66 protein-coding genes, 1 tRNA gene and 2 pseudogenes (2 of these 69 running past the window's edge) are annotated in these 52,727 nt (G+C 64.8%); 30 read left to right on the forward strand and 39 right to left on the reverse strand.

Annotated features, from left to right (window positions below; genetic code table 11):
• Window positions 1-538: the 5' portion of a cob(I)yrinic acid a,c-diamide adenosyltransferase gene (gene cobO, locus BMX04_RS04230; protein ID WP_074785146.1), read on the reverse strand. It extends 74 nt beyond the left edge of the window; the window shows 538 of its 612 coding nt (coding positions 1-538); its start codon is at window positions 536-538; its stop codon lies off the left edge, out of view.
• 247 nt (window positions 539-785) lie between these two features.
• Between cobO and BMX04_RS19340 the strand changes: the two genes are divergently transcribed.
• Complete coding sequence (locus BMX04_RS19340; protein ID WP_050661391.1) at window positions 786-950, forward strand: hypothetical protein; 165 nt, start codon at window positions 786-788, stop codon at window positions 948-950.
• On the opposite strand, the gene BMX04_RS04235 is transcribed toward BMX04_RS19340, so the two are convergent.
• A complete protein-coding gene (locus tag BMX04_RS04235) occupies window positions 947-1,420 on the reverse strand; it encodes a GNAT family N-acetyltransferase (RefSeq protein ID WP_074785147.1) in 474 nt (157 codons plus the stop codon). The genes BMX04_RS19340 and BMX04_RS04235 overlap by 4 nt on opposite strands.
• 198 nt (window positions 1,421-1,618) lie before the next feature.
• Between BMX04_RS04235 and smc the strand changes: the two genes are divergently transcribed.
• The gene (gene smc, locus BMX04_RS04240; protein ID WP_074785216.1) at window positions 1,619-5,074 is read left to right on the forward strand and encodes a chromosome segregation protein SMC; all 3,456 of its coding nucleotides are present in this window, start codon (window positions 1,619-1,621) and stop codon (window positions 5,072-5,074) included.
• A gap of 40 nt (window positions 5,075-5,114) precedes the next feature.
• Here smc and BMX04_RS19345 read toward each other — a convergent pair whose 3' ends face one another.
• From BMX04_RS19345 to ffh, 12 genes are all read right to left on the reverse strand, one after another.
• Window positions 5,115-5,312, reverse strand: coding sequence for a hypothetical protein (locus BMX04_RS19345; protein WP_175477323.1), 198 nt, complete (start codon window positions 5,310-5,312; stop codon window positions 5,115-5,117).
• A 141-nt stretch (window positions 5,313-5,453) separates the two neighbouring features.
• Window positions 5,454-5,675, reverse strand: coding sequence for a 50S ribosomal protein L31 (rpmE, locus tag BMX04_RS04245; RefSeq protein ID WP_050661393.1), 222 nt, complete (start codon window positions 5,673-5,675; stop codon window positions 5,454-5,456).
• Window positions 5,676-5,686: 11 nt separating this feature from the next.
• Window positions 5,687-6,070 carry a 50S ribosomal protein L19 gene (gene rplS / locus BMX04_RS04250; protein ID WP_050661394.1) on the reverse strand — a complete coding sequence of 128 codons (384 nt, stop codon included), beginning with the start codon at window positions 6,068-6,070 and terminating at the stop codon, window positions 5,687-5,689.
• A 251-nt stretch (window positions 6,071-6,321) separates the two neighbouring features.
• Window positions 6,322-7,125: a tRNA (guanosine(37)-N1)-methyltransferase TrmD gene (gene trmD / locus BMX04_RS04255; RefSeq protein ID WP_074785148.1), complete on the reverse strand. Its 804-nt coding sequence runs from the start codon at window positions 7,123-7,125 to the stop codon at window positions 6,322-6,324.
• Window positions 7,126-7,178: 53 nt separating this feature from the next.
• Window positions 7,179-7,973, reverse strand: a complete 795-nt coding sequence (locus BMX04_RS04260) for a hypothetical protein (RefSeq protein WP_074785149.1) — start codon at window positions 7,971-7,973, stop codon at window positions 7,179-7,181.
• 3 nt (window positions 7,974-7,976) lie between these two features.
• On the reverse strand, window positions 7,977-8,486 hold the full coding sequence (gene rimM, locus BMX04_RS04265; protein ID WP_074785150.1) for a ribosome maturation factor RimM: 510 nt from the start codon (window positions 8,484-8,486) through the stop codon (window positions 7,977-7,979).
• Between the two features lie 73 nt (window positions 8,487-8,559).
• Window positions 8,560-9,189 (reverse strand): 5,6-dimethylbenzimidazole synthase, encoded by a 630-nt coding sequence (gene bluB, locus BMX04_RS04270; protein WP_074785151.1) that lies wholly within the window; start codon window positions 9,187-9,189, stop codon window positions 8,560-8,562.
• 18 nt (window positions 9,190-9,207) lie between these two features.
• Window positions 9,208-9,612 (reverse strand): 30S ribosomal protein S16, encoded by a 405-nt coding sequence (gene rpsP / locus BMX04_RS04275; RefSeq protein WP_074785152.1) that lies wholly within the window; start codon window positions 9,610-9,612, stop codon window positions 9,208-9,210.
• A 48-nt stretch (window positions 9,613-9,660) separates the two neighbouring features.
• Entirely contained in the window at window positions 9,661-9,957 is a 297-nt protein-coding gene (locus tag BMX04_RS04280) for a chorismate mutase (protein ID WP_050661400.1), read from the reverse strand.
• An 86-nt stretch (window positions 9,958-10,043) separates the two neighbouring features.
• Window positions 10,044-10,652, reverse strand: a complete 609-nt coding sequence (locus BMX04_RS04285) for a GNAT family N-acetyltransferase (RefSeq protein WP_074785153.1) — start codon at window positions 10,650-10,652, stop codon at window positions 10,044-10,046.
• A complete protein-coding gene (locus tag BMX04_RS04290) occupies window positions 10,649-11,224 on the reverse strand; it encodes a GNAT family N-acetyltransferase (protein ID WP_074785154.1) in 576 nt (191 codons plus the stop codon). The genes BMX04_RS04285 and BMX04_RS04290 overlap by 4 nt, the downstream gene beginning before the upstream one ends.
• 51 nt (window positions 11,225-11,275) lie before the next feature.
• Window positions 11,276-12,763: a signal recognition particle protein gene (gene ffh / locus BMX04_RS04295; protein WP_074785155.1), complete on the reverse strand. Its 1,488-nt coding sequence runs from the start codon at window positions 12,761-12,763 to the stop codon at window positions 11,276-11,278.
• Window positions 12,764-13,046: 283 nt separating this feature from the next.
• On the opposite strand from ffh, the gene BMX04_RS04300 reads away from it, so the two are divergent.
• A complete protein-coding gene (locus tag BMX04_RS04300) occupies window positions 13,047-13,928 on the forward strand; it encodes a LysR family transcriptional regulator (RefSeq protein ID WP_074785217.1) in 882 nt (293 codons plus the stop codon).
• Here the strand turns inward: BMX04_RS04300 and BMX04_RS04305 are convergent.
• Together BMX04_RS04305 and BMX04_RS04310 are read right to left on the reverse strand one after the other, a co-directional pair.
• Window positions 13,894-14,829 carry a glycosyltransferase family 61 protein gene (locus BMX04_RS04305; protein WP_074785156.1) on the reverse strand — a complete coding sequence of 312 codons (936 nt, stop codon included), beginning with the start codon at window positions 14,827-14,829 and terminating at the stop codon, window positions 13,894-13,896. The genes BMX04_RS04300 and BMX04_RS04305 overlap by 35 nt on opposite strands.
• Complete coding sequence (locus BMX04_RS04310) at window positions 14,819-15,196, reverse strand: ArsR/SmtB family transcription factor (protein WP_235575663.1); 378 nt, start codon at window positions 15,194-15,196, stop codon at window positions 14,819-14,821. Before BMX04_RS04310 ends, BMX04_RS04305 begins: the two co-directional genes overlap by 11 nt.
• Before the next feature lie 137 nt (window positions 15,197-15,333).
• Between BMX04_RS04310 and BMX04_RS04315 the strand changes: the two genes are divergently transcribed.
• The 13 genes from BMX04_RS04315 to BMX04_RS19350 all read left to right on the forward strand — a co-directional run bounded on the left by BMX04_RS04315 (window position 15,334) and on the right by BMX04_RS19350 (window position 23,330).
• Window positions 15,334-15,747 carry a universal stress protein gene (locus BMX04_RS04315; RefSeq protein ID WP_074785157.1) on the forward strand — a complete coding sequence of 138 codons (414 nt, stop codon included), beginning with the start codon at window positions 15,334-15,336 and terminating at the stop codon, window positions 15,745-15,747.
• 201 nt (window positions 15,748-15,948) lie between these two features.
• Entirely contained in the window at window positions 15,949-16,290 is a 342-nt protein-coding gene (locus tag BMX04_RS04320; protein WP_074785158.1) for an AtpZ/AtpI family protein, read from the forward strand.
• The gene (locus tag BMX04_RS04325) at window positions 16,280-17,038 is read left to right on the forward strand and encodes a F0F1 ATP synthase subunit A (protein WP_050661407.1); all 759 of its coding nucleotides are present in this window, start codon (window positions 16,280-16,282) and stop codon (window positions 17,036-17,038) included. The genes BMX04_RS04320 and BMX04_RS04325 overlap by 11 nt, the downstream gene beginning before the upstream one ends.
• 105 nt (window positions 17,039-17,143) lie before the next feature.
• Window positions 17,144-17,380, forward strand: a complete 237-nt coding sequence (locus tag BMX04_RS04330) for a F0F1 ATP synthase subunit C (protein ID WP_009816528.1) — start codon at window positions 17,144-17,146, stop codon at window positions 17,378-17,380.
• An 86-nt stretch (window positions 17,381-17,466) separates the two neighbouring features.
• Window positions 17,467-17,988 carry a F0F1 ATP synthase subunit B' gene (locus BMX04_RS04335; protein ID WP_050661408.1) on the forward strand — a complete coding sequence of 174 codons (522 nt, stop codon included), beginning with the start codon at window positions 17,467-17,469 and terminating at the stop codon, window positions 17,986-17,988.
• Between the two features lie 5 nt (window positions 17,989-17,993).
• Complete coding sequence (locus BMX04_RS04340; protein WP_050661409.1) at window positions 17,994-18,554, forward strand: F0F1 ATP synthase subunit B; 561 nt, start codon at window positions 17,994-17,996, stop codon at window positions 18,552-18,554.
• Window positions 18,555-18,919: 365 nt separating this feature from the next.
• The gene (gene sdhC, locus BMX04_RS04345; protein ID WP_074785218.1) at window positions 18,920-19,303 is read left to right on the forward strand and encodes a succinate dehydrogenase, cytochrome b556 subunit; all 384 of its coding nucleotides are present in this window, start codon (window positions 18,920-18,922) and stop codon (window positions 19,301-19,303) included.
• Between the two features lie 10 nt (window positions 19,304-19,313).
• Window positions 19,314-19,685, forward strand: a complete 372-nt coding sequence (sdhD, locus tag BMX04_RS04350) for a succinate dehydrogenase, hydrophobic membrane anchor protein (protein ID WP_050661411.1) — start codon at window positions 19,314-19,316, stop codon at window positions 19,683-19,685.
• Window positions 19,686-19,697: 12 nt separating this feature from the next.
• The gene (sdhA, locus tag BMX04_RS04355) at window positions 19,698-21,500 is read left to right on the forward strand and encodes a succinate dehydrogenase flavoprotein subunit (protein ID WP_074785159.1); all 1,803 of its coding nucleotides are present in this window, start codon (window positions 19,698-19,700) and stop codon (window positions 21,498-21,500) included.
• Window positions 21,500-21,913: a hypothetical protein gene (locus tag BMX04_RS04360; protein WP_074785160.1), complete on the forward strand. Its 414-nt coding sequence runs from the start codon at window positions 21,500-21,502 to the stop codon at window positions 21,911-21,913. Before sdhA ends, BMX04_RS04360 begins: the two co-directional genes overlap by 1 nt.
• Window positions 21,914-21,917: 4 nt before the next feature.
• Window positions 21,918-22,241 carry a succinate dehydrogenase gene (locus BMX04_RS04365; RefSeq protein WP_074785161.1) on the forward strand — a complete coding sequence of 108 codons (324 nt, stop codon included), beginning with the start codon at window positions 21,918-21,920 and terminating at the stop codon, window positions 22,239-22,241.
• Between the two features lie 12 nt (window positions 22,242-22,253).
• On the forward strand, window positions 22,254-23,033 hold the full coding sequence (locus BMX04_RS04370; protein ID WP_074785162.1) for a succinate dehydrogenase iron-sulfur subunit: 780 nt from the start codon (window positions 22,254-22,256) through the stop codon (window positions 23,031-23,033).
• Between the two features lie 147 nt (window positions 23,034-23,180).
• Entirely contained in the window at window positions 23,181-23,330 is a 150-nt protein-coding gene (locus tag BMX04_RS19350; protein WP_175477324.1) for a hypothetical protein, read from the forward strand.
• A 5-nt stretch (window positions 23,331-23,335) separates the two neighbouring features.
• Here BMX04_RS19350 and BMX04_RS04375 read toward each other — a convergent pair whose 3' ends face one another.
• Window positions 23,336-23,872, reverse strand: a complete 537-nt coding sequence (locus tag BMX04_RS04375; RefSeq protein ID WP_074785163.1) for a GNAT family N-acetyltransferase — start codon at window positions 23,870-23,872, stop codon at window positions 23,336-23,338.
• A 261-nt stretch (window positions 23,873-24,133) separates the two neighbouring features.
• Here BMX04_RS04375 and BMX04_RS04380 point away from each other — a divergent pair, with 261 nt between their 5' ends.
• Together BMX04_RS04380 and BMX04_RS04385 are read left to right on the forward strand one after the other, a co-directional pair.
• Complete coding sequence (locus BMX04_RS04380; protein WP_074785164.1) at window positions 24,134-24,343, forward strand: hypothetical protein; 210 nt, start codon at window positions 24,134-24,136, stop codon at window positions 24,341-24,343.
• Between the two features lie 5 nt (window positions 24,344-24,348).
• Complete coding sequence (locus BMX04_RS04385) at window positions 24,349-25,194, forward strand: urea carboxylase-associated family protein (RefSeq protein WP_074785165.1); 846 nt, start codon at window positions 24,349-24,351, stop codon at window positions 25,192-25,194.
• 260 nt (window positions 25,195-25,454) lie between these two features.
• Here the strand turns inward: BMX04_RS04385 and BMX04_RS04390 are convergent, their stop codons facing one another.
• The 6 genes from BMX04_RS04390 to mnmC2 form a co-directional block, all read right to left on the reverse strand.
• Window positions 25,455-26,570 (reverse strand): transporter, encoded by a 1,116-nt coding sequence (locus BMX04_RS04390; RefSeq protein WP_074785166.1) that lies wholly within the window; start codon window positions 26,568-26,570, stop codon window positions 25,455-25,457.
• A 70-nt stretch (window positions 26,571-26,640) separates the two neighbouring features.
• Window positions 26,641-27,024 carry a DUF2946 family protein gene (locus BMX04_RS04395; RefSeq protein WP_074785167.1) on the reverse strand — a complete coding sequence of 128 codons (384 nt, stop codon included), beginning with the start codon at window positions 27,022-27,024 and terminating at the stop codon, window positions 26,641-26,643.
• A gap of 121 nt (window positions 27,025-27,145) precedes the next feature.
• Window positions 27,146-28,279 (reverse strand): transporter family protein, encoded by a 1,134-nt coding sequence (locus BMX04_RS04400; RefSeq protein WP_074785168.1) that lies wholly within the window; start codon window positions 28,277-28,279, stop codon window positions 27,146-27,148.
• A 302-nt stretch (window positions 28,280-28,581) separates the two neighbouring features.
• Complete coding sequence (locus tag BMX04_RS04410; RefSeq protein WP_074785170.1) at window positions 28,582-29,010, reverse strand: hypothetical protein; 429 nt, start codon at window positions 29,008-29,010, stop codon at window positions 28,582-28,584.
• 147 nt (window positions 29,011-29,157) lie between these two features.
• Window positions 29,158-30,024, reverse strand: a complete 867-nt coding sequence (locus BMX04_RS04415; RefSeq protein ID WP_074785171.1) for a DMT family transporter — start codon at window positions 30,022-30,024, stop codon at window positions 29,158-29,160.
• The gene (mnmC2, locus tag BMX04_RS04420) at window positions 30,021-30,698 is read right to left on the reverse strand and encodes a tRNA (5-methylaminomethyl-2-thiouridine)(34)-methyltransferase MnmC2 (protein ID WP_074785172.1); all 678 of its coding nucleotides are present in this window, start codon (window positions 30,696-30,698) and stop codon (window positions 30,021-30,023) included. The genes BMX04_RS04415 and mnmC2 overlap by 4 nt, the downstream gene beginning before the upstream one ends.
• A gap of 63 nt (window positions 30,699-30,761) precedes the next feature.
• Here mnmC2 and BMX04_RS04425 point away from each other — a divergent pair, with 63 nt between their 5' ends.
• Both BMX04_RS04425 and BMX04_RS04430 read left to right on the forward strand, forming a co-directional pair.
• The gene (locus tag BMX04_RS04425; RefSeq protein WP_074785173.1) at window positions 30,762-31,790 is read left to right on the forward strand and encodes an NAD(P)/FAD-dependent oxidoreductase; all 1,029 of its coding nucleotides are present in this window, start codon (window positions 30,762-30,764) and stop codon (window positions 31,788-31,790) included.
• 69 nt (window positions 31,791-31,859) lie between these two features.
• On the forward strand, window positions 31,860-32,360 hold the full coding sequence (locus BMX04_RS04430; RefSeq protein WP_478013371.1) for a VOC family protein: 501 nt from the start codon (window positions 31,860-31,862) through the stop codon (window positions 32,358-32,360).
• Here BMX04_RS04430 and clpB read toward each other — a convergent pair.
• A complete protein-coding gene (gene clpB / locus BMX04_RS04435) occupies window positions 32,299-34,917 on the reverse strand; it encodes an ATP-dependent chaperone ClpB (protein WP_074785174.1) in 2,619 nt (872 codons plus the stop codon). The genes BMX04_RS04430 and clpB overlap by 62 nt on opposite strands.
• 282 nt (window positions 34,918-35,199) lie before the next feature.
• Between clpB and BMX04_RS04440 the strand changes: the two genes are divergently transcribed.
• Complete coding sequence (locus BMX04_RS04440) at window positions 35,200-35,463, forward strand: hypothetical protein (protein ID WP_074785175.1); 264 nt, start codon at window positions 35,200-35,202, stop codon at window positions 35,461-35,463.
• 108 nt (window positions 35,464-35,571) lie between these two features.
• A complete protein-coding gene (locus BMX04_RS04445) occupies window positions 35,572-35,832 on the forward strand; it encodes a hypothetical protein (protein ID WP_139194492.1) in 261 nt (86 codons plus the stop codon).
• 113 nt (window positions 35,833-35,945) lie between these two features.
• Here BMX04_RS04445 and BMX04_RS04450 read toward each other — a convergent pair whose 3' ends face one another.
• The gene (locus tag BMX04_RS04450) at window positions 35,946-36,791 is read right to left on the reverse strand and encodes a spondin domain-containing protein (protein WP_139194493.1); all 846 of its coding nucleotides are present in this window, start codon (window positions 36,789-36,791) and stop codon (window positions 35,946-35,948) included.
• 221 nt (window positions 36,792-37,012) lie between these two features.
• Between BMX04_RS04450 and pyrF the strand changes: the two genes are divergently transcribed.
• A complete protein-coding gene (gene pyrF, locus BMX04_RS04455) occupies window positions 37,013-37,705 on the forward strand; it encodes an orotidine-5'-phosphate decarboxylase (RefSeq protein WP_074785178.1) in 693 nt (230 codons plus the stop codon).
• A gap of 16 nt (window positions 37,706-37,721) precedes the next feature.
• Here pyrF and BMX04_RS04460 read toward each other — a convergent pair.
• The 6 genes from BMX04_RS04460 to def (BMX04_RS04485) form a co-directional block, all read right to left on the reverse strand.
• Window positions 37,722-37,795: transfer RNA gene (locus BMX04_RS04460), tRNA-Gly, on the reverse strand.
• 66 nt (window positions 37,796-37,861) lie between these two features.
• On the reverse strand, window positions 37,862-38,101 hold the full coding sequence (locus BMX04_RS04465) for a hypothetical protein (protein WP_050661642.1): 240 nt from the start codon (window positions 38,099-38,101) through the stop codon (window positions 37,862-37,864).
• A gap of 3 nt (window positions 38,102-38,104) precedes the next feature.
• Window positions 38,105-38,347 (reverse strand): hypothetical protein, encoded by a 243-nt coding sequence (locus BMX04_RS04470; RefSeq protein ID WP_074785179.1) that lies wholly within the window; start codon window positions 38,345-38,347, stop codon window positions 38,105-38,107.
• A gap of 4 nt (window positions 38,348-38,351) precedes the next feature.
• Window positions 38,352-39,260 carry a methionyl-tRNA formyltransferase gene (fmt, locus tag BMX04_RS04475; protein ID WP_074785180.1) on the reverse strand — a complete coding sequence of 303 codons (909 nt, stop codon included), beginning with the start codon at window positions 39,258-39,260 and terminating at the stop codon, window positions 38,352-38,354.
• Between the two features lie 58 nt (window positions 39,261-39,318).
• Window positions 39,319-39,813, reverse strand: a complete 495-nt coding sequence (gene def, locus BMX04_RS04480; protein ID WP_074785181.1) for a peptide deformylase — start codon at window positions 39,811-39,813, stop codon at window positions 39,319-39,321.
• A complete protein-coding gene (gene def / locus BMX04_RS04485) occupies window positions 39,810-40,328 on the reverse strand; it encodes a peptide deformylase (RefSeq protein WP_074785182.1) in 519 nt (172 codons plus the stop codon). The genes def (BMX04_RS04480) and def (BMX04_RS04485) overlap by 4 nt, the downstream gene beginning before the upstream one ends.
• Window positions 40,329-40,424: 96 nt before the next feature.
• Between def (BMX04_RS04485) and BMX04_RS04490 the strand changes: the two genes are divergently transcribed.
• Window positions 40,425-41,597, forward strand: coding sequence for a MalY/PatB family protein (locus tag BMX04_RS04490; protein ID WP_074785183.1), 1,173 nt, complete (start codon window positions 40,425-40,427; stop codon window positions 41,595-41,597).
• A gap of 85 nt (window positions 41,598-41,682) precedes the next feature.
• Here BMX04_RS04490 and rpsA read toward each other — a convergent pair.
• A pseudogene (gene rpsA, locus BMX04_RS04495) lies at window positions 41,683-43,395 on the reverse strand (30S ribosomal protein S1); the annotation flags it as partial.
• Between the two features lie 169 nt (window positions 43,396-43,564).
• Window positions 43,565-44,188 (reverse strand): (d)CMP kinase, encoded by a 624-nt coding sequence (locus tag BMX04_RS04500; RefSeq protein WP_074785185.1) that lies wholly within the window; start codon window positions 44,186-44,188, stop codon window positions 43,565-43,567.
• Window positions 44,189-44,286: 98 nt separating this feature from the next.
• Between BMX04_RS04500 and BMX04_RS04505 the strand changes: the two genes are divergently transcribed.
• Genes BMX04_RS04505 through arsC form a run of 3 tightly spaced genes read left to right on the forward strand, consistent with a single transcriptional unit; the run spans window position 44,287 to window position 46,018 of the window.
• Window positions 44,287-44,625, forward strand: a complete 339-nt coding sequence (locus BMX04_RS04505; RefSeq protein ID WP_050661650.1) for a DUF952 domain-containing protein — start codon at window positions 44,287-44,289, stop codon at window positions 44,623-44,625.
• Complete coding sequence (locus BMX04_RS04510) at window positions 44,622-45,680, forward strand: quinone-dependent dihydroorotate dehydrogenase (RefSeq protein WP_074785186.1); 1,059 nt, start codon at window positions 44,622-44,624, stop codon at window positions 45,678-45,680. Before BMX04_RS04505 ends, BMX04_RS04510 begins: the two co-directional genes overlap by 4 nt.
• Window positions 45,677-46,018, forward strand: coding sequence for an arsenate reductase (glutaredoxin) (gene arsC / locus BMX04_RS04515; RefSeq protein ID WP_074785187.1), 342 nt, complete (start codon window positions 45,677-45,679; stop codon window positions 46,016-46,018). Before BMX04_RS04510 ends, arsC begins: the two co-directional genes overlap by 4 nt.
• Before the next feature lie 60 nt (window positions 46,019-46,078).
• Here arsC and BMX04_RS04520 read toward each other — a convergent pair whose 3' ends face one another.
• From BMX04_RS04520 to BMX04_RS04530, 3 genes and pseudogenes are all read right to left on the reverse strand, one after another.
• The gene (locus BMX04_RS04520; protein ID WP_050661653.1) at window positions 46,079-47,101 is read right to left on the reverse strand and encodes an aspartate-semialdehyde dehydrogenase; all 1,023 of its coding nucleotides are present in this window, start codon (window positions 47,099-47,101) and stop codon (window positions 46,079-46,081) included.
• A gap of 75 nt (window positions 47,102-47,176) precedes the next feature.
• Window positions 47,177-48,371, reverse strand: a pseudogene (locus BMX04_RS19840) (MFS transporter).
• A 28-nt stretch (window positions 48,372-48,399) separates the two neighbouring features.
• Window positions 48,400-49,329, reverse strand: a complete 930-nt coding sequence (locus tag BMX04_RS04530) for a histone deacetylase family protein (RefSeq protein WP_074785188.1) — start codon at window positions 49,327-49,329, stop codon at window positions 48,400-48,402.
• 99 nt (window positions 49,330-49,428) lie between these two features.
• On the opposite strand from BMX04_RS04530, the gene BMX04_RS04535 reads away from it, so the two are divergent.
• The 3 genes from BMX04_RS04535 (at window position 49,429) to rlmH (ending at window position 51,761) form a co-directional block, all read left to right on the forward strand.
• Window positions 49,429-50,742, forward strand: coding sequence for a mechanosensitive ion channel family protein (locus tag BMX04_RS04535; protein WP_074785189.1), 1,314 nt, complete (start codon window positions 49,429-49,431; stop codon window positions 50,740-50,742).
• A 182-nt stretch (window positions 50,743-50,924) separates the two neighbouring features.
• The gene (gene rsfS / locus BMX04_RS04540) at window positions 50,925-51,290 is read left to right on the forward strand and encodes a ribosome silencing factor (RefSeq protein ID WP_074785219.1); all 366 of its coding nucleotides are present in this window, start codon (window positions 50,925-50,927) and stop codon (window positions 51,288-51,290) included.
• Window positions 51,291-51,761 carry a 23S rRNA (pseudouridine(1915)-N(3))-methyltransferase RlmH gene (gene rlmH / locus BMX04_RS04545; RefSeq protein WP_074785190.1) on the forward strand — a complete coding sequence of 157 codons (471 nt, stop codon included), beginning with the start codon at window positions 51,291-51,293 and terminating at the stop codon, window positions 51,759-51,761.
• A gap of 89 nt (window positions 51,762-51,850) precedes the next feature.
• Here the strand turns inward: rlmH and rplT are convergent, their stop codons facing one another.
• The 3 genes from rplT to BMX04_RS04560 form a co-directional block, all read right to left on the reverse strand.
• The gene (gene rplT / locus BMX04_RS04550; protein ID WP_050661658.1) at window positions 51,851-52,216 is read right to left on the reverse strand and encodes a 50S ribosomal protein L20; all 366 of its coding nucleotides are present in this window, start codon (window positions 52,214-52,216) and stop codon (window positions 51,851-51,853) included.
• A gap of 21 nt (window positions 52,217-52,237) precedes the next feature.
• On the reverse strand, window positions 52,238-52,438 hold the full coding sequence (gene rpmI / locus BMX04_RS04555) for a 50S ribosomal protein L35 (protein WP_050661659.1): 201 nt from the start codon (window positions 52,436-52,438) through the stop codon (window positions 52,238-52,240).
• 133 nt (window positions 52,439-52,571) lie between these two features.
• Window positions 52,572-52,727, reverse strand: partial view of a hypothetical protein gene (locus BMX04_RS04560; protein WP_074785191.1) — the 3' portion only. It continues 66 nt past the right edge of the window; the window shows 156 of its 222 coding nt (coding positions 67-222); the start codon falls outside the window, past its right edge — the gene reads right to left on this strand; its stop codon occupies window positions 52,572-52,574.

A 52,727-nucleotide genomic window follows, 5' to 3' on the forward strand; every position in this document is an offset into this window, starting at 1 on the left:
CGAGGTCTGCGAGGTCGATCAACTCGGGTTTGGCGCTGCGCCCGGTCAGCACGACATGTGTCATCGGCGGCTTTTCCTCCGCCAGAAACAGCAGCACGTCGTCGAGATCGAGATAGTCGTAGCGCAAGGCGATGTTGATCTCGTCCAGCAGCACCATCGAGTTGGCCTCGTCGCGGATCAGATCCTTGGCCTTTTCCCAGGCGGCCTGCGCCATCTCGGTGTCGCGCTCGCGGTCTTGCGTCTCCCAGGTAAAGCCCTCGCCCATGGTGTGGAAAGCGCAGACATCGCTGAACCGGTCTTTCAGCAGCGTGCGCTCACCGCTTGGCATGCTGCCCTTGATGAACTGCACCACGGCGCATTGCATGCCGTTGCCAATGCAGCGCAGGATCATGCCGAAGCCGGAACTGCTCTTGCCCTTACCATTGCCGGTATGGACGATGATCAGGCCCTTTTCCTCGGTCTTGGTCGCCATGATCTTGTCGCGAGCGGCCTTTATGCGCTTCATCTTTTCCTTGTGGACTTCGGGGTCGAGGGCCATGCGTTCTCTCCTGCGTCACGCTGCTTTGCGGGGGACTTTTGGCAGAGACGCGCGCGTGTGCAAGGGTTTTCGGCGCGCGTGGCACGCCTTCGTCTATCGTTTCGGGGGCAGGGTTCGGCATGAGCCATGCGATGATCCCTGTCCTTGCTTGCCGCCGCGATATACGGCTTGATAACGCGCGGTTTTGTCGCCAGAACAATCGCATCGCGAGCCCCGTCGGGTTTGCAGAGCCAAAAGGGCCAGAATCATGGATTACAAGGCAGCAGGCGCGCCAAAGAAAGGCAGCAATGCCCCGCGTCACAAGGAGCATAACGCGCCCGGGTCGCAAAAGAACCCGTTCGGCAAGCGACCCACCAAGGAAGAACTTGTGGCGCGTCTAAAGGCCAAGGCGCAGGCCCCCAAGAAAGCCTAAAGCGCTTTCTCCATGAAGATCGACGAGGGCGAGTTAGGGTAATCGCCGAAGGGCCCGCCGGGAGTGAAGCCGTGCCGGGCATAGAGACGGTGCGCGGCGTGCAGGACATTGCCGGTCTCCAATTTCAGCGCGGCAAGCCCAAGGTTGCGGGCCTCGCCTTCAATGCGGCGCAGGATCGCGTCGGCGACCCCGCGACCGCGCGCGGCCTCATCTACGAACATGGATTTCACCTCGCCATAGCCGTCGCGCAGGGCAAGCGCGCCGGTGCCGAGGCAGGTCGTCCCTTCCATCGCCGTGAAAAACCGGATGTCCGGCGCGCAGAGCGCGTCTATGTCGAGAAAGAAATTGTCCTCGGGCGGGAACAGCGATTGCATCAGCGCGTGGCTTGCGGAGAGTAGCGCGGTCGCGTCTGGCCCTTTTGGGTCGGCGGGGATGATCCGGTAGGGCGTATCTGTGTCGAGTGCGGGCATTTCGGGTTTCTCCGGCGGGGAACGCGGGCAAGGTTAGCATGCCCGCGACGCGGTGCAAGTGGCGCGATTTCAGCGAAAACCCGCAATATCGTGTGGATAAGTGACCTGATCGCCCCATATCCTGTGGTTGGTCGTTGACAGAATCGCGGCGGGCTGGTCACATTCTGCTTTGATGGAATCGCCAGACCCGAGGTGCGCGTGCAGTTCTCCAAACTCCGACTGACCGGCTTCAAGAGCTTTGTCGACCCGACCGACCTGATCATCGCCGATGGCCTGACCGGGGTGGTGGGGCCGAATGGCTGTGGCAAGTCGAACCTGCTGGAGGCGCTGCGGTGGGTGATGGGCGAGAACCGCCCCTCGGCGATGCGCGGCGGCGGAATGGAGGATGTGATCTTTGCCGGGGCCGCGACCCGACCCGCCCGCAATTTCGCCGAGGTGGTGATCCATCTCGACAATTCCGACCGGCTCGCCCCTGCCGGGTTCAACGATGCCGATCATCTGGAAATCGTGCGCCGGATCACTCGCGACGTGGGCAGCGCCTACAAGGTCAACACCAAGGATGTGCGTGCCCGCGACGTGCAGATGCTCTTTGCCGATGCCTCGACCGGCGCGCATTCGCCTGCGCTGGTCCGGCAGGGGCAGATCTCGGAGCTGATCAACGCCAAGCCGAAATCGCGGCGGCGTATTCTGGAAGAGGCGGCGGGGATTTCCGGCCTCTATCAGCGCCGCCACGAGGCGGAGTTGAAGCTGCGCGCGGCGGAGACCAACCTGACCCGCGTCGATGATGTGGTCGAGCAGCTGGCCGCGCAATTGGCGCAACTGGCGCGGCAGGCCAAACAGGCGGCGCGCTATCGCCAGATTGGCGAGGAGTTGCGGCTGGCCGAGGGGTTGTTGCTCTACCGCCGTTGGAAAGAGGCGGATCAGGCGCGCGCGCGGGCTGAGGAGGACTTGCGCGAGCGCACCACGGCGGCGGCACGCGCCGAAGCGTCCGCGCGCGAGGCCGCCAAGGCGCGCACCAAGGCCGACGATGCTCTGCCTGCCTTGCGCGAGGAAGAGGCGATCGCGGGGGCAATCCTGCAACGGCTGACCGTGCAGCGCGACACCCTGTCGGAACAGGAGGCCAATGCCCGCGACCGGATCGAGACGCTGGAGGGGCGCATCGCGCAGCTTGCCCGTGATATCGAGCGCGAGACCGGCCTCAACCACGATGCGGGCGAGACGATCAAGCGCCTCGACTGGGAGGCGGCGGAGCTGGCCAAGGGGGCCGAGGGGCATGATGGGCGTCTGGAGGCCGCGCAGGAGGAGGCACGCGATGCCGCCCGCGTTTTGCAGGAGCGTGAAAGCGATCTGAGCCAGATGACCGAGGACATGGCGCGGCTCTCGGCGCGGCACCAATCGGCGCAGCGCCTGATCGAGGATTGTCGCAAGACGCTGGCGAAGAGCGAGACTGAGGCCGAACGCGCCCGCGCCACACAGGCCGGATCGCTCGAGGCGCTGCGCAAGGCCGAGACCGATCAGGCGGCGGCGGCCAAGGCCGAAGCCGAGGCGGTGGCGGCGGCTGAGGCCGCCGAGGCCGCGCTGGTGACCGCCGACGAGGCCCGCGCCGAGGCGCAGACCCGCGAGGCCGAGGCCCGCGCCGCGCGATCGGAGGCCGAGGGCGAGGTGAACGCCCTGCGAGCCGAGGTCACGGCGCTGGCGAAGCTGGTCGAGCGCGACACCGCCGAGGGTGGTCAGATCATGGACCGTCTGCAAGTGCAGCAAGGCTTCGAAAAGGCGCTTGGCGCGGCGCTTGCCGACGACCTGCGCGCGGCCGAGGTCGGGGCCGATGGCCCCTCGGGCTGGACCATCCTGCCCGGATACCAGACGCCGCAGCCTCTGCCCGAGGGGGTCACTGCGCTGACCAACCACGTCTCGGTGCCCGAGGTTCTGGCGCGCCGCATGTCGCAGATCGGCTTGGTCGACGCCGAGGATGCGCCGCGTTTGCAGCCGCTGTTGAAACCCGGTCAGCGGCTGGTCAGCACAGAGGGCGATCTGTGGCGGTGGGATGGGTTCCGAGCCTGGGCCGAGGACGCGCCCTCGGCGGCCGCGTTGCGGCTACAGCAACTGAACCGGCTGGAAGAACTGAAGCAGCAGTTGGAGCATGCCACCGCGCGCGCCGACGGGGCTATGCGCGCGCATGAGGCGCTGCGCGAGCAACTGGCGCACTGCACCGAGGAGGACCGCGCCGCGCGCGAGGCGCGCCGGTCGGCGGATGCCGCCGTCAACGAGGCCAATCGCGCGCTGAGCCGGGCCGAGGCAGACAGCAATCTTGCCGGGTCGCGGCTCGAATCCTCTGGCCTTGCGGTGACGCGCCACGAAGAGGAGGCGATGGCGGCGCGCACGGGGCTGGCAGAGGCCGAAAATGGGCTGTCCGGCCTGGGCGACCTGGAGGCAACGCGCGCCGATCTCGAAGATATCAAGATGACCGTCGAGGCCGCGCGCATGACGATGATGGCCAAGCGTTCGGCGGCAGATGAATTGCGCCGCGAGGGTGAGCGGCGAACCCGCCGCAGCCAGGAGATTGCCAAGGAAATCAGCGGTTGGCGGCACCGGCTGGAGACCGCCGAGAAGCGCAGCGCCGAATTGGCAGAGCGCAAGGATGCATCAGAGGCGGAACTGGCCGAGGCGAGTGCGACGCCCGAGATCCTCGCCGCCAAACGCGCGGAACTGGGCGAAGAGATCTCCCGCAGCGAGGCGCGCCGGGCCGAGGCCGCCGATGCGCTCTCGACCGCCGAGGGGGCGGCCCGGCAGGCGGGGCTCGATGAACGCGAGGCCGAGCGGCAGGCATCGGAGGCCCGCGAGGCGCGAGCCCGCGCCGAGGCGCGCGTCGACGCCGCGCGCGAAACCCGCGATCTGGCCGCCGAGCGGATTGGCGAGGCCATGGATACCACGCCCGATGCCCTTCTCGAAAGCCTTGGGGCCGATCCTGACACCATGCCGGGATCGGATGCCATCGAGGCGGATGTGAACCGTCTGAAACGGCAGCGCGATGCGCTTGGTGCGGTCAACCTGCGCGCCGAAGAGGATGCCAAAGAGGTGCAGGAAGAACACGACACGCTGGTCACGGAAAAGGCCGATCTGGAAGAGGCGATCAAGACGCTGCGGGGCGGAATTGCCAGCCTCAACCGCGAGGGGCGCGAGCGCCTGCTGACCGCCTTCGAGCAGGTCAATTCCAACTTCACGCTGCTGTTCCGGCATCTTTTCGGCGGGGGTGAGGCCAATCTCGTACTGGTCGAGAGCGACGACCCGCTGGAGGCGGGGTTGGAGATCATGTGCCAGCCGCCAGGCAAGAAGCTCTCGACGCTGAGCCTGCTGTCAGGCGGCGAGCAGACCTTGACCGCCTTGGCGCTGATCTTTGCGGTCTTCCTCGCCAATCCCGCGCCGATCTGCGTGCTCGACGAGGTGGACGCGCCGCTCGATGACGCCAATGTGACACGCTTCTGCGACCTGCTGGATGAAATGTGCCGCCGCACCGAGACGCGGTTCCTGATCATCACCCATCACGCCGTGACGATGAGCCGGATGGACCGGCTATTCGGGGTGACGATGGCCGAGCAGGGGGTCAGTCAGCTTGTCTCGGTGGACCTCAAGAAGGCTGAAGCCATGGTGGCCTGAGCACATTCACACACATCGACGACGTATTTTAACCTTTCCTTCACGTCGGCCCGGTGGTGTATTTTTGTTGCAATCCATTGCAGCAGAAGGAGGTGATCAGGCTGAATGAAAGCAATTTTCGAAAATGGATGGTCTTTCTGGCAGCGGGAACGCTGTTGGTCACGATTATCCGGCTTTTGACGGGACTTTGAGTTCCTGAAAAAGAAGACCCTGCGGAGTTGGCGCTCCGCAGGGTCACGTTTTCGGTGCTCAGACTGAAAACAACTTTCGAATGCTTGATATACTGCCGATTCATTAGCAAAAAGTAAAGCGCGCCCCGCACAAACAGAAAACGCCGCCCAGAAGGACGGCGTGATCACTCTTCGGTCTGCCCGTGGCTTCAGAAGCCGAGGCCAGCATACTTGTTCTTGAACTTCGACACGCGGCCGCCGGTGTCCATCAGGCGCGAGGAGCCGCCGGTCCAGGCCGGGTGCACCGAGGGGTCGATGTCGAGCGAGAGCGTGTCGCCCTCGGCCCCGTAGGTCGAGCGCATCTGCACGACGGTGCCATCGGTCAGCTTGACGTCGATGAGGTGGTAATCGGGATGGATTTCTTTTTTCATCTTGCCAGTCCTTACGCCGACTTGCCCTTGAGGGGCTTGTAATGGGTGTCTTCCGCGATGCGAGCCGATTTGCCACGGCGCGCGCGCAGGTAGTAGAGCTTGGCGCGGCGGACGCGGCCACGGCGCACCACCTCGATATGCTCGATATTGGTCGAATAGAGCGGGAACATGCGCTCCACGCCTTCGCCAAAGGAAATCTTGCGGACGGTGAACGAGCCTGCGATGCCCTTGCCGTTGTTGCGGCTGATGCAGACGCCTTCAAAGTTCTGCACACGGGTGCGCGTGCCTTCGGTCACCTTGTAGCCGACGCGGATCGTGTCGCCGGCCTTGAAATCGGGAATGGTTTTCCCGAGCGAGGCGATCTGTTCCGCCTCCAACTGAGCGATAATATCCATCGCAATTCTCCTGATCTGCTTGCGGTTTTCCCCGCAAAGGTGGTTTGCGTCCCTCAGAGCTCTTGGTCTTCTTCCGGGTCCGCATGCCGCGCCCGCCAGAGATCAGGGTCGTCCTTGTCTTGTTCAGTCGTTTCCGCAGGCACCCCTCGGGGCCGAAGAAGGCCGGGTGGTGTGATGTGCCACAGAAACACGCCCGGAACAGCGATGCCGATTCCAGACTGCGCGGTGTATAGGCGCAATCGGGGGGCGGATCAAGCCTTGTCGCGTTGGGATTTCAGGTGGCGGTCCCACAGGTCCGGGCGGCGCGTGGCAGTGAGGCGTTCGGACATCTCGCGTCGCCATTCCGCCACCTTGGCGTGATCGCCCGAGGTCAGCACCTCGGGGATCGGGCGGCCCTGCCATTCGGCGGGGCGGGTGTAATGCGGATGCTCCAAAAGGCCGCTCGAATGGCTTTCTTCGACGGCGCTCTCGGCATTGCCCAGAACCCCGGGCAGGAGCCGCACGCAGGCGTCGATCAGGGCCTGTGCCGCGATCTCGCCGCCGGTCATCACGAAATCGCCCAGAGAAACCTCCTCGATGCTGTAATGTTCGATCACGCGCTCATCCAGCCCTTCGAAGCGGCCACAAATCAACGTTACGCCGGGCCCTTGCGCAAGGCGCTGTGCCATGGCCTGATCGAAGCGCCGCCCGCGCGGGCTGAGGTAAATGAGCGGCGCGCCGCGCGGTGCGCTGTCTTGCGCGCGGTCGATGGCGCGGCCCATCACGTCTGCGCGCAGCACCATGCCCGCGCCGCCACCGGCGGGGGTATCATCGACATTGCGGTGCTTGCCCTCGCCAAAGGGGCGCAGGTCGATCGGGGTGAGCGACCACAGCCCGTCCTTGAGCGCGCGGCCAGTGAGGCTTTCGCCCAGAACACCGGGGAAGGCCTGCGGCAGAAGGGTAATGACCTGCGCCTTCCACGCGCGGGCCAACTCCGGTGTGGGGGTGATCAGCTCTCGCGGTTGCAGGGTGGCGCGAATGGATTTGCGCCCGTGGGATTTGGGTGTGTCACTCATGATGCTGCCGCTTAGCCTTTGGATCGGGGGGCAGGCAAGGGGTTTTGCGCGGCTCAGCTATCGGACTGTTCGGCGCGACGGTAGCGGCGTAGCACCTTGCGCTTGGCCTCGGCAAGCGCCTCGTCACCCAATGCAGAGCGGTTGAGTGTGAGAAAGTCATGCGCCGCGTTCTCGGGCTGGGTGTTGTGTTGGGGCAGGGCCGCAAGGTTGTCTGTCGCAACGCCAAGACGCCGCAATGCCTCGCCCAAGGGACCAAGGGGGTCGGGGCCGATATCCTCGATCCGGGCGGTCTCTACCTCCGCTTTGGCACCGAGACAGCGACGCGCCTCCTCGATGATATGGGCGTGATCGGCGGCGGGGGCCATGCGGTCGCGGAATGGCTCGAACTCCTCGGTCAGGCGTTGCGCGCGCAGGTTCTGCCAGTAGAGGCTTCGCAGCCATGTCTCGGGGTTCCGGGTGGTGAACCAGACGGTGATCTGCGCCTCAGGGCCGTAATACCGCTGCAAAACCTCGACCGCGCTGCGGGCAAGGATCGGGGCGGCGGCATAGGTCTTGACCCCCCTCAGGCCGGGCAAATGCCCGCTCAGCACCTCGGAACTGATGAGAAGCGGACGTCTGTCACTGCTGTCCCGGTCCGCGACAGCGCGCCGAAATTCAGCGCTGAAGCGGTCGAGATCGGTCTGCGTGAGGCGTTCGGAGTAGTGCCGCGCGACACGGGCGGCCTCGATCAGGTCAGGGGTCAGCATCAACTGAAGGCGCGGGGCGAGCGTGTCGAATTGCGCGGTTGCCCCGCGTTGCAGGCTCGAGGTGCCGGTCTTGTGAAAACCGGGATGGAGCAGGATGCGCATCGCCTAGAACAGCCCCTCGGGCGGGTCAGCGACAATGCGTCTTGCTGCCAGATCGACCGTCGGCACCGCCTCGCAGGTGAAGGGCAAAAGCACCGTGGACTTGAGGCCGGGGCCGTGGATTTCCAAGAGGTCTGCCGCGCCGTGATTGAGCACCGCCTTGACTCGGCCAAGCGCTGTGCCACCGGTGTCGACCACGTCGAGCCCAATCAGGTCGGCGTGGTAAAACTCGTCATCCGGCAGGCTTGGCAATCGGTCGCGGGGCACGTAGAGGCGCACGCCGCGCAGGGCGTCGGCCTGTTCCTTGGTGGCTATGCCGGGAAAGCGCGCGGTGAGGGCATTGTTGGTCTGCCCTGTCAGGGTCAGATCGAAGCTGCGGCTGCCGTCCTCGGTCGTGAGTGGCGCATAGTCGGCGATGTCCTCGGGGGAGGCGGTGAAGCTCTTGAGGCGCAATTCGCCCTTGACGCCGAAGGCTCCGGCTATGGCCCCCACGCAGATGCGGTGATCGTCGCTCATGCTGCTCTCTCATGGTTGCAACCTGTCGAGCAGGCTAGGGGAAAATCACGCCGATGCAAAGGGTTGGCACACATCAGCGGGTCTCCGTTGGCAGGGTGGGGCGGCGTGTCTCCCATCCGGCCTGTTCCAGCTCGGGTGTGTCGCTGCGGGCCTCGGGCCAGCCGACGCAGAGATAGGCGACGAGCGACCAATCGCTTGGGATATCAAGGTCTTGGGCCAGTTGATCGGGGTCGAGGATCGACACCCAGCCCACACCAAGACCGCGTGCGCGGGCTGTGAGCCAGAAGAGTGTGATCGCGCCCACCACGGAATAGCGCCGGGTTTCGGGCATGGTGGCAGCCCCGAGGCCCGCGCCCTTGTCGGTGCTGTCGTCGCACCAGACCGCCAGCTGCACCGGGGCCTCTTGCATGCCCGAGAGTTTCAAGTTGCTGTAAAGGTGCGCTTTTTCGCCGTCATAGCCGTCGAGCGCCTGAGCATTGGCGGCGCTGAAATTGGCGAGGGCGGCGGCGCGGGCGGCGGGGGATTCCACCTCGATCACGCGCCACGGCTCGCTGAGGCCCACTGAGGGGGCCAACAGAAACGCGTCGAGGCAATCGCGCAGGATTGCCTCGTCCACGGGATCGGTGCGGAAGCGGCGCACGTCGCGCCGCCACCGCATGAGATCGCGCAGGTTGGTCTGGAAGTCTTTGGAAAACTCTGACATTCCAGTGCCTTGCCTGTCTTACTCTTCTGCCGTCGCCTCTTCGGCCGCAGCTTTTTCGGCGGGGGCGTTCGCGGCTTCTGCTGCTGCGGCGGCCTTGGCGGCTTTCTCTTCGGCGCGGTCCTGGGCTTTCTTGCCGGGGACGGCCTTTTTCAGGTTGGCGCGCTCTTTCTTGGCGATCACGCCTGCGTTTTCGAGCATGCGGCTGATGCGGTCGGTGGGCTGGGCGCCCTGCGCCAGCCAGTGCTGGATGCGCTCCACGTCCATCTTGATGCGATCTTCGCTGTCCTTGGGCAGGAGCGGGTTGTAGGTGCCCAGTTTCTCGATGAAGCGGCCATCGCGCGGCATGCGGCTGTCCGCTGCAACGATGCGATAGAAGGGGCGCTTTTTCGAGCCACCACGGGCGAGACGGATTTTCATGGCCATTTGATATTCTCCTTTAATGGCGGGGGTTTGGTGGGGTTGAACCCCACCCTACGACTGATGCTTCTGGTGATGCCGGATCACCTCGGCGATGATGAAGTTGAGGAATTCACGGGCGAATTCCGGGTCGAGGTCGGCGGATTTCGCCAGGTCTTCGAGCCGCTCGATCTGCGCGGCTTCGCGCGCGGGATCGGACGGGGGAAGGTCGTGTTCGGCCTTGAGCTTGCCCACCGCCTGGGTGTGCTTGAACCGCTCGGCCAGGGTGAAGACGAGGATCGCGTCGAGGCGGTCGATGCTCTCGCGGTGCTCGGCCAGAAGGGCGGCGGCGCGGGTGGCGTCATTGGTCATGGCGGTTCTCCCGGGCGGCGAACATGCGGGGCTGTATCACGTCGGTATTCTGTCGGTATCGCGTCGGTGCGCGGGTCAGGGTCATGTCAGTCAATTGGCATCCCCTTCGGCTTGAACATCGGGTCGCAATAATGGGCGATCTCGAGCTCGATCCCGTCGCGCAGCTGCCCCGAGGCGGCGGCGGAGGGGGATGGGTGGCGATAGACCGCATCCGAGCCGTCGATCGTCGCGGCTTCGCGATCCTTGACGCAGCCGAGACGTTCGGCCAGCCGGATGCTGTCGAGGTTCTTGGGGTCGATATAGCTCACGGCCCCCTCCCAGCCTTGCCGCTCGTAGAAACGGCGGCGCACGGCGTGGGTCGCCTCAAGCGCATAGCCGCGGCCGGCCTTGTCGGGCCAGATGATCCAGGCGATCTCGCGCTCGGGCCATTTGGCGGGGAACCAGCCGCCGGCCATGCCGTAGGTCTCGTCCGTCAGCTTGTCGTGGATCATCCACATGCCGAAGCCGCGCACCGCCCAATGGCCGATCTCGGCGGCGTAGAGCATCCAAGCCTCGTAGGCATTGAGCGGCCCGCCCATGAAGCGCGAGCGGTAGGAGGCGAAGGTCGCCTTGAAATCGGGATAGTCCCCGGCCTCGGGGCCGCGCAGCACGAGGCGGCGGGTCTCGATCACCGGGATGTCGGGATAGTTGCTCATGCGTAGGCCTCGACCGAGCCGTCATCGTCGCGGCCAAGAGCGGTGTCGGTGCCGGCGTCGGGACCGGGGTGGCGGTAGAGCATGTCGCGGCCCATCGAGACGTTGTCATATTCGCGCTCGAACACTGCGCCGAGGCGTTCGGCCAAGGCGACGGAGCGGGTATTGCCCGGCAGGATGTTGGAGGTCAGCGTGGTGAACCCCAGATCCTCGTAGGCGTAGCGGCGGGCGCGGAGAGCGGCCTCATGGGCGATGCCGCGCCCCTCGAAACCCTCGAACACGACCCAGCCCAGTTCCGGTTCGGGCCAGCCTTCGGGGTTCCAGATGCCGCAGATGCCTGCGGGCGCGCCGGTGGCCTTGTCCTCAATCGTGAAATAGCCGTAGCCATGGATATGCCAGTGGCCGATATTGCAGGCCCACCAGCGCCAGGCGTCGGGGCGCGTCTCGGCCCCGCCAAAGCCCCAGGCGCGGTCGGGATCGGCGAAGAAGGCCGCCAGCGAGTCGAAGTCGCGCAATTCCGGCCCACGCAGGATGAGGTGGGTGCTGTCGAGCACAGGGGCTTGCGTGAGGCTCATGGGCGGGCCTCCGGGATAGTCGAGTATTTTTGGCAAGATGAAGTCATTGGATCACTTCTTCTTGCCGAAACCGGAGAGGCCGGGGGGCAGGCCCATGCCGCCGCCGCCCATGCCACCGGACAGCTTTCCGCCCATGGCCTTGGCGGCCTCTTCCATTGCCTTGGGGTCGTTCATGTCGGGCATGCCGCCCTTGCCGAACATGCCTGACATGGCTTGCTTGAGCATGCCGCCTTTGCCCATCTTGCCCATCTTCTTCATCATGTCGGCCATCTGCCGGTGCATCTTCAGAAGCTTATTGAGATCGGACACCTCTTGCCCCGCGCCCCGCGCGATGCGTTTCTTGCGGCTGGCCTGCAACAGGGCGGGGTTGGCGCGTTCCTTCTTGGTCATCGACTGGATGAGGGCGATCTGGCGCAGGATCATCTTGTCGTCAAAGCCTGACTCCTGCACCTGCTTGGCCATCTTGCCCATGCCGGGCATCATCCCCATCAGGCCTTGCATGCCGCCCATCTTCTGCATCTGCTCAAGCTGGCTGCGCAGGTCGTTCATGTTGAACTGACCCTTCTGCATCCGGCGCATCATGCGTTCGGCCTGTTCGGCCTCGATGGTTTCCTGCGCCTTTTCCACCAGCGCCACGATGTCGCCCATGCCGAGGATGCGGCCGGCGATGCGCTCTGGCTCGAACGTCTCGATGGCGTCCATCTTTTCGCCCAGGCCCACGAAGCGGATCGGCTTGCCGGTGACGGCGCGCATCGAGAGGGCCGCGCCGCCGCGCCCGTCGCCGTCCATCCGGGTGAGGACGACGCCGGAAACGCCGATCTTGTCATCAAACTCTGTCGCGACGTTGACGGCGTCCTGACCGGTCAGGCCATCGACGACGAGCAGGGTTTCGCGCGGGTTGGCGACGTCGCGCACCGCTGCGGCCTGTGCGATCAGGTCAGCGTCGATATGCAAGCGGCCCGCCGTGTCGAGCATGTAGACGTCATAGCCGCCCAAGGACGCCTGCGTCTTGGCGCGTTTGGCGATGGCGACCGGGTCTTCGCCCTTGACGATGGGCAGGGTGTCGACGCCAATCTGCTGGCCGAGAATGGCCAGCTGTTCCATCGCCGCCGGGCGGTTGACGTCGAGCGAGGCCATCAGCACCTTCTTGCCGTCACGCTCTTTCAGGCGTTTGGCAAGCTTGGCGGTGGTGGTGGTCTTGCCCGAGCCCTGAAGGCCGACCATCAGAATCGGCGCGGGCGGGTTGTCGATCTTGAGCGCGCCGGGGTCTTCGCTGCCCCGGAGTGTTTCGATCAGGGCGTCATGGACGATCTTGACGACCTGCTGGCCCGGCGTCACCGATTTGGTGACCGCCTGACCGGTGGCTTCTTTCTCGACCTTCTTTATGAACTCGCGGGCGACGGGCAGCGAGACGTCGGCCTCCAGCAACGCGACGCGCACCTCGCGCAGGGCGGTCTTGACGTCCTCTTCCGAGAGCGCGCCCTGCTTGGTCAGCCGGTCGAGGACGCCGGAGAGGCGTTCGGACAGATTTTCAAACATCACTCGGGCTCCTTCGCCGGTTAACTCATCTGTCACCCGATATAGGGGCAACGGTTCAAACGATAAACGCCCCCGTGGGCGCAACGCGCTGACGGGGGGCGATCCCGGACCGCGCCCGGGACCGGAAGCGTGCGGCTTCCGGGGTGTTGGGGTGGCGTTTACGCGCGCGGGGCGGGCGAGTCAAGCGCGGGGGGCAGGGCTGTTGTAGTCCGCGCGCGAAGGTATAGATTGAATGCGGCCTCTCATGTTGAGAGATGCAGAGGGCGCGAGGATGCGGGTGGTGATGGACAATTGGGACGAGGTGCGGACCGCCTATAACGTGGCGCGAGTCGGCACGGTGAGCGGGGCGGCGGAGGTGCTGGGCGTGCATCATGCCACCGTCATCCGCCATATCGACGCGCTGGAGGAACGGCTGGGGGTGAAGCTGTTTCAGCGGCATGCGCGGGGTTATACGCCGACCGAGGCCGGGGATGACCTGTTGCGGGTGGCGCAGGCGACCGACGATCAGTTCAACCAGCTGGCCGGGCGGATCAAGGGGCGCGGCAATGATGTGTCGGGTGAGTTGGTGGTGACCTCGATCGGGGGCTTGAGCCATCTTCTGGCCCCGGTGCTGGCGGAGTTCCAGCAGGGCTATCCCGATCTGGTGGTGCGCTACCTGACCGGGGATCGCCTGTTCCGGTTGGAATATGGCGAGGCGCATGTGGCGATCCGGGCAGGGGCGGTGCCGGATCAGCCCGATAATGTGGTGCAGCCGTTCTTTCAGCAGCAGTTCACGCTTTATGCCAGTGAGGGTTACGCGGCGCGGCATGGCTTGCCCAAGGGCTGCGCGGAGTTCGGCAAGCATCGCTTTATCGGGGCGGATGATCCCAAGACGCGCGCGCCGTTTCATCGCTGGTTGCAGGATAACGTGCCGGGCGAGAATATCGTGTTCCGCTCGGGTGACGTGCATGCGCAGCGCAATGCGATCCTTGCGGGGGCGGGGATCGGGTTCACCTCGGTGTTGCAGGCGGCGGAGGTGCCGGGGCTGGTGCAGGTGATGCCGCCCAAGCCGGAATGGGCGGCGCCGCTCTGGCTGGTCACGCATATGGATCTGCACCGCACCACCAAGGTGCAGGCGTTCCTGAGCTTTCTCAAGGAGCGGGCGAGCGGCTGGCAGACCGGATAGGCGGGCTCAGATAAAGCCGCCGCCGCGCAGATCGCGGCGCAGCTGGAGCATTTCGGGGGGCAGGGTGCTGTCGTCCGGGGTGTCCGTGAGATGCGAGAGCGCGGCGCTGGATGAGGCCGACGCAGGTGCCCGGCTGCATCACGAACGGGGCGAGATGAAAGGCCGAGCCGTCGGGGCCGACGATCACGCGCGCGGCGCGGTAGCGGGCGATCTGTTCGGTGACGGTATGGCGTTCGGGATGAAAGATTGTGAACCCGGCGGCGGACATCCAGCGTTCGATCTGTTGTTCCTGCGGCACCTGTTGCGCTGGGCTCTTGAGCCTGCGGCGCGAGACATAGAGCTTGTCCGGTCCCTCGGCGGGCACGGCGGCGCAGAGATGGCGGCGCATGTAGGCCCGCGCCTCGGGCGTGCCGTGGGTCCAGTGAAGGTGGCCGAAACCCTGTGAGGGGATGATTGCCTCGTCGACCTGCACAGGCGCCTCCACCAGATGCACCGGCAGGTGCTGCCCGAGGATGTCGAGCAGCGGGCCGAGGCGACGGCGCAGCACGGCGGCGATGTCGCGCCCCGCCATCGGGATCAGCGCGATGCCGTCGGGCCGTTGGCTCAGGTGGTCGAGCACCCAGAGACGCGGCGTGGCTTCGAGCAGGAAATGCCCGAAATGGTGGCGCCCGACCCCGGCAAAGAGCCAGCGGCCCGGCAGGTGGGTGACGGGTGTTTCGGGCGGCGTCGGATCGGCGGTGAACCGGCTGGCCGAGAGTAATGTGCGCGCGGCGGGCACCGGGGTGCCATGGGCGTCCAGCACGCCGCAGGCGCGGTCCTGCGCGCTGGGCATCGGCAGAATGGTGGCCCGCTCGACATGGGTGATCCGCGCCTCGGGGAGGTGGCGGGCGTCAGGTGTCATCTGGGAGTTCCGTGCGCAGGAAACGCTCGAACGCGTCGAGATGCACCGCCTCGAACTGGCCGAAGCCCTGCATCCAGATGGAGGCGTCGCGCAGCGCGTCCGGCTCCAGCCTGCACCAGACCACGCGGCCGCGCCGCTCCTGGCTGATCAGGCCGGCGCGGCTGAGGATGCCGAGATGCTTGGAAATCGCGGCGAGACTCATCTCGAACGGTTCGGCCACGTCCGTCACCGCCATGTCATCCTCGAGCAGCATCGACAGGATCGCCCGCCGCGTCGGGTCGGCGAGGGCGGCGAAAACGGTGTCGAGGGCGGTAGCCTTGTCCATGCCGCTCATAAGCCCGAGCGCGCCGTGCGCGTCAACGCCCATCGCGGGCGGAGTCCTTGCAAATGTGCCGTTTTTCCGGGTTTTTTAGCCGGAAAAGGGGTTTGATCTGGGACAAAGCAATGTCAGGCTGGCTTCGTTAGGTTCGTGCAGCGATCCAAGGAAACGCGAAAGGAAAGAATATGTTCTCCAAAATCATGGTTCCCGTCGATCTGGTTCACAAGGACACGTTGGGCAAGGCGCTCGATGTGGCCGGTGACATGGCCAAGCGCCACGGCGCGTCGATCGACGTGGTCAGTGTGGGTGGCGAACTGCCGGGTCAGCTGGGGCACACGCCGCAGGAATTCGGCGACCGCCTGCAGGGTTTTGCGGATGAGTTGCGCGACAAATACGGCGTGACCGTCAAGGCCGACCCGCTGATGGCGCATGATCCGGCGGTCGAGACCAACTCTGAGCTTATGAAGGCGATCGAAAAGACCGGGGCCGACCTGGTGATCATGGCAAGCCACAAGCCCGGCTTTCTCGAGCATATCTTCAGCTCGCATGGCGGCTATATCGCGCAGCACGCGCAGTGCTCTGTTTTCGTGGTGCGCTGATACTCAACCGAAAAGTTGAATATGGCCAAACCGCCCCATCCCTCTGGTGGGGCGGTTGCGGCAGAAGGACGCCGCTGTTCCTAGATGGAAAAAATGCTCATTAATACAGAGACTTACGCTCGTTTCGCGCGCGGGCGCATGGTGCTTGACTCATGGCCCCCTGCGCCATAGCAAAGGCGCAACATTCCAAAGGGGCTCCGCGTGACAGATCCCGAGCAGAGCGAGCGACTGGCAGAGCTGGAAGCGAGGATTGCAAAGCTCAAGGGGAAGAGCGCGCCAAAGCCCCATCAGGAAGAGCATTATTCTCAGGCGCAGCTTGCCTGGCGGATGGTGATTGAACTGGTGGCCGGTCTCTTGATCGGCTTTGGCATGGGATACGGGTTGGATCAGCTTTTCGGCACCATTCCGATATTCCTTGTCATATTCACATTTCTGGGCCTCGCGGCGGGCGTCAAGACGATGATGCGCAGCGCCGAAGAGATCCAAAAAGACGCGATGACGCCCAAGGCGGGTGCGGAAGAGAGGGAAAAGGATGGCGACTGAAGCGCATGGGGCCGGTGAAGGCGGGCTTGCTTTTCACCCGATGGATCAGTTTCTGGTCAAGCCGCTCTTTGGTGACGGCGAAGTGGGCATGTTCACCCTGACCAACGCGACGTTCTGGATGGCGCTGACCATTCTGGCGATCTTTGCGCTGCTGGTCATGGGCACCTCGGGCCGCGCCACGATCCCGTCGCGCATGCAGTCGGTGGCCGAACTGGCCTATGATTTCGTGCGGAAGATGGTCGAGGATGTGGCAGGCAAGGAGGCGCTGGTCTTCTTCCCGTATATCATGACGCTGTTCATGTTCATCGTCTTCGCCAACTTCCTCGGGCTCTTGCCGATGGCGTTCACGACCACCAGCCATATCGCGGTGACGGCGGTTCTGGCGATGATGGTGTTCCTGACGGTGACGATCCTCGGTTTTGTCAAGAACGGCCCGGCCTTCCTGAGCCTTTTCTGGGTCAGCTCCGCGCCGCTGGCGCTGCGGCCCATTCTGGCGATCATCGAGCTGATTTCCTACTTCGTGCGCCCGGTCAGCCACTCCATTCGTCTGGCGGGCAACATGATGGCTGGTCACGCCGTGATCAAGGTGTTCGCAGGCTTCAGTCAGGTGGCGATGATCGCCCCGCTGTCGATCCTCGCGGTCTCGGCGATGTACGGGCTCGAAGTGCTGGTGTCCTTCATCCAGGCCTATGTCTTTACCATCCTCACCTGCGTGTATCTCAAGGACGCGCTGCATCCGCATCACTGAGGGTGACGGTGGGCATTTCCCACCAACCGAACAACCAAACGACGGCGGGTTCGCCCGCCTGACGACCAACCTAGCAATGCCAATTCCAACGTAAGGAGACATCTCATGGAAGGCGATATCGCACAACTGGGTCAATTCATCGGTGCAGGCCTCGCAGGCATCGGTTCGGGTGCTGCCGCGATCGGTGTGGGCCACGTGGCCGGCAACTTCCTCGCGGGCGCGCTGCGCAATCCGTCGGCTGCCGCCGGTCAGACCGCGACGCTGTTCATCGGTATCGCATTCGCCGAAGCCCTGGGGATCTTCTCGTTCCTCATCGCGCTTCTGCTGATGTTCGCCGTCTGAGCCTTACGGGTATCTGATCCTTACGGCCGGAGGGCGGCATTGCGCCGCCTTCCGGTGTAACCGGAACATTCCCCAGGGAGGACGACATGGCGAGCGAAACGCAAGGGGCCGAGGCCGCAACGGGCTTGCCTCAGCTCGATATCACGACATTCTCCAACCAGATCTTCTGGCTGTTGGTGTCACTGGTCGTGATCTACTTCATCCTGTCGCGCGTGGCCCTGCCGCGCATCGCGGCAGTGCTGGCCGAGCGTCAGGGGACGATCACCAACGATCTTGCCGCTGCCGAAGACCTCAAGGCCAAGGCGGTCGAGGCCGAGGAGGCGTATAACAAGGCGCTGGCCGATGCCCGTGCCGAGGCGCAGAAGATCATCGCCGAGACCAAGGCCGAGATCAAAGCCGATCTCGACAAGGCCAATGAAGAGGCCGATGCCGAGATCGCGGAGCGGACCGCCGAGGGCGAGAAGAAGCTTGCGGAGATCCGTGAAAGCGCCATGGAGAGCGTGCGCGAGGTGGCCAAGGATACGGCTGCCGAGATCGTCTCGGCCATGGGTGGCAAGGCCGATGGCCGCAGTGTCACCGCTGCGATCAACGCCCGGATGAAAGGATGACTGCCATGCGCAAGCTGACCCTGACCGTCGCCGCATCCGTGATCGCCAGCCCGGCGCTGGCCGCTTCGGGCCCGTTCTTTTCGCTGAGCAACACGGATTTCGTGGTGCTGCTGGCGTTCCTGCTGTTCGTCGGCTTCCTGACCTACATGAAGGTGCCGGGCCTGATCGGCAAGAAGCTGGACGAGCGGGCGGACGGCATCAAATCCGAACTCGACGAGGCGCGCGCGCTGCGTGAAGAGGCACAGACCCTGCTGGCGAGCTATGAGCGCAAGCAGAAGGAAGTGCAGGATCAGGCCGATCGGATCATCGCACAGGCCAAGGAGGAGGCGACCCAAGCCGCCACCGAGGCCAAGGACGAGATCAAGGCCTCGATCGCGCGCCGTTTGCAGGCCGCCGAGGACCAGATCAAGAGCGCCGAGGCGCGGGCCATCCGGGACGTACGGGATCAGGCGGTGAATGTCGCCGTGGCCGCCGCGCGCGACGTGATCGCCAAGCAGATGACCGCCGCCGAGGGCAATACGCTGATCGACAACGGCATCTCCGAGGTGGAAGCCAAGCTTCACTGAGGCTCTGGCATTGAGTTCGAGAGGCCCGGTCTGGTGACGGACCGGGTTTTTTCTTGTCGATTGATGGCTTGTGATCACAAAATCAACGCTGGGATTGGTGCAACTTGCAGCCTGTCTCCGGGTTCTGGTCGGAGACTCAGTGCGGGCGTGCAGCTGACCAGTCGTGAATCCTCTGATAATTGTGATCACACGATAAATGATGTGATCACAAAGTCAAAGTTTTTGCGGCGAATTGCCCTGATTGTCAGGAATTCTATCCTGTAGCAGGTGACAGCGCCGCTAAAAAGTTTCAAAACAGGGGCAGCTTGAGCCGGCGCATGCGCCGCCGCCATCTGTAAAGGAGGTTCTCCATGGCCGAAACCGATCTGGCCCGCACCGAACAGGTAGAACGCCCACTATCCCCGCATCTGCAAGTCTATCGCCCGCAGCTGACCTCGATCACGTCGATTCTGACGCGGATCACCGGCAACGCGCTGATCGTGGCGGCGCTGCTGATCGTGTGGTGGCTGCTCGCGGCCTCGACCTCGGACGACTATTTCGCGATGGCCGATGCCGTGCTGACATCGTGGTTCGGCGATCTGGTGATGACGCTGTCGCTCTGGGCGATCTGGTATCACTACCTCGCGGGGCTGCGGCATTTCTATTTCGATGCGGGCAAGGGGCTCGAGATCGAGACGGCGGAAAAGCTGGGATGGGGCTGTATCATCGGCTCGGTCGTTCTGACCGTCATCACGCTGTTTCTGGTCTGAGGAGGGAAAGATGCGTTATCTGACCGCACGTAAACGGGCCGAAGGCAAAGGCGCTGCTGGCACCGGCACCGAGCATTTCTGGTACATGAAGATGTCGGGCGTCGGCCTGGCGCTGATCATTCCGATTTTTCTGGTGGCCTTTGGCCGCACATTGGGCGGCGACCGGGCCGAGGTGCTTGACGCGATGTCGCATCCGGCCATGGCGATTCTGACCGGCCTCGTGATCTTTTTCGGGCTGCGCCATTATGCAGGCGGCGCGCAGACGATGATCGAGGATTACGCGCACGGCATGACGCGCCGGGCCCTGATTATCGCCGTGACCGTTCTAAGTTACGGGATGATCGCCACCGGGCTTTTCGCCCTCGCCAAGATTGCGCTGTGAGGAACTGATTAAATGGCTGCTTATGAATACGAGACGCATGATTACGACGTCGTGGTCGTGGGGGCCGGTGGGGCCGGTTTGCGCGCGACGCTCGGCATGGCCGAACAGGGGCTGCGCACCGCCTGCGTGACCAAGGTGTTTCCGACCCGCTCGCACACCGTGGCGGCACAAGGCGGCATCGCGGCGAGCCTTGGCAACATGGGCCCCGACAGCTGGCAGTGGCATATGTATGACACGGTCAAGGGCTCGGACTGGCTGGGCGATACCGACGCGATGGAATATCTGGCGCGCGAGGCGCCCAAGGCGGTTTACGAGTTGGAGCACTACGGTGTGCCGTTCTCGCGCACTGAGGAAGGCAAGATCTATCAGCGCCCGTTTGGCGGGCATACCACCGAGTTTGGTGAAGGCCCGCCGGTGCAGCGCACCTGTGCCGCCGCCGACCGCACCGGCCACGCGATCCTGCACACGCTTTATGGGCAGAGCCTGAAGGAAAAGGCCGAGTTCTACATCGAGTATTTCGCGATCGACCTGATCATGACCGATGGGGCCTGCACCGGCGTGGTCTGCTGGAAGCTCGACGATGGCACGATGCATGTCTTCAACGCCAAGATGGTGGTGCTGGCGACCGGTGGTTACGGCCGGGCCTATTTCAGCGCGACGAGCGCGCATACCTGCACCGGTGACGGCAACGGCATGGTGGCGCGTGCCGGTCTGCCGCTTCAGGATATGGAATTCGTGCAGTTCCACCCCACGGGCATTTTCGGCGCGGGCTGTCTGATTACCGAGGGTGCGCGCGGCGAGGGTGGGTATCTCACCAATTCCGAGGGCGAGCGGTTCATGGAGCGCTATGCGCCCAACTACAAGGATCTGGCCCCGCGCGACTATGTCAGCCGCTGCATGACGATGGAAATCCGCGAGGGGCGCGGTGTCGGGTCGGGGGGCGATCATATCCACCTGAACCTGAGCCACCTGCCGCCCGAGGCGCTGAACCTGCGCCTGCCGGGGATTTCCGAGAGTGCCAAGATCTTTGCCGGGGTCGATGTGACCAAGGAGCCGATCCCGGTGCTGCCCACCGTGCATTACAACATGGGCGGCATCCCGGCGAATTACTGGGGCGAGGTGATCAACCCCACCAAGGACGACCCGCATGCCATCGTGCCCGGCCTGATGGCCGTGGGCGAGGCGGCCTGTGCGTCGGTGCATGGCGCGAACCGGCTGGGGTCGAATTCGCTGATTGACCTTGTGGTGTTCGGCCGTGCGGCGGCCATTCGGGCGGGCAAGGTGGTGGATCCCGAGAGCGCGGTGCCCGCGACCAATGCGGCCGAGGTGGACCGTGCGCTTGATCGCTTTGACACGCTGCGCCACGCCGATGGGGACGTGCCGACCGCCGATCTGCGGCTGGAGATGCAAAAGACGATGCAGGCGGATGCCGCCGTGTTCCGCACCTCCAAGACGCTGGCCGAAGGTGTCGAGAAGATGAAGGGTGTCGCCGCCAAGATGGCCGATATCAAGGTCACCGACCGCAGCCTGGTGTGGAACAGCGACCTTATGGAAACGCTGGAGCTGACCAATCTGATGCCCTGCGCGCTGTCGACGATCTTTGGCGCCGAGGCGCGGCATGAAAGCCGGGGCGCGCATGCGCATGAGGATTTCAGCACCCGCGACGATGAGAACTGGCGCGTGCACACGATTGCGCGGATCGGCGAGACGGATGTCGATCTGAGCTATCGCCCGATCATCGAGGACCCGATCACGCCCGAGGACAAGGGCGGTATCAGCCTCAAGAAGATTGCCCCGAAGGAAAGGACATTCTGATGCGGATTTTTGCCAAGGGAGTGATCCCCGCCCTTATCGGTCTCGGCCTGAGCGTTGCGAGCGCCCCGGCCGCGTTTGCCGATCCCAACCGGTATATGCCGGTGCGCGATCAGCGCGCGGCGATCCTGGACTGCCGCTACGAGATGGGGCTCCGCGGGGCCGCACGCTTTGCCGCCGAATGGCCGGAAGTGCCGCCCGGCGGGCAGACCATATCGTGGATCGTGCCGGGGCCGAACCTGAGCCCGGCGCAGACCGACCGGATCAATGAATGCGCCGACAAGCGGTTGGGCCGCAACCCGACGCCGCGCTTTGCCTCGGGTCAGCAGCGGAGGGTCGAGCGTCGCTACAGCCGGTGCCCGAAGCACGCCGCGATCTTTGTTCGCGGTTCGGGCTATTGCATAAAGGGCAATTGAAACGATGATCCATCGCGCGTTTCTATGTCTTGCCATGGTCGCCCTCGGGGCCTGTGAGGCGACCAATCAGGTGGCGGACAACATCGCGCGTGAGCGGGCCAAGAGCGTGGTCAACACGGTCGTGTCAGAGCGGTTTCCCGGTGTGAATGCCGCGCCGGTCACCGATTGCATCATCCACGCGGCCTCGGCCCGCGAAATTGTCCGGATCGCCGGAGCGAGTGTCACCGGGGTGACCCCCGAAGTGGCGCAAGAGGTTGTCGGCATCGCACAGCGCCCCGAGGCCGTGCAATGCATCGCCGCAAATAGCCTGACCCTGCTGGGCGGCTGAAAGGAGTAGAAAATGGTTCAACTCACACTCCCCAAGAATTCACGCATGGTGGCGGGCAAGACCTGGCCGAAGCCCGAGCCGGGCGGCACGATGCGCAAGTTCACGATCTATCGCTGGAACCCGGATGACGGACAGAACCCGCGGGTTGATACCTATTTCGTCGATCTCGACGATTGCGGGCCGATGGTTCTGGATGCGCTGATCTACATCAAGAGCAAGATCGATCCGACGCTGACCTTTCGCCGGTCGTGCCGCGAGGGGATCTGTGGCTCCTGTGCGATGAATATCGACGGGATCAACACGCTCGCGTGCATCTACGGGATGGACGAGGTCAAGGGCGACGTGAAGATCTACCCGCTGCCTCATATGCCGGTGGTCAAGGATCTCATTCCCGACCTCACGCATTTCTATGCGCAGCATGAGAGCATCATGCCGTGGCTGGAGACCAAGACCAACCGGCCCGCGAAAGAGTGGAAGCAGTCGATCGAGGATCGCGAGAAGCTCGACGGGCTTTACGAATGCGTGATGTGCGCCTGCTGTTCGACATCCTGCCCGTCCTATTGGTGGAACGGCGACAAGTACTTGGGGCCGGCGGCATTGCTGCATGCCTATCGCTGGATCATCGATTCTCGCGACGAGGCGACGGGCGAGCGGCTGGACGATCTGGAAGATCCGTTCAAACTCTATCGGTGCCACACGATCATGAACTGCACCAAGACCTGCCCCAAGGGGTTGAACCCCGCCAAGGCGATTGCCGAGATCAAGAAGATCATGGTCGAACGGCACGTGTGAGGCCGCGTGCACGGGTTTCAAGAGGCTCCGGCATCGTGCCGGAGCCTCTTGCGTTGCAAATCCTGCATGGCCAGCATGCAGGTTTGTCGGTTTTTCGCCGCAGTGCAGAAGACTACCTTTGTCCTGTCCGAAAAATGGAGAAAAGCAATGGCTTACCCGGTCGAGAAACCCGTGACCCCGATCTCCGCGCTGCCCGATTGGGTCGAGGTCTATTACAACCCCGAGGCCCTCGCGAACCGGCCCGAGGCTCCCACCTTGGGTGTGCTGGAGCAGATGTACGCCTATTACGACGGCTAAGCGGGTTACCAGAAGGCCGGGTCGCTCAGGGCGGGGGCGCAGGTGACGCGCCCCTTGAGCGGCGCAAGCGGCTGATCGGTCAAAGATTGCGCGAGCCCGCCCTCAGGCTGCGATAGCGGATACGGAGCGGGCACGTCGCCCACCGTGACGGGCTCAAAGCCCACCCGCCCGTAAAACTCGGGATCGCCGTAGGTGACTGCGACCTCCGCGTCCGCCGCGCGCAGCGCCGCAAGTGCCTCTGCGAGCATTTGTTGCCCGATACCCTGACCCTGCCGGTCAAGGGCCACGGCAACGGGCGAGAGCAGGTAGGCAAGGCGCGTGTCGCCAGCGTGGTACAGGCGAGTGAAAATGCAGGCCCCGACAAGGCCGCCATCGTCGGCGGTAAAGACGGTCGGGTCAGCCTCGTCGGTCGTCGTCATCAGGTCGCGGGCGAGCCTGCCGACTGATGCACCCTCCTCTGCGCCCTCGGAGGCGGTGTAAGCGGTCTTGAAGAGATCAGCAATCTCTGTCTCGCGGCCCGTGCCGCCGGATGTGATCTGCATTTGCCTGCTGCCCTTGTGGTGTGCGAGATCCTGCCATGACAGCCCGCGCTGGGGAAGCCGTGCCGAAGGAGAGCGGTGCCGCAATGTGATCGCCGGGCCAAATGCGCCGGGGTTTTCATTTGCTGCCTCATGTCAGAGGATCGCGCCCAACACAGGAGAGACCGATATGCCGCTATTGCCGAGCCTGCCAGTCCCCGCGCATATGATGGACCCGAGCGCGCGCTTCAACGTGATGAACCGGATCATCGAGGGCTGAGCCGCATGATCGTTGTCGTCGGGCTGATCGTTGCCTTTATCCTCGTGCTGATCTTTTCCAACCGCGCGACGCGGGCGTGCCGGTGGCGGGAATACCGGGTGAGCGGGTGCGATCTGCGGCGGCGCTGGCATTGCGTGGCTTGCGGGGCGGAGGTCTTTACATCCGACGGGACCGCGCCGAAGGTCTGTCATGCCCCCGGTCGCAAGAGGACGTGACATAGATGAGCCAAGCCCCCGCCGATGCCGCCGCCCGCCGCGCCGTGGCCCCTGTGATCTGCTATCCCAACGACACGCTGCCGGTGCCCGATCTGGCGCTCTATGCGGCGGCGCGCGAGGGGGCGGAGAAGATCGCCGAAGTGGTGGTGCCGCCGCGTGAGGCGGCCTGCTTTCGCGTGGGCGCGGGTGAGTTTTTCCGGATCAGCAGCGTCGAGGGGCCGCAGGTGGGCGATCTCAACCTGTGGAACGCGAATGACCTGACGGAGCGGTTCTATTCCGGCAAGACGCGGGCGCTGCATGGCACCCATGTCACCACCGGCGAGCGGCTCTGGTCGTCGTTCCCGCATCTGCGCGCCATGGCGACGATCGTCGCGGATACGTTGGAGTGGTACGGGATCGACGCGTTTGGCGGCTCGGTGCATGACGTGATCGGCACGCGCTGCGATCCTTATACCGGCAATCTGCTGTCGGGGGTGCAGTATCACCATTGCTGCCATTCCAACCTGACGCGCGCGGTGGCGGAGGAGTTGGGGGTGTCGCTGCCCGAGGCGGAGGGGCATGTGCATGACGTGCTCAACGTCTTCATGTGCACCGGCTTTACCCGCGATACCGGGCAGTATTTCATGAAGGCGAGCCCGGTGCGGCCCGGGGATTACCTGGAGTTCTTTGCCGAGATCGACCTCTTGGGGGCGTTGAGTGCGTGTCCGGGCGGGGATTGTTCGGCGGAGCATACGAGCGATTCCGCCGCCTGCCATCCGCTGCTGGTCGAGGTGTTCCGGCCTGTGGAGGGGGCGTTGCGCGGCTGGCAGAGCCCGGCGCGCAACGGGTATGATCGCAGTCATGGGGGGTGATGGGGTGGGAATGGTCTGATGCTGCCGTTGACGTCTAGACCCAATGCGCGGAATCAAGGTGCCGCAGGCACCGCCGCGCAGCGCCCGACCGCCCCCTCGGGCGGGCGCTTTTGCAACGTATCAAGCCATTGATAACGCGGGAGTGTTTGGCTGGCATAAAGTGCGGTCCACCGAGGCTGCTGCGCCCACCCGGCGGTCGGGCACTGCGCGGCTCCTAAAGCGTCGCGTTCAACACCCGCTCACGGCCAATCTCCACCCTCCTAGAACGGCTTGCGCCAGGCGAGGGCGAAGCTCCAGTCGGTTTCGGACTGCACGCCGTTGAGATCCTGATGGATCGGCAGGCCCAGTTCAAAGCCGATCAGGTGGCCTTTCAGCGGCCCCTTGCGGGGTGTGATGTCGGCCCCGGCATAGAGCGTCACGTAGCGCCCGCCGTAATTCTGCGGATCGGCACCGAGTGACGGCCCCATGATCTGCGGATCGCGCCCGTGGATGTGATCGGCATAGCGATATTCGAGCCGACCCGAGTAGCTGATCCATGGGGCCGCGCGGTAGCTGAGCCAGCCGGTGAGTGCCGCCTCATGGCCCTGCCGATACCCGGCGTGGTTGCGGTCGAGCCGCAGGATGCCGCGCAGCTGCCCGCCCCAGTTCATCGCACCACGCCCGCTCTCCCATGTCAGGCTGGGATGCAAATCGTAGGTGCCCGAGCCAAGCTGCATCGAATAGGCGAGCCGCATGGTGGGGGTGGTGCCCATCGGGCTGAGCATCTGGCCGGTTTCGGTGATCGAGCCCGTGGGCAGGCTGAGCCCGAGGCCGAGCGCGGCGCGGCTGCGCCCGGCCTTGTGCAGCGACCAGAGCGCGCCGAGACGGAGATCGCCGAGACCCTCTGAGCTGGCAGTGTTCTGGCCGAGGACCGTGGTGCCGGTGGGACCGGCATAGGTGCGCATGGTCATGGATTTGCGGATATAGGGCAGCATGCCCATCAGCGTGAGGCGGTCGCTGACGCCGTACATCGCGCCCAGCATGTGCATCTGGCCGGTCATCTCGACCGGGGCCATGCGGATGGTGGGGGGTTGGCCGGGCATGCCTGCAAAGGCATTGGGCACCGTCGTGACCAGCGTCGCGGCGTCGAGATCATCGGTGCCGGAGCGGATGCCCGACATCGACATCGCGCCCAGCCGGTAGGTCAGAACCACACGGCCCTCGGGCAGCTGGTGGCGGCCCGGCAGGCCGACGGGGCCGTGATGGTGCATATGGTGGTGGCCCCGGGGCATCTTGCCGTCGGTCTGCATGGTCATCGGCGGCATGGTCTGGGCCGTGGCCACGGTGGCCAGCAGCCCGGCGCAGGCGAGAGCCGCGCCAAGGGTTCGTTTGAGCATTGTGTCGTCCTTTGAGAACGGGCGCGCAGGGGCGGCCCGGTGATCTGTCGTGATGGGGGTCAGGGTCAGATCAGGCGATCGGGGGCGCGCGGGGCTGATGGGCGGGTGCCGTGGGCCGCGTCACGCGGGCCGGGACGCCGGGCCGGACTGTCCGCGCGACCAGCTGCCCGCTGGGCGCCGGAACGGTGAGATCGGGCAGATCAAGCGCGGCGGTGATCCCGAAGGCGGGACAGGGATCGTGGGCGGTGCCCTCGCCCGGATCCGCCGGGCTGTCGCCGCCGATGGGGATATAGATGATGTCCGATCCGGTGCAGATCGCCATCATGCCGGGGCCGGGGGCACCGCCCGCCATGACCATCGGCAGAGCCATCACGCGCAGGGCAAGCACTAGTGCCAGAAGCACCGCGATGCCGCCGCGCGGCCAGACTGTCGAAATTTTGGGAATGGTCCGCATACCTGCCCATCACTTGTTCGGGTCGGTTATATGCATGATCACGATTTTGTGAAGTCGAAGCCGGACCCGTGGTCCGTTTTGCCGCAGGGGGTGCGCGGGGAACCCCGCGCACCTCTGTTATTCAGAACGCGTATTGCCAGCCGAGCGAGGCGATCCAGTCAGTTTCCATCTGCGGGCCGTTTAGATCCTGATAGATCGGTACGCCGATCTCGGCGGCGAGGCGATGGCCGCGCAGCGCACCGCGCTGCGAGACGAGGTTCACCCCGGCAAAGAGGGTGATGGTGTCACCGCCGTAATTGTCCGGGTCGGCGGTTTGCACCGGGCCTGCGATCTGCGAGTCGCGGCCGCTGATATCGCCGACGGTCTTGGCCTCGATCCGGCCCGAGAGGCTGATCCAGGGCTTGGGCTGGATGCTGGCCCAGCCGATCAGCCGCGCCTCGTGGCCCAAACGGTAGCCTTCGTTCTTACCGGTGCGGATCACGCCGGAGAGTTGCGCGCCCCAGGCGGTATCGCCCGAGCGGGCGCTATAGGTGATGCCCGGCAGCAGGTCATAGGTGCCCGATCCGATCTGCATCGCGTAGGGCAGGCGGATATTGGGGCGTGCGCCATTGGGGGCGAGGATCGTGCCGCGCTCGGAGGTGGAACCGGTGGGCAGGCTGACCCCGAAATTCAGATGCCACTTGTGAGTGCCGCGCTCGGCGAGTCCGATCAGGGCCGACACCTTGAGATCGCCCCAGCCCTCGGACGAGGTGCGAAAGCCGCCCAGCAGGTTGGTGCCCGCGCCGCCCTGAAAGGTGATGTGGTCCATCTTCTTCTCGATATAGGGCAGCATCGCCATCAGGGTGATGCGGTCATTGGGGGCGTACATCGCGCCGAACATGTGCATCTGCATCTGCATTTCGGTGGGCACGATGCGCAGCGTGGGCGGCTGGCCCGGCGCGCCGAAGAAGCGGTTGGGCACGGTGGTTGCGATGGTGGTGGGGCTGACATTGTCGTCACCGATGAGATTGCCCTGCATGTCCATGTGCATGAAGCGATAGGACAGCATCACCTCGCCGGTCTTGTGGCGGTGTTCGCCCATCACGCCAATCGGGGCGTGACCGTCGGCGCGCAGCGGCGGCAGGTCGGTCGCGCTGACGCGCAGCCCATCTTCGGGTGCTGGTGGCGCGTCTTCATGCGCCGTTGCGGGCAGTGTCGAAAGGCAAAGCGATAGGGCTGCGCAGAATGCACCTGCGCGCAGGAAAACCTGTGTCATGGTCTTGGTCTCTTTGTGTTGGGGTCCGTCACCGGGCGCGCGGGGCTATGTGAGTGGCCCGGTTGGCACCTGCGGAATTCCTAGTGAAAATGGATTGGGTGATCTTGCCGTAAGGGGCTGGCATGGGCCGTTCAGGCCGGTCATCCCGGGTCTCGATTGTGTCCGTCTGCCCGCTGGAGAGGGCGTCGCGGTCGAGAACCTGAATGGGGAAAGCCCCGCACCGGATGTCCCGCTGGAGATGCATGCCGCCCCTGTGTGGGGGAACGGATGCACGGGGTGGGCCCGTCAGGCGCGCATGCCAGTTATCCCTGGGCAGGCAGGGGCGGCGCGCGCGGGCTGTAGGCCGCGCAGCGGGTCTGCGCGGCGGCGCAAGGCACGTCAGTGCGCGCCGCAATGTAGGAAAAGGCCATGATCCGCGCCGCCGGGTCGACCGAAAGGTCGGTCAGCGCGGCGGGCGATTTGAAGAACGGGCAGGGCGTGCTGAGATGCGGGCCGTCGTGATCATGCGCGGCCTCGGTCGGGTCGGGCTCTGCGGCATGGTCTTCGACGAGGCAAAGCTCTCCACCCAGTGCCAGCGCCTCGATGCGCAGCGCCTCTTGCGCGCGCTCGGCGGCGCGGGCGGCATCGGCCAACTCGTGCTGGCAGTCGACGGCGGCTGCGGTGGCGACGCGCACGCTGAGCAGCACGATCAGAAGGGCCGGTGCGACACCGACCTTTCGCAAGCCTGCCATAAGTGCGCGTATGCTCAACACATCGAAATCTCCGAGCCGGAACGGCCGGGCTGGTCCAAAATCAAGCGCGGGAGCGAGTAATGAAGGAACCGCGCAGGAAAAGGTTAGCCAGCGATGCAAATTTCGTCAAGCCTGCGTGGCACGTGCCTAACCCTTTTGACGTTGCCGCCAGAGGGTAAACAGCCCCGCCCCCACGATCAGCGCCGCGCCAAGCGCCACGTTGAGGCGGATGGTCTCGGAAAACACAAGGATGCCGAGGGTGCTGGCAAAGACCAGTTGCAGATAGGCGAAGGGTTGCACCGCGCTCGCCTCGGCGACCTCGTAGCATTTGATCAGCGTGTAATGCCCCGCCGCCCCGGTGATGCAGAGCGCGCCCATCCAGACGCAGTCGGGGCCGGTCATCGGCTCCCAGAACCACGCGCCGACCGCCGTCATCGCGACCGAGCCCACCGTGCCGGTCCAGAAGAACGAGGTGGCCGCCGTGTCGCGCCGGGCGACATAGCGGGTGAGCAGGCCGTAGAGCGCGAACATCAGCGCCGCGATGAAGGGGATGATGGCGGCGGGCTGGAACACGCCGAAGCCGGGTTCGAGGATGATGGTCACACCGACGAAGCCGACGGCGATGGCGGCCCATCTGCGCCAGCCGACGCTTTCGCCCAAAACCGGCCCTGAAAGGGCGGCGATCAGCAGCGGGTAGCAGGCAAAGACCGCGTGGCTCTCGACCAGACCGAGGAGGGTGAAGCCGTAGATCATCACGCAAATCTCGGATACCAGAAGCACGGCGCGAAAGCCCTGCATCAGGGGCTGGGTGGTGGCGGAGGCGGCGCCCAGGCCACCCGCCTTGCGCGCGGCGATGGTAATCACGAAGGCGGCGAAGAACCAGTAACGGATCATCACCACCATGAAGACGTTGTATTCGCCTGCCAGATGCCGCGAGATGCCATCTTGCACCGCGAAGATGAAGGTGGTCAGCACCATCAGCCAGATGCCGAGCCGGGTATTCTGGTCAGTCATGCCTCGCCTTTCACCGCCACGGTCATGTGCCGTTTGCGGCCATATCCCGCCTGACGGGTAACAGAAAACCCCGCCGCCTCAAGCCCCCGGCGCACGAAACCCGCCGCCGTGTAGGTCGCCGCCGTGCCGCGCGGTGCCGTGTGGCGGGCGACCTCGGCCATCAGGTCGGGCTGCCAGAGTTCGGGGTTTTTGGCGGGGGAAAATCCGTCGAGAAACCACGCATCCGCCGTGCCGGGCCAAGGGTTTAGCGTGTCGCGGGCATCGCCGGTGATCAGCGTGAACTGCAGGTCTGGCAGGGCGATCTCTTGCGCGTATCCCTGCCAATGGGGGGCAAGCTCGGCTGCGACCGGTGCAAGCTCCGCAAAGCGGCCTTGCGCGCGGCGTATGTCGGAGGGCGGCATCGGGTAGGCCTCGAAGGAGGTGAAGTGCAGCCGTCCGGCGATCCCGGCGGCGCGCCATGCGGCAAGCGTCGCCAGCAGGTTGAGCCCGGTGCCGAAGCCCAGTTCGGCGATATGGAAGCCGTCGCGGAACCGGGCGGGCAGGCCGTTGCCTGCAAGAAAGACATGGCGGGTCTCGGCGAGGCCGTTTTCGAGGCTGAAATAGGGATCGTCGAAGCGGGTCGAGACCGGCACATCGCCGTCACGCCAGGCAAGGTCAGCGGGATGGTCCTGCATGCGGCGATCCTCTAGAACGGGGGCGAATGCGCGCGACCATGGCGCGCGGCAAGGGGATTGGCAATGGTCGATATCACGGTCAGGGGTGCTGGTATTTTCGGGCTGTCGGTGGCCTGGGCCTGCGCGCGGCGGGGGGCGCGGGTGCAGGTGATCGACCCGTTTGGCCCCGGTGCCGGCGCCTCGGGCGGGGTGGTCGGCGCATTGGCCCCGCATGTGCCGGAAAACTGGAACGACAAGAAGGCGTTCCAATTCGAGAGCCTGATCATGGCCGGGCCGTTCTGGGCCGGGGTGGCGGAGGCCGGGGGCGTCTCGCCGGGCTATGCGCGACTGGGGCGGGTGCAGCCGGTGATGGACGCGGCCGGGCTGGCGCTGGCGCGCGCGCGGGAGGCCAGCGCGGCGACGCTGTGGCAAGGGCAGGCGGAGTGGCGGGTGGAGCCTGTGCAGGGTGCGTGGTGCCCGCAGAGCCCCACCGGGTATGTGATCCGCGACACTCTGAGCGCGCGGCTGCATCCGCGCCGGGCCTGTGCGGCGCTGGTGGCGGCGCTGCGCGCGCGCGGCTGCGAGGTGCTGCGCGAGGGGCCGGATGCGGGCCGGGTGCTCTGGGCCACGGGGGTGGCTGGGCTGGAGGCGTTGAACGCGGGTCATTCCCGGCAGGTGGGCAACGGGGTCAAGGGTCAGGGCGCGGTGCTGGATTTCGACGCGCGCGACTTGCCGCAGCTTTTCGCCGATGCGGTGCATATCGTGCCACATGAGGACGGGACCACGGCAGTCGGCTCCACCTCGGAGCGCGACTATGACGACGCCACAAGCACCGATGCGCAGCTGGACGCGGTGATCTCGCGGGCCTGCGCGGCGGTGCCTGCGCTCGGTAGCGCACGGGTGCTGGAGCGTTGGGCCGGGGTGCGGCCGCGAACACGCTCTCGCGCGCCGATGCTGGGGGCACATCCGCTGCACGCGGGCGCGTTCATCGCCAATGGCGGATTCAAGATCGGGTTCGGCATGGCCCCCAAACTGGCCGAGGTGATGGCCGCCCTGATGCTGGACGGGGTGGACAGCATCGCGGATGGGTTCAGACCGGAGGCATCATTGTGAGCGGGGGCAAGCGTTTTCGAAAACGCTTGGCGGGGCTGCGGGCGGATCGTGTGAGGAGGGCGTATCGCGATGCAACCTGAACTGAGCGACTTGGATCACCTGGTGCTGACGGTGACGGATATCGAGGTAAGTCTCGCGTTTTACGTGGAGGTGCTGGGGATGCGGGCCGAGGCGTTTTGCCCGGCGGATGGCTCGCGGCGCTGGGCGCTGCGGTTCGGGCGGCAGAAGATCAACCTGCACCTCGCCGGGGCCGAGTTCGAGCCGAAGGCGGCGCGCGCGATGCCCGGCACGGCAGACCTGTGTTTCCTGAGCGATGTGCCGCTGGAGGACTGGCTGGCGCATCTGGCGGCGCGCCCTTTTGGCGGTCGAGGACGGGCCGGTGCCGCGCAGCGGGGCGATGGGGCCGATCCGCTCGATCTACCTGCGCGACCCCGATGGCAACGTGATCGAGATTTCCAACCGGGTGGACTGAAAACGCCCCTCGCGCGTGGCGAGGGGCGGCTCAGGATCAGTGGACCACGGCGTCGGCGGGTGGATCCTGGGTGGTGGTGCCCACCCGGTCGCCGATGATCAGCCCCTCGGACCCGGCGGTGACCGGTACGGTCGCCCCGTCGAGGATATCACCGGCCAAGAGCGCCTCGGCGAGCGGATCCTGCAGGGCGCGCTGGATCACCCGCTTCAAAGGCCGCGCGCCGAACACCGGATCATAGCCCGCATCGGCAAGCCATGTCTTGGCGGCGTCGTCGAGTTGCAGCGCGATGTTGCGGCTGGCCAGACGCCGGAGCAGGCGGCGCAGCTGGATTTCGACGATCCCGTCCATATCCTCGCGGTTGAGGCGGTCGAAGATGATCGTCTCGTCGAGACGGTTGAGGAATTCGGGGCGGAAATGCGCCCGCACCGCATCCATCACGTCGCGCTTGGCATCCGCCGAATCCGAGCCTTCGGGCATCTGGCTGAGCGCCTGTGAGCCCAGGTTCGAGGTCAGCACGATCAGCGTCTGCTTGAAATCCACGGTGCGCCCGTGACCATCGGTCAGCACGCCGTCATCGAGCACCTGCAAGAGCACGTTGAACACGTCGGGATGCGCCTTTTCGACCTCGTCGAAGAGCACCACCTGATAGGGGCGGCGGCGCACGGCCTCGGTCAGGACACCGCCCTCGTCATAGCCGACATAGCCCGGAGGCGCGCCGATCAGTCGGGCGACGGAGTGTTTCTCCATGAATTCCGACATGTCGATGCGGACCATCGCGCTGTCGTCGTCAAAGAGGAATTCCGCCACCGCCTTGGTCAGTTCGGTCTTGCCCACGCCGGTCGGCCCGAGGAAGAGGAAGGAGCCAAGTGGCCGGTTCTCGTCGTTGAGGCCCGCGCGGGCGCGGCGCACGGCATTGGCGACGGCCTTGACCGCCTTGTTCTGACCGATCACGCGGCGGTGCAGGTTGTCTTCCATCCCAAGCAGTTTCTCGCGCTCGCCTTCGAGCATCTTGGCGGTCGGGATCCCGGTCCAGCGTTCCACGACCTGCGCGATCTGTTCGGGGCGCACGGCCTCTTCGACCATGACATCGTCATCGCCCTGTTGCTCGGCCTCACTCAGCTGCTTTTCAAGCTGCGGGATGACGCCATAGCTGAGCTCGCCCGCCTTGGCGAGATTGCCCTCGCGCTTGGCGATATCGAGTTCGGCGCGGGCGCGGTCAAGCTGTTCCTTGAGATCGCGGGCGCTGGCCAGCTTGTCACGCTCGGCCTGCCATTGCGCGGTCATCTCCGAGGATTTTTCCTGCAACTCGGCCAGTTCGCGTTCCAGCTTGGCCAGCCGGTCGCGGGAGGCGTCGTCGTCCTCTTTGCGCAGCGCCTCGCATTCGATCTGCTTTTGCAGTATGTCGCGGTCGAGCGCGTCCAATTCCTCGGGCTTGCTGTCCACTTCCATGCGCAGACGGCTAGCGGCCTCGTCCATCAGGTCGATGGCCTTGTCGGGCAGGAACCGGTCGGTGATGTAGCGGTGTGAGAGGGTCGCCGCCGCGACAAGTGCGCTGTCGGAGATGCGCACGCCGTGGTGCAGTTCGTATTTCTCCTTGATGCCGCGCAGGATCGATATCGTGTCCTCGACCGTCGGCTCTTCGACCACAAGCGGCTGGAACCGGCGGGCGAGCGCCGCGTCCTTTTCCACGTGCTTGCGGTATTCATCGAGCGTGGTCGCACCGATGCAATGCAACTCGCCGCGCGCCAGCGCCGGTTTGATCAGGTTGGCCGCGTCCATCGCGCCATCGGTCTTGCCCGCGCCCACCAGCGTGTGCATCTCGTCGATGAAGAGGATGATTTCACCGGCGGCCTGCGTCACCTCGCTCAGCACGCCCTTGAGCCGCTCCTCGAAATCGCCGCGATATTTCGCGCCCGCGATGAGCGCGCCCATGTCGAGCGACAGCAGGCGCTTGTTGCGCAAGGATTCAGGCACGTCGCCATTGATGATGCGCAGGGCGAGGCCCTCGGCGATGGCGGTCTTACCCACGCCCGGCTCACCGATCAGCACCGGGTTGTTCTTGGTGCGGCGGGAAAGCACTTGCATGGCGCGGCGGATCTCGTCGTCGCGGCCGATGATGGGGTCGATCTTGCCTTCGCGGGCGGCCTTGGTCAGGTCATGTGCGTATTTTTCCAGCGCCTCATAGGTGTCCTCGGCGCTCGCCGTGTCGGCGGTGCGGCCCTTGCGGATATCGTTGATCGCCTCGTTGATCTGTTGCGCGCTGATGCCACCGGCGTCGAGCGCGTCCTTGGCGGGGCTTTTCACGACGGCGAGCGCGGTCAGGATGCGTTCGACGGGCACGAAGCTGTCACCGGCCTTTTGCGCCAGTTTCTCGGCCTCGGCCAGCACCTTGCCGGTCTGCTGGTCCATGTAGGTCTGGCCCGCGTCGCCCGAGACCTGCGGGATCTTGCCCAGCGCCAGATCGTTGGCCTGCGTCACGCGCGCGGGATCGCGGCCGCCGCGTTTGATCAGGTTGCTGGCCAGCCCCTCGGGATCGTCCAAGAGCGCCTTGAGCAGATGTTCGGGGGCGAGTTTCTGATGGCTTTCGCGCATCGCAATGGTCTGAGCGGCCTGGATGAAACCGCGCGACCGTTCCGTGAACTTGTTGAAGTCCATGGTCGTTCTCCTTTTCTCAAGCGTTCCCCCGGTGGCGCACCCTAATCTAGGCATGCAGCGGTCGGGGACCTTGAGTGATAAATGGGGAACGGCGTTGTGAGGTTCAAGGCAGGACATCGCCGGAATCGCGATCTGCGGGGTTTTCAGGCCGTAAGGTGCGATGAGCGAATTGTCGTGCCACGGCTCGCGCCACGGGAGGATGGGACGAAAATTCACCCTGACGCGGGTGTCGCGACGGGGTACTCCTCGACGGGAGTGGTACGAGTGACCGGGTGTGATGGTATGAGGATTTCGCGGATCGCGCTGTGCGATATGACAGGGGCGAGCAATGGCGCGGAGGTCTGCGCCGTAGTCCTGTGCGAAACCGAGGCCGGGCAGGTGAGCCTTGCGGTGCGCGCGCCTGCGACGGACGATCCGACAGAGGCATTGCCAGCGGCTTTGTCCTGCGCCAGCGCCGCAGCCCGATTGAAGAGGTGCCGCCCGGTGCAGAGCCAGCACGGCACGGCCAGAACGATGATGTGGATTCTGAAATCACTGGCAGCCTGACCGCGTTATCGGCGCAATGTCGCGCTTGACGCGCCGCTCCGATTTTTCACCTTTCCTGACACACGCGCCTCGCCTACGTATTCCGAAGTGAGTGACGGGATGTTTTGTATGCGTATTCTGGGTGTGAAGGTGGTGGACCGGACTCCAACGGGCGATGGCGGGCGGCAACGCGCGACGCTGCTATTTCAGACCGACACCGGTGGTATCAGCCTGAGCGCCACAGCGGAGGGTGCCGATACACTGCCTGAAAGCGATTTGGTCGATCAGTTGGTCCGCGATGGGCTGCGCCAGCTGAACCGCCTGCCCGAACATCGGCATGGCGACGCCCCCGTAATCCTGGCGCAGGATATCAAGGTTGAGGTGATCTGATCACCGGGCCGCGACAACGCGCTTGTCTGCGGGCCGCCACGCTCAGTAGTTTTCGGGGCCCGCCTAAAGCGTTTCGCCGTCAACCTGATGTCTCCGGTTTTGCGCGAAACGCTCTAGGATTTGCGCCGCATGCGCCGCAGACCGCCCAACAGGGCCAGACCGGTTAACCCGAGCAGACCAGCGGCGGGCAACGGCACCGCCGGAACCTGCCGGATCGAGATCGTGGCACCGACGAAGGGGTCAGGGTCGTTCAGGATGCCGTCTGAAATCACATACTGGTTTCCGTCAAACCCGGCAAAATCTGTGAGCTTTCCGGCAAACTCCGACAAATCTTCAATAGCGTGGATCACGCCGTTCTCTGCGGTGCCCTCGGCGGTGTTGGCCCCGTCAAGATCGGCGGATCCGCCGGTTGCCGACGTGTCGTTGACCTCGGTACCCGCGTCCCACATATCGGCTCTGGATATGGTGATCACGCGGTCGCCCTGGAAGATGCCCAGGTCGTCAAAGAGCGCGATGGCTTGCGGATCGTCATTGCCCATGAAGGTGTCGTTCGTGGGTGTCAGCATGGAAAAGTAGCTTAAAAACCGGTTCACCGCACCATCAACGTCGAACTGGGCGGTGACCGATTCACCCGGAACGAATACCGGCCGGGGCGGAAAGTCGGGCCCTAAAACGAAGAGTCTGTCCGAGTCGGGATCTGCTGCGACGCGTTCCGCATTGAGACCATTCGCGAAGCCGGTTTCGGCTATGGTTTCGAGACCGGGGCTGGCCGCAGTGCCCGCATCAAAGGCATCAAAGCTGCCATCGTGAAACGCCAGGTACATCGGCGAAAATGCAAACCCGCCCAAGGCTGCGGTATTTGTTACGGTGAATTCAAGTGTCGTGGCCTGGGCCATTGCAGCGCATGATATGGTCGCGCAGAATGAAATGGCGGCCTGTCTTTTGAGTTTATTGAACATTTTATACACCTCAGTTTAAAATTGAGTTGCCAAACAATAACGGCAACTCAGAGATGATGCGCTCCGGGTTGCTTCACCCCAAATCAAGATTGCGTGATACGCGTGTTGTGAGGATGAGCCGGAGGCGGGGCCGTTCATTTGTACGATAGCCGGGTCTTACCTTGACGCCTGATCTGTGTCTCGGCACAAGGGCGCGACCGCTGAATGCAAGGACTTCGCTAATGCAAGATGACCGCCTGATCGTTGCCCTCGATGTGCCCAATGCGCTGGAGGGCTTGCAGCTAGCCGAAGTGCTGGGGCCGTCGGTGAGTTTCTACAAGATCGGGCTGGGGATGCTGACCGGGGGTGGTCTGGCGCTGGCCAACGAGCTTAGCCAAGAGCATGGCAAGCGGATTTTCCTCGATATGAAGCTGTTCGATATCGGGGCCACGATCGAGGCGGCGGTGCGCGGGCTGGCGCAGTTCGATCTGGATTTCCTGACCGTACATGGCGACCCGCATGTGGTGCGCGCCGCCAAGGAGGGCGCGGCAGGCAAGCCGCTGAAGATTTTGGCCGTGACGATCCTGACTTCGCTCGACCGGGCCGATCTCGATGCCGGGCTGATCAAGCCGGGCGATTTGCCCGATCTGGTGGCCGAGCGCGCAGGCCGCGCGTTCGAGGCCGGGGCCGACGGGGTGATCGCCAGCCCGCAGGAAGCCGCGATGATCCGCGCGCTGCCGCAGGCGACGGGGCGGCTGATCGTGACGCCGGGGGTGCGGTCGGTGGGCAGTGCCTTGGGCGATCAGAAGCGCGTGGCGACACCGGCGCAGGCGGTGGCGGACGGGGCCGATCATATCGTGGTGGGGCGGCCGGTCTGGGCGGCGGCGGACCCGCGCGCGGCGGCCGAGGCGATCCTGTCGGAGTTGCGCGGCTGATCAGGCGGGGAGATTTTGGAGCGGGTAACGGGAATCGAACCCGTAACTGAAGCTTGGGAAGCTTTCGTGATACCTTTTCACCATACCCGCGTCTGAGCCGTGGAGATATGGCCTTGTGCGGGCGTGGTCAAGAGGGGAAAGCGGAGCGCGCGCGGCCTACTTGCGCCCGAGATACATCTGGTAGAGCCAGATCAGCAGCAGCGATCCCAGCACCGCGCCAATGAGCCCGCCCAACAGCCCCGTGACCATCAGCAGCACCCGGATCACCACCGCGCCGATGAGCGCGCCCGCGATGCCGATCATCACGGTTTGCACCACCCCGGCCTCGATCCGCATCAGCCGGGTCGCGAGGAACCCCGCCGCCGCCCCGATGATGATCAGGTAGACCACGCCCATGGCTTACTTCCGCTTGCGCCAATGGGTCGGCACGATGATAAGTGCGCCGACCGATGAGAGGATCGCGTCAATCCCCGGCGCGCCGAAGCGGATGCCGAACATGATGCGGATGAAGTAAAAGAGGAACGCGCCGCCGACGCAGATGATGATCGACGGGAGATAGCCGTTGCGGGTAAAGCCGCTTTTCTCGCTGGCATAGCCGACGATGCCCGCGATCACCACCGTGCCGAAAAGTTGCAGGAACATCGCGTCACTCCAATCGGCTGCCGCGCGGCCAGGCCATGCCGCGCAGGAACTCGGGCCCATCCTGCGCCGCGCGGCCCGCGCGTTGCAAGCGCAAAAGCCGCACCGCGCCGCGCCCGCAGGCAACCGTCGCCTCGGCGTCGAGCACCTCGCCGGGGGTGCCCTGCCCGTGGGCGACGCGCGAGGCCAGCAGTTTCACCCGCGCCTCGCCTGCCATGCACCACGCGCCGGGAAAGGGCGAGAGGCCCCTTATGCGCCGGTCGACCTCTTGCGCGTCAAGGCTCCAGTCCACGCGCGCCTCGGCCTTGTCGATCTTGGCGGCATAGGTGACGCCTGTCTCGGGTTGCGGTTCGGGCTGCAAGCTGTCCAGTTGCGCCAACGCCTTGACGATCAGCCGCCCGCCCATGTCCGACAGTCTGTCATGCAACTGCCCCGTGGTCTCGGCCTCGCCGATCCGCGTTGCCTCGCGCCTGAGCACCGGCCCGGTATCGAGCCCCGCCTCCATCTGCATGATGCAGATGCCTGTCTCGGCATCCCCTGCCATGATCGCGCGGTGAATGGGGGCGGCCCCGCGCCAGCGCGGCAGGAGGCTCGCGTGGATGTTGAGACAGCCCTTGGCGGGCGCATCGAGCACCGGTTGCGGCAGAATGAGGCCATAGGCCACGACCACAGCCACATCGGCGTTGAGCGCGGCGAAGGCCGCCTGTTCGTCGGCGCCTTTCAGGCTGACCGGATGGCGGACCGGCAGACCAAGCGCCTCAGCGCGCGCCTGCACCGGGCTGGGGCGGTCTTTCTTGCCGCGTCCCGCCGGGCGCGGTGGCTGGCAATAGACGGCGGCCACCTCGTGCCCGGCCTCGACCAGCGCATCAAGCACCGGCACCGAGAAGTCCGGCGTTCCCATGAAGATCACACGCATAGCAGCCCCTTCATCTTTCCCAAAATACTCATATCCAACCGTGCCAAGGACGATACGCTCAGGCCAGTTTGCGTGCCTTCCGCAACAGCATGTCCCGTTTGACCCGGCCCAGCCGGTCGAAATACATCCGCCCCTGCAGATGGTCGATCTGGTGCTGCACGGATGTGGCCCAGAGCCCGACGAAATCGCGCTCCTCGACCTCGCCTGACGCATTCAGAAACCGCACCGTCACCGCGCGGGGCCGCTCGATCACCGCCGAGACGCCGGGCAGGCACGGGCTGGCCTCCTGATGCTCGCGCAGATGCACGCTGGCGTGCAGGATTTCGGGATTGGCCATGCGCACGACCTGACCGCGGGCCTCGCTGGCATCGACCACCGCCAGCGCCTGCATCTCGCCAAGCTGCGTCGCCGCGAGCCCGACGCCCGGCATCGCCTCCATCACCGCAATCATCTCGTCCCAGATCGCGCGGGTTGCATCGGTGATCGCGCTCACCGGGGCGGCGGCAGTTCGCAGCCGCTTGTCGGGCCAGCGCAGGACCGGGCGCAGGCTCACGCGCGGGCCTGCTCGCGCTTGAGTTTCTGCATGCGCCTTGTGATCATCTGCCGCCGCACCGCGCCCAGATAGTCGATGAAGAGCTTGCCGTTGAGATGGTCGATCTCGTGCTGCACGCAGGTCGCCCAGAGGCCGTCGAAGGTCTCGGCCTGCGCGTTGCCGTCGCGGTCGATCCAGCGGACATCGACAATCTTGGGGCGCGTCACGTCGGCATATTGATCGGGGATCGAGAGGCAGCCTTCCTCATAGACATTGGTCTCATCAGAGCTGGCCACCACCTCGGGGTTGAACATCACCAGCGGGCGCGGCTCCTCGCCCTCGTCCTTGACACAGTCGAGCACGATCAGGCGGCGGGTTACACCGACCTGCGGTGCGGCAAGGCCGATACCCGGCGCGTCATACATGGTTTCCAGCATGTCGTCGGCGAGGCGGCGCAGATCGTCGCTGAGATCGGGCACAGGCTCGCAGACCTTTTTCAGGCGCGGGTCGGGGTGGATGAGGATCGGGCGTTTCATGGCGCTTGATTTAGGGGATCGGCGCGCGATCCGCAACGGTCTTGCACCCGGCGAGCAATCGTCTAGCCTGCGCCGCGACATCCCAAGGAGAGCCCCATGAATTTCGACGAGATCATCGACCGCCGCGGCACAGGAAGTACCAAGTGGGACAGGATGGAGGCTTATGGCGGTGTCTCGCCCGCTGACGGGATTCCGATGTGGGTCGCCGACATGGACTTCCGGGCGGCCGATGTCCTGCAGGACGCGATGCAGAGCCTCATGGACCGCGCCAATTACGGCTATTTCCCCGGCGACGGTGAAATGAACGAAGCGGTTGCGTGGTGGATGAAAGAGCGCCACGGATGGGACGTGGACCCGGGCCACATGTCAAGCACCGCCGGGCTGGGCCATGCCATAGCCCTTATCCTCGAAACCTACACCGACCCCGGCGACGAGGTGATCATCTTCACCCCGGTTTACCACGAGTTCACAAACAAGATCCAACTGACCAACCGCGTCGTCCACGAGTCACCGCTGGTTATCGAGGATGGCATCTACCACATGGATATGGACGCGCTCGAGGCCGGGCTCAGCGGCAACGAGCGAATGATGCTCATCTCCTCGCCGCACAATCCGGCAGGGCGCATCTGGACGTCTGGGGAATTGCGCCAATTGTCCGAGTTTTGCACGCGTCACGATCTCATCATGGTTGCGGACGAAATTCATCACGACCTCGTTTTCCCCGGCCAGACATTCACGCATTTCCTCAATGCCGCCCCCGAGGCTGCGGATCGCACCTTTGTTCTCACCGCCGCGTCGAAAACCTTCAACACCGCCGGCGCGCGCGTCGGGACGGTTACGATTCCCAATCCCGACCTGCGCAAGCGTTTCCGGCAGGCGCTGCTCGAACATCAGACGCAGCCCAATCTCTTGGGGGTCGAGTTGACGCGCGCCGCCTACTCGCCGGGTGGCGCGGCCTGGGTTGATGAACTGGTCGCTTACCTGGACGGCAATCACCGGCTTTTTCTCGATGGGATCGGTCAGATCCCTGCGCTGAAGGCCATGCCGATGCAATCGACATATCTCGCCTGGGTGAACTTTGCCGATACCGGGATGGATATGAAGGAGGTTCTTCGCAGGGTGCATGAGGATGCGCGCCTCGTTCCGTCAGTGGGCGCTGATTTTGGCACCGGAGGCGAAACCTTCCTGCGGTTCAACATCGCCACGCCGCGCGCGCGGGTGGTCGAGGCGGTGGAGCGGCTTCAGGCGGCTTTCGCCGATCTGCAATAGCGCGCCGCGACCAGATATGCCCGCACAGAAAAACGGCCCCGTCGCATCGACGGGGCCGTTTTCATTCTGTCACAGCGTCTGACGCTTACTTGTCGTTGTCGCCCTTGAGCGCCGCGCCAAGGATATCGCCAAGCGATGCACCGGAGTCGGACGAGCCATACTGCTGAACCGCCTCTTTCTCTTCGGCGATCTCGCGGGCCTTGATCGAGAGGCCCAGACGGCGGGTCTTGCTGTCGACGTTGGTGACGCGGACGTCCACCTTGTCGCCGACCGAGAACCGCTCGGGGCGCTGCTCTGCACGGTCACGGCTGAGGTCGGAGCGACGGATGAAGGATTTCATGCCCTCGTATTCCACCTCGACGCCGCCATCCTCGATCGCCGTCACTTCGACGGTGATGATCGAGCCGCGCTTCACGCCACCCACGGCATCGGCGAACTTGTCACCGCCGAGCGCCTTGATCGAGAGCGAGATACGCTCTTTCTCGATATCGACCTCGGAGACGACCGCCTGAACGATGTCGCCTTTCTTGTAGCTCTGGATCGCTTCCTCGCCACGCTCGTCCCAGCTCAGATCGCTGAGATGGACCATGCCGTCGATTTCGCCTTCGAGACCGATGAACAGACCGAATTCGGTGATGTTCTTGACCTCGCCTTCGACTTCGGTGCCGGCGGGGTGGGTCTCGGCAAAGACTTCCCACGGGTTGCGCATGGTCTGCTTGAGGCCAAGGCTGACACGACGCTTGGCGCTGTCGATTTCCAGAACCATGACTTCGACCTCTTGCGAGGTGGAGACGATCTTGCCGGGATGCACGTTCTTCTTGGTCCAGGACATTTCCGAGACGTGAACGAGACCTTCGACACCGGGCTCCAGCTCAACGAAGGCACCGTAATCGGTGATGTTCGTCACGCGGCCGGTATGCACCGATTCGAGCGGGTACTTGGCGGCGACCAGATCCCACGGATCTTCCTGCAGCTGCTTCATGCCGAGGCTGATGCGGTGCGTATCCTTGTTGATCTTGATGACCTGAACCTTGACGGTCTCGCCGATCGTGAGGATTTCCGACGGGTGATTGACGCGGCGCCAGGCCATGTCGGTGACGTGCAGAAGGCCGTCGACCCCGCCCAGGTCCACGAAGGCCCCGTATTCGGTGATGTTCTTGACCACACCGTCGACCGTCTGGCCCTCGGTGAGGTTGGCGATGACCTCGGCGCGCTGTTCGGCGCGGCTTTCTTCCAGGATGGCACGGCGCGACACGACGATATTGCCGCGGCGGCGATCCATCTTGAGGATCTGGAAGGGCTGCTTGAGACCCATGAGCGGGCCAGCGTCACGCACCGGGCGCACATCGACTTGCGAGCCAGGCAGGAAGGCCACGGCACCGCCCAGATCGACGGTAAAGCCACCCTTGACGCGGCCAAAGATCGCGCCTTCAACGCGCTCTTCGTCGGCATAGGCCTTTTCGAGACGGTCCCATGCCTCTTCGCGGCGGGCCATCTCGCGGCTGACCACGGCTTCGCCGCGGGAGTTCTCTGCGGAGCGCAGGAAGACCTCGACCTCGTCGCCGACGGAAATGTCGGGCTGCTCGCCGGGATTCGCGAATTCTTTCAGATCAACGCGGCCTTCCATCTTGTAGCCGACGTCGATGATGGCTTGTCCCGCCTCGATGGCGATGACCTTGCCTTTGACAACCGTGCCCTCATCGGGCGTGTCCATTTCGAAGCTTTCTTCAAGGAGGGCTTCGAAATCCTCCATAGATACGTTCTGAGCCATGTGGTCTCTGGTTTCCTTTGATCGGTTTTCTGGCCGCGCGGTTGTCTCCGCCGGTCTTTGGGGGTTTCATTGGTCAGGCGGGTCACAAAACAAAGAGGGCCGGTGGTGCCGACCCTGCTCGATCTCAATGCTTCGTGGCGGTTTCCGCCTTGTTGACGCGCCGCGTATAGCGGGGGCGGGGGCGTAAATCAAGCGCCTAAAGCGTCCCAAGGCGGGCTTTTGCCCGGTCCACCTCGGCCACTGCCGCCGCGACGGCCTGATCTATGGTCATCTCGGAGGTGTCGAGCCTGAGCGCGTCCGGGGCGGGTTTCAGCGGGGCGGCTGCGCGGGCGCTGTCGCGGGCGTCGCGCTGGCGCAGGTCGTCCATGACCTCGTCGAGCGTGGCCGTGTGGCCGCCGTCGCTCAGTTCCTTGTGCCGCCGCCGGGCGCGTTCTGCGTCCGAGGCGGTGACAAAGAGCTTCACCTCGGCCTCGGGGCAGATTACCGTGCCGATATCGCGGCCATCAAGTACCGCGCCGCCTGCGCGCCGGGCGAAGGCACGCTGGAAATCCAAGAGCGCCTGCCGCACCTCGGGGATTGCGGCGACGCGGCTGGCGGCCTGACTTACATCGGGGGTGCGCAGGTCGTCCGCCTCCAGATCCTCGGCGCGCAGGCTCTGGGCCGCCTCGACCGGATCGAGCCCGGTCAGCACACGCCGCCCGGTGGCACGGTAGAGCAGCCCGGTATCGAGATGCGCAAAGCCGAAATGGCGGCTGAGCGCCCGCCCGATGGTGCCCTTGCCCGCTGCCGCCGGTCCGTCGATTGCTATGGTGAACGCCATGCCTGCCCTCGTCTTGCCTGGACCATCTTGCTAGCCGATCCGGCCCTGCGCCTCAAGCATCGCTTGACGCAGCGGCCCGGGCGCGGCATCACCCGGATATGCTGATTTACAAGATATTCCGTGGCCCCGAATGGGCCGATCTTCGCGCCAAGGGCGAAAGCGCCGGTGCGCCGGTCGATCTCGCCGATGGGTATGTGCATTTCTCGACCGCCGATCAGGCACCCGAGACCGCTGCCAAACATTTCGCAGGCGAGGGCGATCTGATGCTCCTGGCCATCGAGACCGACCGTCTGGGCGAGGCCCTCAGATGGGAGCCGTCGCGCGGTGGCGCGCTCTTCCCGCATCTCTACCGCGAATTGCGGCTGTCTGATGTGGCCTGGGCGCAGCCCTTGCCGCTGGTGGATGGCGTGCATCAGTTCCCGGCGGGTCTGGAATGACCATGCTGGAGCGGCTGGGCCTTGGCCTGCTGCACCGGTTTGATCCGGAAGCCGCGCATGGTCTGGCGCTGCGGGCACTGCGCATGGGGCTGACGCCCAGCGCCGGGCCGGTCACGAGCGCGCGGCTCAGGACCGATCTGGCGGGGCTGCGCCTGCCAAATCCGGTGGGTCTTGCGGCAGGCTTTGACAAGAATGCCAAGGCGCTGGGGCCGCTGAGCCGCGCCGGGTTCGGGTTCATCGAGGTGGGGGCGGTCACGCCGCGCCCGCAGCCCGGCAACCCGCGCCCGCGTCTTTTCAGGCTGACCGAGGATCGCGGGGTCATCAACCGCTTCGGCTTCAACAACGAGGGCATGGAGGCCGCCGCCGCGCGGCTGGCCAATCGCCCGCGCGACGCGGTGATCGGCCTCAATCTGGGGGCCAACAAGGACAGCGACGACCGGGCCGAGGATTTCGCCCGGGTGCTGGCGCATTGCGGCGCGCATCTCGATTTCGCGACGGTCAATGTCAGCAGCCCCAACACCGAAAAGCTGCGCGATCTGCAGGGGGCCGAGGCGCTTATGGGTCTCTTGAAAGGGGTGATGGAGGCGCGCGACTGGCTGCCGCGTCCGATCCCGGTTTTCCTCAAGATCGCGCCGGATTTGAGTGATGCGGAACTGTCGGAGATCGCCGACGTGGCGCGCGCGAGCGGGATCAGCGGCATCATCGCCACCAACACCACGCTGGATCGCGACGGGCTGCGCAGTGACGCGCGCGATCAGGCGGGGGGGCTGTCTGGCCGGCCACTGTTCGAGAATTCGACGCGGGTGCTGGCGCGGCTGTCGCAGCTGACCGGCGGCGAGATGCCGCTGATCGGCGTGGGCGGTGTTGGCTCTGCCGAGGACGCCTATGCCAAGATCCGTGCGGGCGCGCACGCGGTGCAGCTATATTCGGCGCTGGTTTATGAGGGGCTGTCGCTTGTCTCGGACATCGCCAAGGGCCTCGATGCGGCTCTGGAGCGTGACGGCTTCGCTACCGTGGCCGAGGCCGTGGGCACCAAACGAGGGGACTGGCTGTGATCACCTATTGGCACAATCCGCGCTGTTCCAAATCGCGCGCGGGACTTGCGCTACTGGAAGAGCGCGGGGCCGGGGTGAGCGTGCGCCGCTATCTTGAGGATGCACCGACCGAGGCCGAATTGCGCGCCGTGCTGGCGCAGCTGAACGTGGCACCCATCGAGATGATGCGCGCGGGTGAGGCGCGCTTCAAGGCGCTTGGCCTGACCCGTGACAGTGACCCGGAGGCACTGATCGCGGCGATGGCTGCAAACCCGATCCTGATCGAGCGGCCCATTGGTGTGACTGAAGGCAGTGCCGCGATCGGACGCCCGCCCGAAAACCTGCTGTCGCTGCTCTGAGCGCGAAAACGCAAACGGGCGCGCCCGAAGACGCGCCCGATATCTGAGCCTGACCCGTGATCAGCCCTTTTTCAGAACCCTTGCCCCGAGTGTCTCGGCGATCTGCACGGCGTTGAGGGCCGCGCCCTTGCGCAGGTTGTCGCTGACGCACCACAGGTTGATGCCGTTGTCGATGGTCGGGTCCTGCCGGATGCGGCTGATGAAGGTGGCGAAATCGCCGACGCATTCGATGGGCGTGACGTAGCCGCCATCCTCGCGCTTGTCGATCACCATGATGCCGGGGGCCTCGCGCAGGATGTCGCGCGCCTCGGCCTCGTCGAGATGGTCCTCGAACTCGATATTGATCGCCTCGGCATGGCCGACGAAGACCGGCACGCGCACGCAGGTCGCGGTGACCTTGATTTTCGGATCGACGATCTTCTTGGTCTCGGCGACCATCTTCCATTCTTCCTTAGTCTGGCCGTCCTCGAGGAACACGTCGATATGCGGGATCACGTTGAAGGCGATCTGCTTGGGGTAGACCTTGGCCTGATAGTCGTCGGTCGGGTTGTAGACCGCCTTGGTCTGGTCCCACAGCTCGTCGATGCCGTCCTTGCCCGAGCCCGACACCGACTGGTAGGTCGAGACAACCACGCGCTTGATCCGGGCACGGTCATGCAGGGGCTTCAATGCGACCACCATCTGCGCGGTGGAGCAGTTGGGGTTGGCGATGATGTTCTTCTTGGCATAGCCCTCGACCGCCTGCGGGTTAACCTCGGGCACCACGAGCGGCACGTCGGGGTCGTAGCGGTAGAGCGACGAGTTGTCGATCACCACGCAGCCCGCCTTGGCCGCCTTGGGGGCATAGATCTTGGTCGCGTCCGAGCCGATGGCGAAGAGCGCGATATCCCAGCCGGTGAAATCGAACGTGTCGAGATCGAGGGTCTTGAGCGTGCGGTCGCCAAAGCTGACTTCGGTGCCAAGCGAGCGGCGCGACGCGAGTGCGGCGATCTCGTCCACCGGGAACTCGCGTTCGGCGAGGATGTTCAGCATTTCGCGGCCCACATTGCCCGTGGCGCCCACGACGGCGATTCTGTAACCCATGTGTATCATGCCTCCTGATCGGGGTTGCGGTGCGGGTCATACAGGGATTGGTGGGGATGTGAAAGGGGCCGGTTGTCAGCCCATGTTGTCGCGGCTGAAGAGGTAGATCACCAGCCCGGCCAGCAGTGCAACGCCGAACAGCCCGAAGATCGCCACATATCCTGCAAGCGGGCCCGTGGCGGCCGCCGCTGCGTGCAGCGGACCGGAGGCGAATTGCGCGACGCCGACCCCGCCGATGCCAAAGAGATTGAGCAGCGTCACCCCGCGCCCGGCCAGATGTGGCGGGAAAAAGCTGCGGCCATGCGCGATGATCACCGGGAAGGACGCGCCGGAAAAGCCGATGATGGCCAGCAGGGCGATGGAGAGTGCAAGGCTCGTATCCGGCCAGAGCATCAGCGCGCATGTGGCCAGCGCGCAGATCAGGTTGCCGGTGAAGATCACCCATTTTCGGGTCTGGAACAGCCGGTCGAGCGGGCCATAGCTGAGCGTGCCCGCGATCATTGCCAGCCCCATGACCAGCGTCGCCTGTCCCACCTGCCCGGTATCGAGCATGAAGACGTCTGTGAGATACGGCCCGGCCCAGAGCCCGCGCAACGCCGCCGCAGGCGCATAGGCCACGAACATCAGTGGCAGGATTGCCCAGATGGCGGGCATTTTCAGCAGGTCGAGCACCGAGCCGCGCGTTTCGCCGGTGACGGCGTCCGGATCGCGCACGAGGGTCTGAATCCCGAGCGCGATGACCGCCGATATGCCCGCCAGCCCCCAGAGCGCGGCGCGCCAGCCCCCAGAGCGCGGCGCGCCAGCCCATCGTCTCTGCCGCCCAGGCCATCGGGTAGGAGGCCACCAGGTTGCCCACCGATCCCACCCCCAGCATCAAGGCTGCGAGGGTGGCAAAGCGCGCGGGCGGAAACTGTCGCGCGAAGATGTAGTAGGAGGCCATCAGCACCGGCGAGCAGCCCACGCCGATGAGCGCCATCGCAAGGCTGACATGCAGCGGCGTCGTTGCCAGCGCAAAGAGCGCCGCGCCGCCGCCCCCGCCCACCAGCAGAAGCACCGCCGCCGTGCGGCGCGGGCCGACCCGGTCAAGCGCCCATCCCACCGGCAATTGCATCGCCGCGAAGATCACGAACCACAGCCCCGAGGCAAAGGCGAGATCGTCCGGCGTGGTGCCGATATCGCGCGCCAATGGCCCGCTGAGCACCGCAAGGAAGGCGCGAAAGAACTGGCTCAGCACATAGGCGAGGCAGAGCAGGGCAAGGCCGGCACGCATGGATGAGGGTCCTTATCGGGGGCCGCGCTCAGGCGCCGCCACGCTTGATCAGCACATCGACATGCGCCGCCGAGCTCTCGGCCAGGGCATAGAGGTTATAGCCGCCCTCCAGACAGCTGACGAGGCGGCCACCGCAGAGATCATCCGCCAGATCGCAGAGCCGGTCGGTGATCCAGGTGAAATCGTCCGTCTCCAGCGTCAGTTCCGCCAGCGGGTCATCGCGATGCGCGTCGAACCCGGCGGAGACGAGGATCAGATCGGGCTTGAAGGCGCGCAGGCGGGGAAAGACCGTGTCCTCATAGGCGCGGCGGAACGCGGTGCTGCCCGAGCGCGGCGCGAGCGGCACGTTTAGGATGGTGTCATGCGGCCCGGTCTCATCCGGGGCGCCGGTGCCGGGCCAGAGCGGATATTGATGCGACGAGACGAAGAGCGCGCGCGGCTCGTCCTCGAGCAGGTCCTGCGTGCCGTTGCCGTGATGCACATCGAAATCCACCACCGCGACACGGCCCAGCCCGTGATGATCGAGCGCATATTTCGCCGCCGCCGCGACATTGCCGAAGAGGCAAAAGCCCATCGGGGTTTCACGCTCGGCATGGTGGCCGGGCGGACGGGTGGCGACAAAGGCGTTATGCGCCTCGCCCGACAGCACCAGATCGACGCCGCGGATCGCGCCACCGGCACCGCGATGCGCCGCCGCAAGGCTGCCTGGCGACATCCATGTGTCGGCATCCAGCTGCACGAGTCCGTCGGCAGGGGCTGCGGCGCGGATCGTCTCGACATAACTTTTTGGATGGACCCGCAGCAGATCGTCCTCGGCCACCAGCGGGGCGGTGACGCGCAGAAGGTCCTTTTCAACCAGCGCCGCCAGAACCCGCTCCAGCCGGGCCACCTGTTCGGGATGGCCCTCGGGCGGTTCATGCCCCAGGCAATCGGGATGGGTGATCAGGGCAGTGGTCATGGCGCTCCTCCGTCTTTGATCGGGTGAACAGAACCGGATTTTCCCGCCTTGTCCAGTGCAGCCTTGTGGGCGCGCGGGGGGCATGCCACTCTGTCTAGTATGGAAGGTGATGCCGTCACGTTGACACAGGATATCGCGCTCGGGCTTTGGGCGCAGTTGGAACTGTTCCTGCGCAGCCTGCTGCGCCCGTGGAATGCCTATCAGATCGCGATTGCGGTCGGCCTCTTCGGGCTGGCGCATGTCCTCAATGCCCTGCTTGGCCCGATCTGCCGCGAGTGGATGCGGCAGCGCGAGGGCTGGCCGAAATGGCGCATGCGCCTGCTGGTCATGCTGCACCGGCGCTTGCGGCTGATCTTTTTCGTGATGCTGATCTGGCCCCTGGTCTGGCTGATGCAGACCTATACCTGGCCCAGCCGGTCCTACCTGCTGACGATCTTTGCCGAACTTGCCCTTGCATGGCTGATGATCGCCGTCGTGACACGGCTGATCGGCAACAGTGTCCTGCGGGCGCTGGTGCGCTATGCGGCCTGGGCATGGGTCACGCTCAGCATCCTGGACCTGACCGAAGAGGCGCAAACCCTGCTCGATGGCTGGGCCTTCGAGTTCGGCGAGACGCGGCTGTCGCTCTGGCTGATCGTGCAGGCGGTGATCGTGATCGGCGTGCTTTTTGCAATGGCGCGCTTCATCTCGACAACGAGCGCGGCGCAGGTGCGCAAGAACGCCGATATTTCGCCCTCGATGCAGGTGCTGGTTGTCAAGTTCCTGCAAGTGCTGCTCTACGGGTCCGCGTTCTTCATCGGACTGCGCACCGTCGGTGTCGATCTGACCGGCCTTGCGGTCCTGTCGGGGGCGATCGGTGTGGGGCTTGGCTTCGGCCTGCAAAAGGTGGTGTCGAACCTTGTGTCGGGCGTGATCATCCTGCTCGACAAGTCGATCAAGCCCGGCGACGTGATCAGCCTGGGCGAGACCTTTGGCTGGATCAATTCCCTGGGTGCGCGCTATGTGTCGATCACCACGCGCGACGGGCGCGAGTATCTTATCCCGAACGAGGATCTGATCACCGGGCAGGTGGTCAACTGGTCGCATTCCAACGATTTCGTGCGGCTCGACATCTATTTCGGCACCGCCTATGGCGACGATCCGCACAAGGTGCGCAAGATCGCCATCGAGGCCGCCAAGAGCGTCGACCGTGTGCTGAGCGTCAAGCCGCCGGTCTGCCATATCGTCGGCTTTGGCGACAGCAGTGTGGATTACATCCTGCGGTTCTGGATTCGCGATCCCACCGGCGGCCTCACCAACATTCGCGGCAATGTCTATCTGGCACTCTGGGACGCGTTCCAGGCCAATGACATTTCCATACCGTTCCCGCAGCGCGAGGTGCGAATGTTGGGCGATCAGGCACAACCTAGGTAAATTCGGCGCATATTCGCGTGTAATCGGCCCTGCCTGCGTTGCGCTTCATTGAAAAGTCATGTTTGTCTTGCTACCTTTGATACATGCCCGGCACCGGGGCTTTGCGGTGCGCCAGAGAGGAGGACTATGTCCTGTCTTTTACAATGCATGCGGCAGGCGCCGCTGAGCAGGGGGCGTATCCGATGACGCCCGTAATGACCGCAGATAGCGAAGCGCAGCTTGCGGCGATCCTTCAATCCCTTTCCGACGACAAGGCCGAGGATGTCGTGCAGATCGACCTGCGGGGCAAGACCGCCATGGGTGATTACATGGTGATCTGTTCGGGCCGGTCGTCGCGGCAGGTCTCGGCGATTGCCGAGAAGCTGGTGGATCGGCTCAAGCAGGAGCACGGCGTTCCGGCCCGCACCGAGGGCAAGGATACCGGCGACTGGGTGCTGATCGACACGGGCGACGTGATCGTCCATGTGTTCCGCCCCGAAGTGCGCGAGTTCTACCAGCTTGAGAAGATGTGGATGCCCATCGGGCAGACGGCAGCGACCCAGGCCTGAATGCGGGTGCATATCTGCGCGGTGGGCCGGTTGCGGACCGGCCCGGAACGCGCATTGATCGACGATTACATCACCCGGTTCGACCGAACGGGGCGGGCGCTGGGCCTTGGCCCGCTCGCCCTGCATGAGGTCGAGGACAAGAAGGGCGGCGGCATGGAGGCCGAGGCCGCCCTGCTGGAGCGCGCGATCCCCAAGGGCGCGGTGATCGTGGCGCTGGATGAGCGCGGCACGGTCCTGTCCTCGCCCGAGTTTTCCGACCGTATCGCCGGATGGCGCGATGCCGGGCGCGGCGATGTGGCGTTTGTCATCGGCGGGGCTGACGGGATTGCGCCGGTGCTGCGTGCGCAAGCCGATGTCGCGCTGTCATTCGGCAAGATGGTCTGGCCACACATGCTCGTCCGGGTGATGCTGAGCGAACAGCTTTACCGTGCCGCCTCGATCCTCGCAGGCAGCCCCTATCACCGGGTGTGATCAACGTGCGTGAGCGTGCAAAATGAAACCGCCGCCCGGGGCATTCCCGAACGGCGGTCTTTTTTCTTGTCCCTCGATGTGCGACCGGCTCAGGAGGCCAGGGCACCCTTGGCCTGATCCACGATCGCGCCGAAGGCGGCGGGCTCGTGCACGGCCAGATCGGCCAGAACCTTGCGGTCCACCTCGACCCCGGCCAGGGTCAGGCCGTTGATGAAGCGCGAATAGGTCAGTGCCTCATCATGGGCGCGCACGGCAGCGTTGATCCGCTGAATCCACAGCGCGCGGAAATTGCGCTTGCGGTTCTTGCGGTCGCGCGTGGCGTATTGGTTGGCCTTGTCGACGGCCTGTGCGGCCACCTTGAAGGTGTTCTTGCGGCGGCCATAGTAACCTTTGGCGGCCTTGACGACTTTCTTGTGACGGGCGTGGGTAACAACCCCACCTTTGACGCGTGACATCTCTCAAATCCTCCTGAAGGCTTAGCGTGCGTAGGGCATCATCGGCTTGATGATACCTTCGTCGGCTTTGCTGAGCGTGGTGGTGCCACGCGCGTTACGGATGAACTTGTTGCTGCGCTTGATCATGCCATGGCTCTTGCCCGCCTGGGCGGCCACAACACGGCCACTCGCCGTCACCTTGAACCGCTTCTTGCAGCTCGACTTTGTCTTCATCTTGGGCATTTCCGGCTCCTTTTCTAGGTCGGTAGGGCCGCACGACTCGGCATGCCACGTCTGGCCGGTCTGCGGATAGAGCGCGCCGTATACGCGGACACCCTGATTTGTGCAAGGGGCTGACTGCGAAATTCCCGCGCCGTCAGATATAGCGCGCGATCACCTCGATCAGCAGCTTGGGCAACTCCGACAGGCTGTAGCCGCCGGGCTTGTTGCTGAGCGCCCAGAGGATCAGCCCTCCGGCCCCGAGAATGGTGAACATTGCAACCCGCGGAGCGCGCCTGTCAGACACCGCCGA

Origin of the sequence: Roseovarius tolerans (assembly GCF_900109855.1) — a bacterium.
In the GTDB taxonomy this organism is placed as follows: Bacteria; Pseudomonadota; Alphaproteobacteria; order Rhodobacterales; family Rhodobacteraceae; genus Roseovarius; species Roseovarius tolerans.

Coding starts and splice junctions, on each gene's coding strand:
- rimM (WP_074785150.1), bottom strand. CDS start 8,486: ATGAGCGACGATCACCGCATCTGCGTGGGGGCCATAGCCGGAGCCTTC.
- BMX04_RS04470 (WP_074785179.1), bottom strand. CDS start 38,347: ATGTTCCTGCAACTTTTCGGCACGGTGGTGATCGCGGGCATCGTCGGC.
- BMX04_RS04445 (WP_139194492.1), top strand. CDS start 35,572: ATGCGTATTCTGGGTGTGAAGGTGGTGGACCGGACTCCAACGGGCGAT.
- BMX04_RS04505 (WP_050661650.1), top strand. CDS start 44,287: ATGCTGATTTACAAGATATTCCGTGGCCCCGAATGGGCCGATCTTCGC.
- BMX04_RS04410 (WP_074785170.1), bottom strand. CDS start 29,010: ATGGCAGGCTTGCGAAAGGTCGGTGTCGCACCGGCCCTTCTGATCGTG.
- BMX04_RS04500 (WP_074785185.1), bottom strand. CDS start 44,188: ATGGCGTTCACCATAGCAATCGACGGACCGGCGGCAGCGGGCAAGGGC.
- trmD (WP_074785148.1), bottom strand. CDS start 7,125: ATGAGTGACACACCCAAATCCCACGGGCGCAAATCCATTCGCGCCACC.
- sdhD (WP_050661411.1), top strand. CDS start 19,314: ATGCGTTATCTGACCGCACGTAAACGGGCCGAAGGCAAAGGCGCTGCT.
- BMX04_RS04465 (WP_050661642.1), bottom strand. CDS start 38,101: ATGGGCGTGGTCTACCTGATCATCATCGGGGCGGCGGCGGGGTTCCTC.
- pyrF (WP_074785178.1), top strand. CDS start 37,013: ATGCAAGATGACCGCCTGATCGTTGCCCTCGATGTGCCCAATGCGCTG.
- BMX04_RS04305 (WP_074785156.1), bottom strand. CDS start 14,829: ATGACACCTGACGCCCGCCACCTCCCCGAGGCGCGGATCACCCATGTC.
- bluB (WP_074785151.1), bottom strand. CDS start 9,189: ATGTCAGAGTTTTCCAAAGACTTCCAGACCAACCTGCGCGATCTCATG.
- BMX04_RS04360 (WP_074785160.1), top strand. CDS start 21,500: ATGCGGATTTTTGCCAAGGGAGTGATCCCCGCCCTTATCGGTCTCGGC.
- BMX04_RS04425 (WP_074785173.1), top strand. CDS start 30,762: ATGGTCGATATCACGGTCAGGGGTGCTGGTATTTTCGGGCTGTCGGTG.
- BMX04_RS04440 (WP_074785175.1), top strand. CDS start 35,200: ATGAGGATTTCGCGGATCGCGCTGTGCGATATGACAGGGGCGAGCAAT.
- BMX04_RS04520 (WP_050661653.1), bottom strand. CDS start 47,101: ATGGGTTACAGAATCGCCGTCGTGGGCGCCACGGGCAATGTGGGCCGC.
- BMX04_RS04535 (WP_074785189.1), top strand. CDS start 49,429: ATGGAAGGTGATGCCGTCACGTTGACACAGGATATCGCGCTCGGGCTT.
- rpmI (WP_050661659.1), bottom strand. CDS start 52,438: ATGCCCAAGATGAAGACAAAGTCGAGCTGCAAGAAGCGGTTCAAGGTG.
- BMX04_RS04380 (WP_074785164.1), top strand. CDS start 24,134: ATGATCGTTGTCGTCGGGCTGATCGTTGCCTTTATCCTCGTGCTGATC.
- BMX04_RS19350 (WP_175477324.1), top strand. CDS start 23,181: ATGGCTTACCCGGTCGAGAAACCCGTGACCCCGATCTCCGCGCTGCCC.
- BMX04_RS04285 (WP_074785153.1), bottom strand. CDS start 10,652: ATGAGCAACTATCCCGACATCCCGGTGATCGAGACCCGCCGCCTCGTG.
- rsfS (WP_074785219.1), top strand. CDS start 50,925: ATGACGCCCGTAATGACCGCAGATAGCGAAGCGCAGCTTGCGGCGATC.
- BMX04_RS19340 (WP_050661391.1), top strand. CDS start 786: ATGGATTACAAGGCAGCAGGCGCGCCAAAGAAAGGCAGCAATGCCCCG.
- sdhA (WP_074785159.1), top strand. CDS start 19,698: ATGGCTGCTTATGAATACGAGACGCATGATTACGACGTCGTGGTCGTG.
- BMX04_RS04280 (WP_050661400.1), bottom strand. CDS start 9,957: ATGACCAATGACGCCACCCGCGCCGCCGCCCTTCTGGCCGAGCACCGC.
- rplS (WP_050661394.1), bottom strand. CDS start 6,070: ATGGATATTATCGCTCAGTTGGAGGCGGAACAGATCGCCTCGCTCGGG.
- clpB (WP_074785174.1), bottom strand. CDS start 34,917: ATGGACTTCAACAAGTTCACGGAACGGTCGCGCGGTTTCATCCAGGCC.
- BMX04_RS04310 (WP_235575663.1), bottom strand. CDS start 15,196: ATGGGCGTTGACGCGCACGGCGCGCTCGGGCTTATGAGCGGCATGGAC.
- rpsP (WP_074785152.1), bottom strand. CDS start 9,612: ATGGCCATGAAAATCCGTCTCGCCCGTGGTGGCTCGAAAAAGCGCCCC.
- rlmH (WP_074785190.1), top strand. CDS start 51,291: ATGCGGGTGCATATCTGCGCGGTGGGCCGGTTGCGGACCGGCCCGGAA.
- BMX04_RS04370 (WP_074785162.1), top strand. CDS start 22,254: ATGGTTCAACTCACACTCCCCAAGAATTCACGCATGGTGGCGGGCAAG.
- BMX04_RS04325 (WP_050661407.1), top strand. CDS start 16,280: ATGGCGACTGAAGCGCATGGGGCCGGTGAAGGCGGGCTTGCTTTTCAC.
- BMX04_RS04530 (WP_074785188.1), bottom strand. CDS start 49,329: ATGACCACTGCCCTGATCACCCATCCCGATTGCCTGGGGCATGAACCG.
- BMX04_RS04335 (WP_050661408.1), top strand. CDS start 17,467: ATGGCGAGCGAAACGCAAGGGGCCGAGGCCGCAACGGGCTTGCCTCAG.
- BMX04_RS04430 (WP_478013371.1), top strand. CDS start 31,860: ATGCAACCTGAACTGAGCGACTTGGATCACCTGGTGCTGACGGTGACG.
- BMX04_RS04450 (WP_139194493.1), bottom strand. CDS start 36,791: ATGTTCAATAAACTCAAAAGACAGGCCGCCATTTCATTCTGCGCGACC.
- rplT (WP_050661658.1), bottom strand. CDS start 52,216: ATGTCACGCGTCAAAGGTGGGGTTGTTACCCACGCCCGTCACAAGAAA.
- BMX04_RS04415 (WP_074785171.1), bottom strand. CDS start 30,024: ATGACTGACCAGAATACCCGGCTCGGCATCTGGCTGATGGTGCTGACC.
- def (WP_074785182.1), bottom strand. CDS start 40,328: ATGAAACGCCCGATCCTCATCCACCCCGACCCGCGCCTGAAAAAGGTC.
- BMX04_RS04395 (WP_074785167.1), bottom strand. CDS start 27,024: ATGCGGACCATTCCCAAAATTTCGACAGTCTGGCCGCGCGGCGGCATC.
- BMX04_RS04385 (WP_074785165.1), top strand. CDS start 24,349: ATGAGCCAAGCCCCCGCCGATGCCGCCGCCCGCCGCGCCGTGGCCCCT.
- BMX04_RS04340 (WP_050661409.1), top strand. CDS start 17,994: ATGCGCAAGCTGACCCTGACCGTCGCCGCATCCGTGATCGCCAGCCCG.
- mnmC2 (WP_074785172.1), bottom strand. CDS start 30,698: ATGCAGGACCATCCCGCTGACCTTGCCTGGCGTGACGGCGATGTGCCG.
- BMX04_RS04290 (WP_074785154.1), bottom strand. CDS start 11,224: ATGAGCCTCACGCAAGCCCCTGTGCTCGACAGCACCCACCTCATCCTG.
- BMX04_RS04315 (WP_074785157.1), top strand. CDS start 15,334: ATGTTCTCCAAAATCATGGTTCCCGTCGATCTGGTTCACAAGGACACG.
- fmt (WP_074785180.1), bottom strand. CDS start 39,260: ATGCGTGTGATCTTCATGGGAACGCCGGACTTCTCGGTGCCGGTGCTT.
- BMX04_RS04235 (WP_074785147.1), bottom strand. CDS start 1,420: ATGCCCGCACTCGACACAGATACGCCCTACCGGATCATCCCCGCCGAC.
- BMX04_RS04260 (WP_074785149.1), bottom strand. CDS start 7,973: ATGCGCATCCTGCTCCATCCCGGTTTTCACAAGACCGGCACCTCGAGC.
- rpmE (WP_050661393.1), bottom strand. CDS start 5,675: ATGAAAAAAGAAATCCATCCCGATTACCACCTCATCGACGTCAAGCTG.
- BMX04_RS04375 (WP_074785163.1), bottom strand. CDS start 23,872: ATGCAGATCACATCCGGCGGCACGGGCCGCGAGACAGAGATTGCTGAT.
- BMX04_RS04365 (WP_074785161.1), top strand. CDS start 21,918: ATGATCCATCGCGCGTTTCTATGTCTTGCCATGGTCGCCCTCGGGGCC.
- BMX04_RS04510 (WP_074785186.1), top strand. CDS start 44,622: ATGACCATGCTGGAGCGGCTGGGCCTTGGCCTGCTGCACCGGTTTGAT.
- BMX04_RS04490 (WP_074785183.1), top strand. CDS start 40,425: ATGAATTTCGACGAGATCATCGACCGCCGCGGCACAGGAAGTACCAAG.
- ffh (WP_074785155.1), bottom strand. CDS start 12,763: ATGTTTGAAAATCTGTCCGAACGCCTCTCCGGCGTCCTCGACCGGCTG.
- BMX04_RS04390 (WP_074785166.1), bottom strand. CDS start 26,570: ATGCTCAAACGAACCCTTGGCGCGGCTCTCGCCTGCGCCGGGCTGCTG.
- BMX04_RS04330 (WP_009816528.1), top strand. CDS start 17,144: ATGGAAGGCGATATCGCACAACTGGGTCAATTCATCGGTGCAGGCCTC.
- BMX04_RS04300 (WP_074785217.1), top strand. CDS start 13,047: ATGGACAATTGGGACGAGGTGCGGACCGCCTATAACGTGGCGCGAGTC.
- BMX04_RS04400 (WP_074785168.1), bottom strand. CDS start 28,279: ATGACACAGGTTTTCCTGCGCGCAGGTGCATTCTGCGCAGCCCTATCG.